Raw genomic sequence first — 57,671 nt, 5'->3', positions numbered from 1 at the left:
TAACCCGTCCGCTTCATAGGCGGTTAAAAGTGCACGAACAATAGAGGATTTTCCTGTACCACGTGAGCCCGTGAGCAAAACATCATTGGCAGGGAGACCATTTAAAAACTGTAAGGTATTTTGAATGACTTTTTCTTTTTGACGTTCAATGCCTTTTAAATCGTCTAAATAGATTTTTTTCGCTTGTTGAATAGGCTTGAGCTGGTGGTTTTGCCATTTGTAGGCTGCCGTAGAAAAGTCAGGGGCTTGTTTAAGTTCTGGTAAGCTTTGTTGTAGTTGCAAAAGAACTGTAGAGAGGGAAGCGAGGATATTGTCAGGTAAATCAAGAGTTGCCATGAATATTCAACTAGTTAATAAGTGATGAATAGAAGTCGGTATAGTTTAACAATGTATAGGAATTCGACAATAAATGCCAAACAAAGCAAAGCTTTGACCATTGAAATCATGTGAAAAGTTTGTAACAGTGAGCTATAGGTCAACCTATAGTTAGAATAATTCAAGTAATGAGGGTGCGATATGCTGTTTAAAGACTTTACCAGTGAGATTAATCCGCATCAGGCATACCGTATTAAGAAGTTAAAACGTCAGCTAGAAACAGCTGAAAGCTATGAAGCATGGAAAAGTATAGCGCTCAAAATAGATGAAGAATCGGGCGCCCAAGAATGGAAGTTAGACAATTGCTCACCGTACTTTGATGCAGAAATTATTACACATCGTTTGGCGATGTTAAGACGTTATCGTCAGCAAAAACGTACGCAAGATTTGATGTATATTTTGCGTGAAGGCTTAAGTTATGACATAGCCAATATTGCGCATCCTTTATTATTTACTGTGGCTTATGTTGGCACCAAAAAAATTATTGAAGACTATATTGAAGAAGTGAGCCAAGGTTTAGCGTTTATTGCCTCTGAGTCTTGTAGTTGTTTAAGCAATGCGGAAAAATTAGCTTTCTTTAAGCATTGCCAAGTTGCTTATGGTCAACCTGCCATGATGTTTTCAGGTGGGGCAACATTAGGTTTATTTCACACAGGCGTATGTAAGGCACTCATGGCGCAAGATTTGATGCCAAAAGTGTTGTCTGGTTCGAGTGCTGGCGCAATTATGACGGCCATGTTGGGTGTGTCAAAACCAGCTGAATTTACTGAAATTCTGAAAGGGCAAAATTTTTATAGCGAAGCTTTTCACTTTCGCAAAATTTCAGACTTGCTGAAGGGCAATGGAGGCTTGGCTGATGTGAAATATCTCAAGAATTTCTTAATTGAAAACTTGGGAAATTTAACCTTTGCTGAAGCCAAAGAACGTTCAGGCTTAGACATTAATATTGCTGTGGCGCCCTATGATGCTTCGCAAGATGCACGGATTATGAATGCCTATACCTCACCTGATCTTTTGGTGTGGAGTGCAGTGTTGGCTTCTTGTGCTGTGCCTGTGCTGTTTCCACCTGTACGTTTAACCAGTAAGCGTTACGATGGTGAATATACGCCGTATATGGCCTCTACACGGTGGGTGGATGGCAGTGTGCGCAGTGATTTTCCACAAGAGAAAATGGCGCGCCTATATAATATTAACTACAGTATTGCCAGTCAGGTTAATCCACATATTGTGCCGTTTATGCAGGATGATATTGCACGCTTTCGTAAAGATATTATTAGCTGGCCAGAACGGATTGTACGCCGTCAAGGGAAGGTGATTGCAAAAGGGGTAATGGACTTTGCCCGTGAACGTGTAGATAAAGTACCGCCTGTACGACGTTTGCTTGATCATGGTTATGGGGTAGTCGATCAGCGCTATTATGGCGATGTTAATATTGTGGGGAAATACAGCTTGCGTCACTATAGCTACATGCTACAAAACCCACGTCCATATTTATTTAAAACCTTACAACAAGAAGGTGAACGGGCGACATGGCCTAAAATTTCCTTAATTGAAACACATGCAAGGGTAGGTAAAACCATTCAGCATTGCTTGGAGCTTTTAAATTATCAACATGCCGTCACAGATGCGACCAAATCTACAGATCTTGAAAAGATTCAATAGCCTTGCGCTGGAGCAATATCATTTTGAATCTAAAGCGAAGCCACGTAGCCAGTCTTATGGACGGCATGTGTATCGCTTAAATACACAAGATATTGCTCATGATGATGTCTTTTGGTTAAAGGCACAGCAAAAAACAGGAGCTACATTTGCCTTTCAAGGCTTTGAACAAGAATTAAACTGTTATCGCTCTTTGCAAGAACAGCAAGCTGATTTTATTTTGCCTGTACAGATTTTATCGAATATTACCATTCCGAAGACAGATTTATATTTTGATACTGCACTGATTTTGCCAGAAGCCAGTGCATTTTTTGAGGTAGAGCCTCATTTATTGCATCCAGAGCAAGTGAAACATCATTTGTGGCAGGCTATTAGTGTAATGGAACAGTTGAATCAATGTGGTTGGATTCATGGTGATTTAAAATCTACGCATTTTATGCAGTATCAACAGCGTGTGTGTTTAATTGATCTTGAGCAGGCACAGCCTTTACAGCAACAAAGCCATACACTCAATGCCACGCCACGCTATATGGCACCCGAATTATTTCATGCAGAAGCGAAAAGTATTCAAACTGATCTATATGCATTGGGCATTATTTTTTATGAATGGCTAACAGGCCAACGGTTAGTGGCAACAGACTATGAAGATTGGGCTTATTTGCACTGCCAACGATTAAAAATTGATTTACCTGTGAATTTTTTAAGATATTTACCACTGCTTGAAGCTATGTTGGCGAAGCATAAGTCGCAAAGAATGCATGATTTTTCACAATTAAAAAGGTGCTTAATGACTGAGATTGCATAATAAAAACACATCTTACTATTTTTTGTTTTTTATTTAAGCAAATGAGCGAGTTTTTTATAAAAAGCGCTTGTCATGCACAGATGATCGCTATAGTATACAAACCCATTGGGGACGTGGCGAAATTGGTAGACGCACTGGATTTAGGTTCCAGCGCCGCAAGGTGTGAGAGTTCGAGTCTCTCCGTCCCCACCACTTAATTGATTAATGATAGATTAGTCATTAGGTTACAGAGGATTGGTGTAATGGTAGCATGACGGTCTCCAAAACCGTTCGTCAAGGTTCGAATCCTTGATCCTCTGCCAAGTTTCAAAAAAGTCTAACTGCGAGTTAGCACCCTTGATGGGGACGTGGCGAAATTGGTAGACGCACTGGATTTAGGTTCCAGCGCCGCAAGGTGTGAGAGTTCGAGTCTCTCCGTCCCCACCATCAAATTTAAGAGCAAGGCATAGACCTTGCTTTTTTATTGCCTGAAATTTGGGGTTTGAGATAAAAGATTTTCGGTTGGGTAGGGTAGAAAAAATAAAATGAGTTAATTGCTGTTTTTATGACAAAAAAGCGATTGATTGATTAGAAAATGGCTTGTCATCAACGGTCTATCTCTATAATATACCCAGCCATTGGGGACGTGGCGAAATTGGTAGACGCACTGGATTTAGGTTCCAGCGCCGCAAGGTGTGAGAGTTCGAGTCTCTCCGTCCCCACCACTTAATTGATTAATGATAGATTAGTCATTAGGTTACAGAGGATTGGTGTAATGGTAGCATGACGGTCTCCAAAACCGTTCGTCAAGGTTCGAATCCTTGATCCTCTGCCAAGTTTTAAAAAAGTCTAACTGCGAGTTAGCACCCTTGATGGGGACGTGGCGAAATTGGTAGACGCACTGGATTTAGGTTCCAGCGCCGCAAGGTGTGAGAGTTCGAGTCTCTCCGTCCCCACCATCAAATTTAAGAGCAAGGCATAGACCTTGCTTTTTTATTGCCTGAAATTTGGGGTTTGAGATAAAAGATTTTCGGTTGGGTAGGGTAGAAAAAATAAAATGAGTTAATTGCTGTTTTTATGACAAAAAAGCGATTGATTGATTAGAAAATGGCTTGTCATCAACGGTCTATCTCTATAATATACCCAGTCATTGGGGACGTGGCGAAATTGGTAGACGCACTGGATTTAGGTTCCAGCGCCGCAAGGTGTGAGAGTTCGAGTCTCTCCGTCCCCACCAAGATACAAAAGGCAAGATGAGATAATCATCTTGCCTTTTTTAATGCCGATTTTTTGTAGTTGTGCATTTTAAAAGCTGACATCTATGTGTGGCTTATAAAAGAATTTTGTATAACAGCCATGACGTTAAACGACACTATATTTAAAAGCGTTTGCGGACTTAACAAACTTCGGCAATAGAAAAATATCTATGATTAGCCAAATAGCAACGAATACGATTGCAGGTGAAAAGGCTAAACATGAATAAGAAAGAATAATAAATAGAATACCGCTTATATTTTTTAAGTAAAAAACAGCTTTTAACTACATTTATATCCGTTGATTATTTTATTTAAATCGTTTAATTGAGAATTATTATCAATATTTCGTTTTTTAACGAATTAAAGTTTACAACCTAGGTATGAGTCTAAGCTTTTTAATTTCGCATAACAGCTATTATGTTTAATAAAGAAGTAAAATAGGTATAACTTCTACTATGTCATGATCATTTTATTAATAATAGAAATTGAGTAGCATGAAAAATTTATATGAATTAAAGAATAAAATTCAAGAAAAGACATTAAATTTGGTTACGCAGAGAAATGGATCTTCCGTGTATCAAGGGCAATTTTTTCAAGAAAAAGTTTTTATCAAAATAGCAAAAAACCGAGAGGCCAACGATCGTTACTGTGAAATTTTAGAAGCTCTCAAAAATTTCGCATTAACGCCAAAGGTATTAAATAAATTTGAATGGGATGGTTCTTCTGTCCTTGTCATGAGTGCTATAGAGGGAACTCAATTCGATCAAATATTTAAGAATTGTACGCGGGACCAGAAAATATATTTTTTTAAAGCCGCGGGCAGATCTTTAGGGGAACTTCATCGGGAAATTCCAGAGACTTTCTTATTTAATATGAGATTCTGGCAAGATAGAGATGGCTTATCAACACAGCGGATATTATGGAGTCAACAGTTAGAATTAATGATCTCTAAATGGATGTCACGCGTGAATCCATTATCATTAGATTATCATGAGTTTAGCTATCAATTAAATGAGTTACTCAAATACAGTAAAGCCTTATCCGAACCTTCACAGCTTACTTTATTACACTGTGACTATATTGGCCGAAATATCCTAGTAGACAGTAAAAATCAGATCTCGGGTGTTATAGACTTTGATGCTGCTCGTATTGGGGATGCTGTCTATGATTTAGCGAAGATTGTATGGGTAGAAATAGATTTCTCTGATCTTGAATTACGGAATGCTTTTTTAGATGGCTGGGGATGTACGTATAAGCAGAGAGTGCCTAAAGTGAATTTTCTATTCTATGTGGGCATACAATGCCTTGCGGCGATTGCTTGGACAGATAGAAATCCGTCCTCTGATGGGACTAATACTATTTTTCGCGCTTCCGCAATTCGGACGCTGAGCGTTGTGTTAAAGGAGCTAGCAGCACTTTGACTGAATTTACACGGTCATTTCGTATAATCGCCATTACTTTAAATGGGAATAAAATTTAATTTAAGAACTGTATATAATTTATGAATTAATATTTATAAAGAATTTAATTTAATACGCGTTAGAAAATCTTCAAGATTATTAATAATAAATGAAAATTTAGAAGTTTTACTTTTTCAATTTTTTCATGAAAATGATGCTTTAGCTGGGCAGAAATACTGGGCTACTGTTGGTGGGGGAGTTGAAAATTGAGAAACTTTTGAGCAAGCTGCTTGTAGAGAATTATATGAAGAAACAGGTATAGTTCGAGATGATGTAGGAATATGTGTTGATACACGAAATTTTGAAATGCTATTACCTAGTTCTGAAATAGTAATTTCTAATGAAAGATTTTTTGTGATTTTCGTTAAAGATGATGAGATTAAGACTAATAACTGGAGTGATCACGAAAAAAAAGTTATTAGTAAAAGTAATTGGTGGAAATTAGAAGACTTAAGAGAAACCAGTGAAACTGTTTTTCCAAATGATATTCCAAATATTCTTTTTAGAAGTTTTCCACAAATATTCAAAAATTAAGATTTTCTAAAATTAACATAATACACGTTATACGCAATTCTTGAATTTTATTAATAGGTATCAGTATCTTAGTTAAATTTGTTTCTGTAAACAGCTTACGGGAAAGGATTTTTTATGATGATTCATGGATGGCACCTGTTTTTTGATCTACGTTCCATAGTTTTATTTCAGCCTAAGGCAGAAAAATGTCTAAGTATTTATTTTTAAGCTTAGGTTTAGATTTAAGCTTGTTTGATTTAGCATCTAATGAAAAGGGTAGCATATACCATGTACGCCTGCTAAATAGAAAAAAGCTTGGAATAATCCAAGCTTAATAAAGAATAAAAAAAATTGGGCTGATCAAACTTTCCTTATTTGATTGAGCTGTTGATGCAACTTAAAAATGGTTGAGCGAGCTTTAAGTGCGATTTAGGCCTTAAGATGATCCTCAAATTCTTCACCTAATTGCATTGCTAAAGCATTTCCTGCAAGTTCATAAGTCACTAAACCATATTCTTTTTTGAAACTGAAAGTAAAACCACGACCATCGGCCAAGTTACGTACGTTGTAGCCGAGTTTTTCTAACCATAGACGGAAGGCGATTAGATTTTTTGCTTTAACCACTTTTTTCACAAGCGAACTCCATATTCATCTTAAAAATATTAATAGGGACATCCAAATCATTTTTAAAGGTCTGTTGACTTAGTTTTATATAAAATATTTTATTTTGAATATTTTTTCATCGAATAATGTGTTTTTGGCATTAGAGGAATTAAACAAATCCTTCATATTTTTAGATATTTTAATCATGTAACTAAATATATTAAGTTTAACTAAAAAGTTTAAGTGCGCAGAATTTCTATGGTCTAGTGTGCTGTCTTGGGTCTGCAAACATAAATGTAATTATGAATCCTTTGTAGCGTAGAAGAGTCTAACTTAGCAGGATAAATGCGCCTTACTAATTGCTTGGAACGGATATGTCAATTTAGGTGGAACCAAGTAGGCCAGTATAGTTGTATAGGCAATGATACTTTATTCAGCATTGAGCCATACAAAACTGTATGGATTGAGTGGGAAGCCATTATACTTCACTACTATTTAGATCCATGTGTATATGAGAGCAGAAATGAGTACAGCCACAATTGAAAGTCAGGTAAAAGCACAGATTGAAGCGATGCAACAGCAAGGCCTTCAAGCTGTAGCGGTTATGTTAGGACATGAAGATTGGCTGGTATTTTCAACTGAATCAACTGTTGCTTATACGCCATTTGGCAGTGCACGTCGTTACCAGCCTGCATTAAGCGGTTTATTGTTAGTACGTGTAGATGAAATGCATGCCATGCGCGTAGTGACACAAGCAGACTTAGACTTGTACACACAAAACAATCAGATTTTATAAGTACTTACCAAGCACAGCGTGCTCTGAATTTTTTTCAAATTACGCTGTGTCGATGGGCTTGACCCAACTGAAGTAAAGTTAAAGCTGGTGAAGATGATTGCTCACAATCATTATTTAAAAGTTATCTTTTAATTCCCTTAAACGCTGAAATTCTTCAATACTCTCTGCTCTTAAAAATGGATTAGTTTCTAACTCTATGTCAATACGGCTAGGCAGTGTGCATTCACCAAGCATCCGTTTGCGTTGTACATCTTCGGCACGCTGTTGAATGGCTATATTGTTTGGCTCGACATGCAAAGCAAATTGCGCATTTGAAAGGGTATATTCATGTGTGCAATAGACTTCTGTTCGGGGTGGTAGGGCGGCCAAACGTGATAATGAGTGAAACATTTGCTGATGCGTGCCTTCAAATACGCGACCACACCCCATGGCAAATAAAGTGTCACCACAAAATACCGCATCAAGTGCATCGATAAAATAGACAATATGACCTAAGGTATGCCCTGGAACAGCAATAATTTCAATCTTCAAATCATGAAATTCAATAACTTGTTCATGCATGAGCGCATTAGAAATAAATGAAATTTTGGACAATTCTTCGCGTGGGCCAAATACTGGAATCGAACGCGTTGCAACCAGTTCAGGCACACCGCCAATATGGTCTTTATGCCAATGCGTTAACCAAATTTGTGCCAACTTAAGTTGGTGTAATTGACAGTATTCTTCAACCAAATGAGCTTCTGTTGGGTCTATAGCCACAACTTCTGCACTGTCTTGATGCTCAAGCAACCATATATAGTTTTGTAATTGATTTTTAACGTCGATACAGTGAATTTTATAAGTCATTTATCGGGTCGAAGAATAAAAGAGATGCTTTAACATAGCATGTTTTTAGCAACGACTTGTGTGCGGATTTGCGCTAAAAATACATAATTTTTTTTGCAATACACATTGAATGTAGAGGCGATAGTTCTAAAATAGCGAGTCATTTATAACCAGTAAAATTACATGAGTATTTCCTACCGTGAAGACATTGACGGACTACGCGCATTAGCCGTGAGTTTAGTGATTTTTAATCATATTGGTCTGTCTTTATTTTCGGGGGGATATATTGGGGTTGATGTCTTTTTTGTGATTTCTGGGTATTTAATTACGGCTATTTTGCTCAAAGATAGTCTACAGCATCAGTTTAGTATCAGCAGTTTTTATAAAAAACGTATTATACGGTTAGCACCTGCGTTGCTCAGTATGTTGCTGGTAGTGACGTTGATCAGTTGTATGCTGATGTTACCGCATGAACTGGAAAAATATTTTAAAAGTCTGAATTACGCCATTTTCTTTATGGCCAATGTGTTTATGCGTGAAGAAGTGGGGGATTATTTTAGTCAGAACACCGATCAAATTCCGCTTTTACACTTATGGTCCTTAGGCGTAGAAGAGCAGTTTTATATTTTTTGGCCTTTGTGTTTATTGTTTTTACTCAAACATGTTCCTATAAAATGGATGTCAGTGCTTGTCCTGAGTCTGATTGTATTACTGATTATAAATGCTGAAATGGCAATGCAACAGAATATCGCCAAAGCCTATTTTGCGATGCCAGTTCGAGCGTTTGAGCTGTTGGTTGGCGCATTGGTTTGTTTTTCACCCAAACATGTATTGCAAGACAAATGGGCAAGCTATTTAGTTTGGTTAGGTTTGATCACCATTTTAGTGTCGGCAGTTTGCATGGGGCATAGCACCCATTTTCCTGGTTTAATGGCCCTTATTCCATGCATGGCAACAGCACTGATTGTTTATGCAGGCGGACAGACAGCGCATGCAAATCCTTTGCTAGTACATAAATGGAGTACATGGATCGGCAAAATTTCTTATCCGATGTATTTATGGCATTGGCCACTCATCGTATTTTTAAATATTTATTTATTAAGTTTAAATGTACTCAATCAAGTGCTGATTGTATTGAGTACCGTGCTGTTGGCCTATGCGAGCTATCGTTGGATTGAGCTGCCTTGTCGTCGTTTTAGTCGGACATCAAGTACAAAAGTTATCCTGATTGGCTTTTTAATTCCAGCGCTAACCATTACCGCAAGTGCTCATTTAGTTGAGATAGAAAATGGCTTTCCAAACCGATTTGAAGCCAGTGTTCAACAACATTCGGATGGCTTGATTAGCTATGCGCATGAGATCCGTGGTATCTGCCACAATGGCCTAGCACCAAACCAATTAGCGCCTACACAAAAGTGTATATTGGGTGTAGATAAGCCACAGATTGATTTTATGTTGATTGGTGACTCACATGCCAATCATTTTACAGGCATGTTAGATGTATGGGCTAAAGATGCGGGCTTACGAGGTTATGATGCAACACAGGACACCACAATCTTTTTGCCTCACGTGGATTTATATATTCCAACTAAAGCTGGATTCACTCTAGACACGAAATTTAGAGCACGTAATGATGCACTCATTGATTATTTGCAGACACATCACTTTAATCAAATTGTTTTAGCCGGCTATTTTGAAAATTACTTACGTACCTATCGACTGAATAATTTGCCACAAGCCAGCTCAGCGCAACTGATGTTTAATAGTTTGAATGAAGCTATGCCTATTTTATTCAAATCGGCCAATGAGGTGATGATTATTTTGGATACACCGACGCTTACAGGGCGAATGCATGCAAATTGCCCTGTGCGTGCAGAAGCTTTGGGTCGTCATGTAAGCTGTGATTTTGCTTTGCAACAGGATCCTGCAATGCAGCAATTTGCTCAGATATTGCAACAGTTACAACAGCGCTACCCACAGCTCAAAGTGATTGATCCAAAAGTGGCACTATGTAAAAGCGGTCATTGTTCGGCTTCGATTCAGGGCGTTGCGTTATACCGTGATCAAGACAACAACCATTTAAACTACCGTGGCTCAGAAGCATTGGGTCGGGCGTATTTACAACAACACCCGAATCCTTTGGGGCGCTAAATTTTAAACTTAAAAGATTATGGTTGAGCTTTCGCGTTGATTCCAACGTGAAAGCATTGCATATGAACAAATCACTAGCATAGATATGCGCTGTATTTGTAGAAGTGTTGCGAAACTATGTTATTCAACTGACACGGCTTGACCAATGGTGTAAAAATGACCGCCAGCGACATGATGTAAGCTTTTCCAATCATCTGAAGCTTGATCAAATAACCAATGGCCATCCCTAAAAATGCGTTCATCTGCATAGGCATGAATCACTTCACCTATAAACAAATCATGTTGTTGCTGATGGTGCGGTTCATGGATGAGTTTGCATAATAACCATGCCGAGCAACCGTCAACAGCGGGCAGGGTTGAATGTGGAAAATGAAATAAATTGACGCCACATTGGCGTAGTTTTTCAGGCGCATCGTGTTGGCTCATCATACCCAGCGCATAAACCATTTTAAGCTGTTTTAAATTGGGAACTTGCAACACAAAGTGGCCAGAATTTTCAATGATGCTTCGGGTCATGGTGCTTTTATCGAGCACTACACTAACTTTGGCAGGCTTAAACTCGACTGGACAGGCCGCTGTCATGACTCCTGTATGCGTTTGATCTTGCGCAGAAACCAAAACTGTTGGGCCGTGATTGAGTAAGCGATAGGCCTTTTCTAAAGGGACAGGGAGTAAATGTGGGTGTAAATTAAGCTCATTCATAATTTATAGAAATAGATGACGAAAATTTAGCGGGTTGTTACATAACATATAGCATATTAGGCAATATGAATGCATAAAAGCTCATAAAATACAGACAGTTTATTTGGAATTTAAACCATGAAAATGTATCAAGTGGACGCGTTTACAGATGCGTTATTTAAAGGAAATCCAGCTGCGGTATTGGTATTGGATGAATGGCTCGGCGATGAGCTTATGCAAAATATTGCATTGGAAAATAACTTATCTGAAACGGCATTTGTTAAGTCGATAGATGCAGAAAACTTTGAAATTCGGTGGTTTACACCCACAACAGAAGTTGATTTTTGTGGCCATGCAACTTTAGCCAGTAGTTTTGTCTTGTTTAAAGACTATACATCAGCCAAAAAGATTTATTTTCACGTTAAAAATTTGGGTATTTTTATTGTGGAACAAGAAGCAGATGGCAAAATTAAAATGAATTTTCCACAGCGCAAAGCCAGTCTGGTGACTGAATACCCAGATGAATTACGCCAAGCGCTCACTAAGCCTTTTAAAAATGTGTATTTAAATGCCCAAGCTTATATTGTGGAGTATGAAAGTGTACAAGATGTGCTCGATGAACAGCCCAACTTAGAATTGCTTAAAACCTTAGGGAAGATACGCACGGCGATTACGGCATCTGAATTACAATCGCCAACTGATGTTGCGATTACCTCATTGGGTGAACAATATGACTGCGTATCACGTTATTTTGCTCCAGCCAATGGCATTAATGAAGACCCTGTGACGGGTTCAATTCATACTGCAATTGCGCCTCTGTGGGCAGAGAAACTGTTGAAAAATTCGTTACTTGCATATCAAGCTTCTGCACGTGGTGGGGCATTATATTGCACCTTGTTGGACAATGATCGGATTGAAATTGCGGGTTATGCAAAGTTATATATGCAAGCTGAGATTAATGTAGATCAAGTTTAATTGTTATATACATTTTAGTGTGGGTCTTTTAAGTGCTGTATTTATTTCTGAATGGTTGATATGTGTCCAAACTAATGATGCTACTGCATACAAACAGGAAGATAAGTGCTTAAAAGACAAAATAATTTAATAAATAACATAAAATTCACTATAAAATGAGAATCATTCTCTTATAATTGCAACATAGAATAATTGAATGTTACATGAAGGTTTATAAATAAATATGCGTTTAAAACAACTCACGCTGTCGCTTTTTTTGTTGGCTTCAACTAGCGCAGTGCTCGCACAACCTGTTTTAATCAAAACAGACAATAACATTCAAGAATATACATTAGACAACGGTTTTCGAATTATTCTTGCCCCGAATGATAAAGAAAATAAAGTATTTATGAATACCATTTACCGTACGGGCTCATTGAATGATCCGCAAGGTAAAGGTGGTTTGGCGCATCTATTAGAACATTTGGCATTTAAGGGTACGCAAAATATTAAAGGTGAAGAGTTTCATCGCCGTTTAGATCAGTACACTCTAGGTACCAATGCCAGTACAGATTACTATTCAACAAAATATACCAATATAATTCGTCCTGAGCAGAGCGTACTCAATGAAGTTATTCATTTAGAAGCTGAGCGCATGGATAAGCTGGTCTTACAAGAAAAATATGTCCCTTCAGAAATTGCCATTGTGAAGCGTGAACGTGAAATTCGTCTAGATCAGCCTTTTTCTGTGCTGATGGATCAAATTTTTAAATCAGCTTATGGCAATCAATATTTAGGACGCTTGCCGATTGGTGATTTAAACGAACTGCAATCGATCAAGATGCAAGAGTTAAATTCATTTTATCGTACTTGGTATGCGCCTAATAACGCGGTGATGGTGCTGTCTGGTAAATTTGATGCACAAGCAGTATTGAAGCAAATTGATGCACAATTTAGCCCAATTGCATCTCGAGCTGTACCTGCACAACCTAAAGTGCCAACCATTCGTGGTAAAGATATTAAACAACGTGAATTTAGCGTACAAAAGGGTAGTGATTTAGCCAAATTCAATATTTATTTGAATGGCGCGGATGATGCGATTACAACAGCTTTATCTGTATCTCCTGTGCTTTATTCATTACAACCTAGTGGCCATTTGTATAAAGATGTTGTAGAAACTGGAATTGCGAACGCCGTACAGTCAAGTACATGGTTAGACCGAGATTTTAACTTGGTGTTCATGGGTGCAGTGTATGCGCCAAACCAAAATGCACAACAGGTTCAAACCACTTTAAATAAAGGGGTTGAACAGACTCAAGCATTTAATGATGCTGAGCTAAATCGGGTAAAAGCGATGACGCGTAATCAGGCCGATTCCATTAAAAATAATGCATCGGCAATAGGTACACGTATTAGTGATTATTATGTGGCTTATGATGGTAATTGGGCTAAATATTTTAAAGATTTAGACGATTTGCAAAAAATGACCGTCGACGAAGTCAATCGTACCTATAAGGCATTTTTAGTGCCTGAAAATCGTATTGTAGGTAATATTTTACCAACGCCTGAAGATCAGAAAAAAGCACAAACACAAAAAGTGGCAGAGCATGCTCAAACCTTAGATGCAACTATAGCTAAGGAAGAGCCTTTAAAAGATGTTGCTTCCTATCAGGCTGAGGTAAAACAATATGTTGAACAATCGAAAGGTTATTTGACTTCGAAAGAACAACAAATCCAACGTGGCAAACTCAAAAATGGCATTCAATACGCACTGTTCCCAACACAGACACGTGATGATAAGACCTATGCCACGATTGCCTTGGACTTTGGTACAGCGCAATCTCTGATGAATAAAGGTGAGGTATTAGACCTGACTGCATACTTGCTATTTAGAGCATCGGCTGAGCAAAGCCTGCAAGACATCACGGATAAAATTATTGAAAGTGGTGGTGGTGCTTCAGTGAGTGCAAGTTCGAATGGACTAAGCTTGCAACTTTCGGCCAAAAAAGAAAAATTTGACGAATTTTTTAAATACTTTATGGCGGTGGTGAAAGCGCCAACATTTGAACAAAGCCAGTTTGATTTAATTAAATCACAAAGTATTTCAAGTTTAGATCGTCCATATACAGAGCCGGATACTGTGGTAGGTATGACCTTGTCACGAATGTTAGAAAAGTATCAACCGGGTGATTTACGCTATCACTTTGAACCTGATTTGGTTAAAAAGCAGTATGAGTCAGCCACTCGCGAGCAGGTAATGCAACTGTATCAACAGTTCTTTAAAACACAGCGCGTTAATATTGCAGTCACTGGTGATTTTGATGCTAAAAATATGCAAAAATTGCTGAAAAAAGAATTCTCGCAATGGTCAACCAAAGAACCTTTTGAGCGTTTGGAGTCGGACTATACTGCATTAAATGCAACAAAAGTTCATGTGCTTTCGGAGCAACGTGAATTTGGTAGTTATCAGGCAGTATTGACTTTTCCAGTAGGTTCATATCATGTAGATATGCCAGCATTACAAGTCTTCCGTCATATTTTAGGCGATTCGCAGTTGTCGTCTCGTTTAGCGCAAGAGCTACGTGAAAAGAATGCATTGGTATATGGCTTTAACAGCTCTTTAAACTTCAGTAGTTGGAAAGACTCAGGTGCTTTGGGCATTGGGGCAAACTATACTGCGGGCAAGTCGGCACAAGTGTCTCAAGCAGTACATAAAGTATTGAATGAAATGCTGTCAAAAGGTGTGACCGAACAAGAAGTTGAAGCGGCCAAAGCCAGTATGCTGAAAAAGCGTGTCACTGCTTTAGAAGATGAGCGCCGTATTCATTCAATGCTTATTCCACAGATGGAACATGGTCGTACTTTGGCTGAACGTGAAGAGCGTGATCAGGCGATTGCAAAATTAACCAAAGCAGATATTGATGCAGTGATTCAAAAATATATTCATTTAGATGGCTTGGTCGAGGTAATGGCAGACCAATATGGTAAAACCATTAATCAACCACCTTCAGCGTTGAAGAAAGATTAATTTTCTAAAAAGTAACAATAAAAAAGCGCCTCAGGGCACTTTTTTATTGTTACTGCTAATGTGCTTTATGTGTGATTGGGAGTCTGAATGACTACAGCACAAACTAAACTTCAATTATGGTTTTACAGGCGATAGAACTGTTTGGCATTATCACGAAATATGAGGCTTAAAGCCTCTGGATGTGATACGGCTATAGCATCGCTAAAAGCATCAATAATATTGACCAAACTGGTACTGACGCTATCCATTGGGAAGTTTGAGGCAAACATGATCCGATAAGGGCCAAAGCATTGTAAAACATGACTAATTAAAGGATAAGCCAAATCAAATACTTCAGTTTTGCTGGCCAGCCGTTTTTCTTTATGAAATTGATGACCCAAAATTGGCATAAATAGCCCAGACATTTTGGTGTAAACATTGGGCAAACTTGCTAATTCAGCCATGTCTTCTTGCCAATGGAACAGAATATTTTCACGCGCTGTTTTGGTTAATCCCGTATGTGAACCCACAGAGCCAAAAAGGCCTGCTGGTGTACCAAAGTGATCGAGTACAATAGATGTTTCTGGAAAGCTTTTGGCCAATTGGACAATGTCAGGTAGTTGGCTGGAATATGCCCATGCATCAAAGCTTAAATTCATTGAAGCTAAGGCTTCAAAACCCTTCATAAATTTTGTATTGGTATATAAATGCGGATCATCTGTCCATGCATGAATTTTAGGGTCTTCATGGTAGGCCGCCATTTTACGAATACCACGAAATAGCGGTGATGCTGCTTGGTGTAGTTTTAAAATTTTTTTAAAGTTAGCATCATGTGGATCTGCAGTACCTACAATGCCAGCCAAGGTCAAATGCTGGGCTTGAAAATCCAATGCTGAAACAAATTCCGTTTCAGCCACCACCGCTTTGCCTTTTTGATGATGCCAATTGGCTTCAACATGCACAACTTTATCTACATCATAGTGGCCAAGATCAGCTTTATAGTTTTTGGGTAAATAAGGTGCTGTCACGTGTTGAGTTAGGCCAACAGTTTCAATCAGGTCATCGGGTTGTACAAGACGGATCATTTTGTCGAGTAAATAGGGATGCTTACCCAAAAGCTTAACAGCCATTTTGGCTGCATGGGGCGTGTGATACGGGTCCCATTGATGAATGTGGGCATCAATTATTGAAAAACCGAGCTGATGCATGACTGTCCTTTGTTTGCAGCAATCTATTTTTAATATAAAAGGTCTGGGCCGATAAAACAGCAAAACATCATAAAAAAGTGACAAATGGGTGTTTTTACAGCTTTGAGGCGGTGACAAAAACAATAAAGCTCCCAAGGGGGAGCTTTATTCGATCACTTAGTGATTATGATCGTGGTTATGCTTATTGGCATGGAATTCTTCGTTATGGCGGAAGCGTAGGTAGTTTTCAAACTGGTCGCAATATTCGTCGTAGTTGTCTTCAAGCATCATTTGGAATTGCTGTAATACATAAGACATCACTTGCTCTTTGGCATCACGCATTTCATTGCCATCTTTGAAGTTGTTGGCAGCCACCCACGTATTAAAACGCGCTGTACCAAACAGCATAGCAGCACTAATTTGGCCACGTTTTTCAGCAGGTTTTTCTTCACTGCCTTTTTCTACACGGCTAAATTCATTTGCGAGTTTAATAAATTCATCTGCACGTTCAAAGAATGCCGCATTTAACGCTTCTTCTTCGGTTACATCGGTTGCATCAATCTTTTGAACCATGAATTTTTCCTGACATCTAAAATCTTAAAGCTTAATTATAGGCAAAGCCTTGCAGAAACTAAACCTTTGACTTAATCTAAAAATAGCCTAAGCAATAAAATGGATGCTTTATGCAAGATGCCATAGCGGTACAAAGTCTAAAAAGTGATATTGCCTTATTACGTCAAAACATTTGGCCACCTGCAAATTTAGCCAATGTAGAAGGCTTGCCAATTTATTATGGAACTCAGGCAGAGGTGGATGAATACTATCAACAATGGACAGGTCTCATTGAAAGAGCACAAGACCTGTTTCAACCTTTTATGGAGGATGAGTTGATTGATGCCATTCATTTACCCAGTCATTTAAATCTACCGCTGTTTTATTTTCATGTAGATCGTATACGAATTAATAAAACCAGAGCCAAAGAATCTAAAAGCTTTCGTGGTATTGCGAGTTTGATTGAAAAATGTGGCCAATATGAGGCAGAGCAGGTCTTGGCTATGCGTCGTTGGTTAGACAGTGATGATACGGCAGTACTGGTTGCGCATCGCGAATTTATTGATTTAAGAACGTATGTTTTTCAGCATGGGCAAAGTGATTACACACGAACACGTTTCTATGTGAATGGTATTGTGTTGAGTGTAGAGCCTGATTTTAAGTTGGTGGATGCACGCGATAAACCCCGTAAGCAGCGTAGTGATAGTTATGCAGATGCATTGGCAGATAACAACACATGGAAGGTATTTGGGAAAAATCGTTAAGCAGATCAATGCAGTTTCAATACGCCGTATCTAGCGGACTACATGACAATCCATTTAGTGCATAAAAAAGCAGACATCAGTCTGCTTTTTATTAAAGGGCAAAGTTATTTTGCTCAATTATTTAATCAATTTACGACTTACTAAAAATTGTTCAGTCGCTTCCAGTAGGCGCTGTGCGTACACTTCTTGTTTCGCCGTTAACCAGCCGAGTACAAACCAATCACTGGCTTCTAGCTCAGTTTGTTGAATGTATTGAGCAGATGTAGATAAAACCTGATATTCATGGGCTGCTAATTGTGCATCATTCAGTGCTTTACCATACTTCTGTAGATTTTTTACATCGTAAATAGAGGTTAAAATTGGGAAGCTAAATTTGAGCTCTTGAATATGTCGAGCCAGCACATCTAAGCTTTCAAAATCAGTGATGTCGGCAAGGTTTAAACTGTCTTGTAGTAACTTGTATTGCTGTTGCAATGTGTTGTGTGCAAACCATTTTAAGTCATGGCTTTGTACATGCTGGGTTTCATTGAGGCTGAACATCATCAGTTCTAAATAATGATGCACATTGAGGGTCGATTTAACCAAATTTCCGAGTTTTTCTTTGGCATATAATATGTCTTTGGCCAAATTCTCTGCAGTCGTTGGATTTTGTAAAAAAGCACCCAGCGTATCGCGCATGTGTTCGAAGTGTTGTAATTGGTCAAACTGTTGCTTAAAAGCCTCTAATTGATAGCCCCATTTGTCAGAAACATCTGGGTTCCAATCTTTAAATAAGCTAATGGTTAATTGTAAATGTTTGAGGGCAGTGCGAGCTTCTTGCATGTGCTCAGGGGTGGCAACAGATGCAGAAATGGCCGCAATATTCGGCAGTAAATGTTGCATTTGCTGTGCAACTAAAGTCTTTAAATTTTGGCTTGCAGGTTCTTTTTTACTTAGTACAAAGTCTTTGGCAACGACCGCAGGGCTAACCACTTGCGAGGCAACCAATAAATTTCCAATTTCAGCTTTACTGCGAACATCTAGCCAAAGTTGATATTTTTTAACCCATTCAAAGCAAAATGCCAGTAAAGACTGAATTGAACCCTGTTTTAACTCAAACTCGACTTCATGCACAATTTCTTCTGCATGTTGAGTACGAATACAGCCCACATCTAGACTAACTTCAATTTCAGCATCTTCGTATTGAATCACACGGCATGTACGCAGAATATCAGTTTCAAACTGTAGTTGTAGTTGATCAACTTGATCGCCTAGCGCATTTTTTAGTACCTGTAAGGCATCGGTATGTTGCTGATAAACAGACAAGTCAAGCTCAGGTGCATTTTCGTGTATACCTAAATCAAGATTATGTTCAAAGCGCTCAATATGGGTTTTGCCAGCTGCTTTAAGCGTTTGTATCCAACGATCTCCTTCTAAGCGTTGGCGAATCGCTGCGTGTTGTTGTGCCATTAATTTATCGGCAGTATCAAAATATTTGGCTTTAAGTTGAATCTGTTCTGATTTTTTTGGGTCGATTGCTTTAAGTAATGCTGTGCGTCGTGCTTCTGGAATCTGAAATTTTAATTCAACTTCAACCATGATTATGTCCTAAATAAAAACAACCGATTTGGAAAGGGCTGTTTACAATGTCAGATTGCCTAAAAAAGCACCTGAAATTGAATGTGTTTTCAATTTTTCAGGCTCGATTGTAACTAAAAATCAGTGCAAAGTAAGACTTGATCTTTTTGTTTGATCACGAAATCACTTCGTATTTGTTTTGAATTTGTATGGACAAAACTTCATGTCCTGTATCAAAACTAAAGGCAATATTTCAGAGTGAAAGCCGAGCATGAAATGGCTTTTCATTGATTGAAATTTAAGCTAAGGTGGAAGAAAACAATCAGGACGTTGCAATGAATGCGCAGGTACAACCCAAGTTTGAGCAAGAGCCCGAATTTCAATTACCCATTCGAAAATATTCAGATTTTTATCGTTTTTATTTGACTGAGCATCGTAATATTACCAGTCGTCGTTTACATGCCACTGGCAGTACAATAGGACTGTATTTTTTCTCCAAAGCGATTCTTAAAAGACGTCCAAAGTATGTACTTTATGGGCTGGTTTCTGGTTATGCATGTGCATGGGTAGGGCATTTTGTATTTGAGCGCAACAAGCCTGCCAGTTTCAAGCAACCTATGTACAGCTTTATTTCGGATTGGCGCATGCTAAGCGATATTATTCGAGGTAATTTAAGCTTGATCGATCGTCGCCATGACCGTATTGAAAGCTAAAATGACACAAGTGAAGAAAGTTATTTGAGCTTGTGTTGTCAAATTTGGTGAGGAATAAATATAAATTAGATAAAAAGCTCTAATAAAAGGTAACAATACCCAAATGCGTTATACACATAATGCATTTTTACTGTTATTCTTCTACTAATTGCCAGTCATTAAATCTATGACAAGTTTTCCAAGCCTAGAGTGACCTTCTCTAGGCTTTTTTTATGCACAAAAATATTTTAACAAAAGATAAAATATAACCGAATTGATTAACTAGATTTGGACTATAAAACTGCAGTATGAGATGAAAATAGGTTGGATCTATAAGTGTTTCAACGCTCCCCAAAACGTTTTTTGGTGAAACACTTATAGATCCAATTTGCGCTGTATGTTTCTCTTTTAAAGTGTACTGATTTTTTTATATTATTGCTGTTGTTGTGTAAGCTATTAAAGCGTGAATATTGGCATGGCGCTATCCCTATAATTGGGTATTTTTTGTACCTAAAAGCACTTGTTTGTAAAAAACAGATCTTTTTTTTAATTTCTCAGTCAATCTTGCTGTGCACAAGCAAATATCTATGCGCTTAGAGCCGTAGTTCAGCCTATAATACTGCTAAGTTTTGATAAGTGATTGTATTATGCGCGGTTTATATTTAATTACCAATGATGACCCGATTGAGCTACTTTTAGCTAAGCTTGAAGGCGCAATGGCAACGTATGAAGTGGCTGTTTTGCAATATCGCCGTAAGCATGTTGCAAAAGAGAATCAGGACTATGAAATTGGTTATATGAAGCATTTATGCGAACAGTATAAAGTGCCTTTTGTCATTAATGATGACTTAGACGCAGCTGTACAGTACGGTGTAGGTGTGCATTTGGGACAAGATGATGGTTCTATTCAAGAAGCAGTAGAACGTTTGCCTAAAGGTGTGTTGATTGGACGCAGTTGCAATAACTCTTTAGAACTGGCTGAACAAGCGATTGCGGATGGCGCAAACTATGTTGCTTTTGGCGCTATTTTTGCGACTGAAACCAAGCCTGAAGCAGGTAACATTGGTTTAGAAACTTTAAAACAAGCCAAAGCTAAATTGAACGTGCCAATTTGCGCAATTGGCGGTTTAACTGTAGAGAATTCCGCTGAAGTCATTGAAGCGGGTGCAGATCTTTGTGCTGTGATCAGTGATGTGTTAGGCCGTTCAATGTCGGTGGTTGGACAGCGTGTATATGACTGGTCTGAACTTTTTGCTGAAAAAGCTTAAGTATTGAATCGCATTTTAAATTTTTTGAGTTGAGTATTTTCATGACTTTATCTGCTAAGCAAGAACAATTATTTAAACAAGCCAGCAAGCATATTCCTGGTGGCGTAAATTCTCCTGTACGTGCATTCAATGGTGTAGGCGGTACACCGGTATTTATCGAAAAAGCGCAAGGCGCATATTTGTATGACGTCGACGGTAAGCGCTATGTAGACTATGTCGGCTCTTGGGGGCCAATGATTTTAGGTCATGCACAGCCAGACATTATTAAAGCAGTGCAAGAAGCTGCAGTTGATGGTTTGAGTTTTGGTGCGCCAACAGTTCATGAAACCACTTTGGCTGATATTATTTGCGAAATTATGCCGTCTATTGAGCTGGTTCGTATGACCAACTCGGGGACTGAAGCAACCATGACAGCCATCCGTCTAGCTCGTGGCTATACTGGCCGTGACAAGATTGTAAAATTTGAAGGCTGTTACCATGGCCATTCAGATTCGCTTTTAGTGAAAGCGGGTTCTGGCCTACTGACTAAAGGTGAGGGCGAGGCGACTTCTGCTGGTGTACCTGCTGATTTTGCCAAACACACTTTAACACTGCCGTACAACGATATTGCTATGCTGAAAGAATGCTTTGCAAAATTCGGTTCAGAAATTGCAGGTGTGATTGTTGAGCCAGTTGCAGGCAACATGAACTTGGTGAAACCTATTGACGGTTTCTTACAAGCGATCCGTGATGTATGTGACGAGCACGGTTCTGTGTTTATCATTGATGAAGTGATGACAGGTTTCCGTGTCGGTCTTGGCGGTGCGCAAGCGCATTATGGCGTAACGCCTGACTTAACCACTTTAGGCAAGATTATTGGCGCTGGCCTGCCAGTTGGTGCATTTGGCGGTAAACGTGAAGTGATGGAATGCATCGCGCCACTAGGCAAGGTGTATCAAGCAGGCACATTATCAGGCAATCCACTTGCAATGCGTGCAGGTATTGAGATGTTTAAGCATCTTCGTGCAGAAGGTTTCTATGAAACATTAACTGAAAAATTGGCAGGTTTGCTTGCAGGTCTACAGGCAGCTGCCGATGAAGCAGGCATTCCGTTCTTTACGCAGCAAGTGGGTGGCATGTTTGGTATTTACTTTACAGATCAAACTGAAATCACTGGTTTTGATTCAATTTTGAAATGTGATGTAGATGCTTTCCGTACATTCTTCCACGGCATGTTACAGCGCGGTGTAAACTTAGCGCCTTCAGCTTTTGAAGCAGGCTTCTTCTCAAGCGCGCATAGTGATGAAGATATTGCATTTACCATTGAAATGGCAAAAGAAGTTTTTGCTGAAATGAAGTAATTTTCATTTAAATAGGTAAATTCTGCTTTAGAATAAAGCCCGCAGCCTGCTGTGGGCTTTTTTGTTGTTATAAGTTCAGCCTTTTAAGAAAAGGATTTTAAATGAAAACCAAGCACTATTTAACTTTGGCGGATGCAGAATTTTTACTAAATACAGCGCATGCTTATGCTGCCGAACAAGGTTTCAATGTCAGTATTGCGGTAACGGATGAAACCGGCAATTTGCTCGCGATGAAACGTATGGATGGTGCATCGCCCATGACAGCAAATTTATGTTTAGAAAAAGCAAAATGTTCTGCGATTAGTCGACGTCCTTCAAAGTTATTTGAAGACATTATTAAGGGTGGTCAAATGGGTTTTCTGACCATGGATACCTTTTCTGGCATGTTGGAAGGTGGTGAACCGATTTTGTATGAAGGGCAGTTGGTGGGTGCAATGGGCGTGTCTGGCCTGAAGTCTTTTCAGGATGCAGAAATTGTACAGCAGGCGATTGAGAAGTTTTTCGCTCAGGTCGGCTTTGTTGCACAAAGATGTAAAAATTAAGATTACCCATATCTACTCAAATTTAAGGCATAACTTGGGTATGTGGTTGACCTAACTCGGTAAATTTATTTAACACTGCTACACGTGCATGGATCTCATTGGTTTGGCTATTAAAGTTCCTTGCACTGAGTTTATCGCCTAATAATTTGATGCAGTGCATCTTGGTTTCCACCAAACTTCGGCGATGATAGCCTGACCATTTTTTCCATAGTATTCTGCCAAACCGTTTAACAGTACGAAGTAATTCATTTCGTTCTAGCGAGCTGACCTTTGTATCTTTCCAAGGTTTCGCATTTTTTCTTGGAGGAATCACCGCATGCGCTTGCCGATCTGCAATGACCTGACGACATTGTTTGGTGTCATAAGCGCCATCCGTATAAACAGAGTCAATCTGCTCATCTAAGGAAATTTGATCGAGTAAATCACCAAGTACCTGTGAATCACTTACATTGTTAGTTGTAAGCTGAACTGCACGTATTTGGAGAGTTTTAGCATCTATACCAATATGTAATTTACGCCATTGACGACGATATTCAGGCTGATGTTTCTTCCTTTTCCATTCACCTTCACCTAAAAACTTTAGACCGGTAGAGTCTACCAGCAAGTTAAGCCCACCACTGCTTTTTTGATAACTAATCGCAATATCAATATGTTTTTGTCTTCTGCAAAGCGTACTGTAATCTGGTGCTGTCCAATTTAATCCACAGAGTTTAATCAGACTTTGAACAAAACCTGTGACCATACGTAAAGAAAGGCGAAATAAAGATTTAATCATTAGACAGCATTGGATGGCGGTGTTGGAATAAGTTTGATTTCGTCCATGCTTGCCTTTTGGCTGCGCATACCATTGAGTCTTAGTGTCAAACCAAATTGAAATATTTCCTCGATTTATTAATGCTCGATTATAAGAAGACCAATTGGTGGTACGATAAATTTTAGGTGCAGGCTTGTTCATTTGGAAATTATATTGTGGAATAAGCCCTTAACGATAGGTTTGTGCAACAAAGCCATCCGCAACTGATTTTTGCTGGCGAAATAACGCCTATGCTGAAACAGATTTTACCGCATCTATATAGCGTAACAGAGCAAATCTGTGTAGTGGATGATGCGCTGATGCTCAATAGTCAAGAACAGCATATTCAATGGGTAGATTCTATGTCAGAGCAAGGTATTCACCACATGAATAGCTACAGCTTAATGCGACTTTGGAATTTATCTGCACCAGCAGAATGGGTTTTATCGGCAAAAGGCATATTACTGGCAATTGCAGAACAGCTGGATATGGATGCGTTGGAGATAGATCCATTAACCGATTTACGTAGCTATGGCCTAGACTCTGTTGCGATGGTTAGCCTAGTGGGCTTATGGCGTGCTAATGGTGCAAATATTAGCTATGAAAGTTTTTGGCAGCATGCAACTGTGGTTGAATTACTCAAAATTTTGCAAGCTAAAATTTAATTTTTGATGAATTGAAATTTATTTTTTATAAAATCGGAAAAATCATCGGGAAATAAGACTTTTCGCATTGTATTTCTTGGCTAAGCTTTTTATTATTGCGCCCTTGTTTTCACGATTGGCCTGGATTGAACATTGAATAATTTTCTAACAGAACATTTAATTCATCGTGATGAAGATTTTATGGTGATTCATAAGCCAGCAGGCTTGCTCACCGTACCAGGAAAAACCGCAGATCTACAGGACTGCTTAATCAATCGCTTAGTTCAAGCAGAACCCAAAACATTACTGATTCATCGCTTAGACCGCGATACCTCAGGTATTTTGGTTTTTGCGCTCTCTAAGTTGGGTCAAAACCGCATCTCCCGTCAGTTTCAAGAACGTCAAACCTCCAAAACCTATCAAGCGATTGTGGCAGGCCATTTGCATGGTGAAGGTACTGTCGATGTCCCTGTGATTTATGATCCAGAACATCCACCTTTACATATTGCTGCGCCAGAACACAATAAGCCAGCTTTAACGTATTGGAAGGTTGCTGAACAGTTTGAAATTAACGGCTCTCCTGTGACGCGGGTAATTTTGACGCCAATTACAGGGCGTTCGCATCAATTACGTGTACACATGCAGTATTTGGGTCATCCAATTATTGGGGATACCTTATATGCAAGCCCAGAACAACAGGCGCTGTCATCACGTTTATGTCTGCATGCGGCGCAATTAAGCTTTAAGCATCCTAAAACTGAACAAGACGTAGAATTTATTTGTCCTATGCCGTTTTAAGGTTTAAACAACTTCGGTTATTAGGCTCACATTTTGGTGAGCTTTATGTCAAAATATATTGCTAAAAGGTGCTATTTTTTGCTCAAATATCAAACAGTGTTTGAGTTTTAAAATATATAGCCTCAATTCAAGATAAAGGTGGAAAAATTGCAGCAGTTTGCTATTGGTCAGCGTTGGTTGTCGGACACAGAAACAGAACTTGGTTTAGGAGTTCTCATTGATGTAGATGAGCGATCTATCAGCATTTTATTCCCCAAAAGCGACGAGACTCGCGTCTATGCACGCCACAATGCGCCTTTATCTCGTATTGTTTTTAACTCAGGCGATGAATTACAAGATCAAGAAGGCTCGACTTGGACCGTTGAATCTGTAGAAGACCGTCATGGGGTGCTCCGTTATAACGTAATTCGCCAGCTTCAGGATGGTACAGAAGAACGTAAAGCACTGAATGAAACGCGTATTGGTGCGAATATTCAGCTGTCTAAACCGCTTGATCGTTTATTGGCCAGCCAAGTCGATTATAAAGAATGGTATGACTTACGTATTGAAGCATTGCTTATGCAAGCCAATATGAAAGCGAGTCCATTACGTGGTTTGGTGGGTTCACGTGTCGGTTTAATTCCGCATCAGCTGTACATTGCGCATGAAGTGGGTAAGCGTTTTGCACCGCGTGTACTTTTGGCAGATGAAGTCGGTTTAGGTAAAACCATTGAAGCCGGTTTAATCATTCACCAGCAGCTGAAAACGGGCCGTTCTGAACGTATTTTGGTGTTGGTGCCAGATTCACTACAGTACCAGTGGATGATTGAAATGCGTCGCCGTTTTAATCTCGAGTTCTCATTGTTTGATTTGACTCGCACGGCATCTATTAAAGAACACGATCCAGACTTAAATCCATTCTTAACAGAACAACGCATTATTGCTTCTGTTGACTTGATGATTGACCACGATGACCTACGTGAACAAGCACTTGAAGCAGGTTTTGATTTGTTGGTGGTCGATGAAGCACATCATTTGATGTGGAATGAAGAAGATGGCGGTAACGACCGTTACGACTTAATTGAAGAATTGGCACAGCAGACGGCGGGTGTATTGCTATTAACAGCAACACCAGAGCAATTAGGTGTAGAAAGCCATTTTGCACGTCTGCGTTTGCTTGATCCATCACGTTTTAATTCGCTTGATCGTTTCTTAGATGAAGAAGAGCAATATCAACAAACTGCAAAAATTGCAGAAGTGTTGATGTCAGATTTTCCATTAGAAGCGGTACATTTAGACGCGGTTGAAGTTTTACTTGGCCAACGTATTGATGATACGCCAGAGCAACGTTTCCGTGCAATTCACGAAATTTTAGATCGCCACGGTACAGGTCGTATTTTATTCCGTAATACACGTGAAGCGATTCAAGGTTTCCCAGGCCGTGATTGTCAGCCAGCGCCATTAACAGCACCAGAAAACTGGTCTAAAGATGGTAAATTGCGTGAGCAAATGTGGCCTGAAGAAGCACAGCTTGATGGTGCTTGGATGGAACATGACCCACGTGTGATGTGGTTAATGGAAAAACTGCGCACAGATTTAAAACACAATAAAGTGTTATTAATCGCACGTAGTGGTCCAGTGGTTGAAGCGCTAGAGAATGTACTTCGTCTACACGCGGGTGTACGTACAGCCATGTTCCATGAAGGCATGAGCTTGCTTGAGCGTGACCAAGCGGCGGCTTACTTTGCAGAAGAGTCATACGGTGCACAAATTTTACTGTGTTCAGAAATTGGTTCAGAAGGTCGTAACTTCCAGTTTGCCTCTGATTTAGTGTTATTCGATTTACCAGCTAACCCAGACGTATTAGAACAGCGTATCGGTCGTTTAGATCGTATCGGTCAAGAAAACCGTATTCAGATTCATGTGCCATACTTGATTGGCACAGCGCAAGAACGTATGTTCCGTTGGTATAACGAAGGCTTGAATATTTTCAGCAATATCTCGCCAACCGCACAAACTTTACAAGAAAACTTTATTGTGCAACTTAAAGATTGCCTATTGGCAGATTTAGGTCAGCAATTTGAAGATTTACTTGAAGAAGTATCTGTACAGCGTGAAGCATTAGAAGCAGAGCTTCAGGCAGGTCGTGACCGTTTGCTAGAGTACAACTCTTGCCGTCCGATTGTGGCACAAGAAATTGTGACTGCGCTTGAAGACTATGATGACAACACTACTTTGCCAATGTTTATGAAGCGTTTTATGGCGTCTACAAACATCGATTTTGATGAGCAAAGCAATGGCACAGTCATTATTAAGCCGACTGATCAAATGCAAGTTCAAGGTCTGACTTTAGATGAAGAAGGCATGACTGCAACGTTCTATCGTGATCAAGCACAATTGCGTGAAGATGCACAGTATTTAACCCTAGAGCATCCATTTACTGAAAGCGTAATGGAGATGATTAATACTCAAGGCTTTGGTAGCACCAATGTCGCGGTATTAAAGTCAGCTGCTTTACCGCAAGGTTCAGTATTGATTGAAGTTTGGTTTAAGGTTGATGTGATTGCACCTAAAGCATTGAATTTACCATCAAGCTTGCCACAACAGCTAGTGCGTGTATTGCTGAGTGAAAAAGGTCAAGACCTATCGCAGAAAATTGCGCCTGAAATCTTGAAGCCATATTTACATCATTTGGATGGCAACAGCTGTCGCCAAGTTGTTAAAGCACGTCGCGATGTGATTGAAGCGCGTTATAACCAAGCTTTGGATATTGCCAAAGCAGCATTACCAAACTTCAAGCAACAAGCCAAAGAAGTGTATGGTAATAAATGGCAGTATGAAATTGATCGTTTGACTTACTTAAAGCAATTTAACCCAAGCATCCGTGAAGATGAAATTGCACGTTTGCAAAAATTGCAGAAAGAAGGTTTAACGTTATTAGATGGTTTATCTGTAACGCCAGAAGCGATTCAAGTGATGGTCGTGGTTAAACCATAAGAAGCAATAATGCAAAAAAATTAAAAGCACCTTCGGGTGCTTTTTTTTAATCAATAAAGTCTTTAGGATCAATAGGAGAGAGCATGTAGGTATTTTTAAGAAACTGAACTGCTTGCTCAAAGTCCTCAACCGGAGGAATAATGGTAAAGCGCTGATTTAACGACTCATAATGTGGATGCTCAGGATCTAATTGAATGATCACGCCATACTGTGAGTTAAGCTGCTCTATATTCACGTGCTTAAAAGTTGGATGTTGCAGTGCAATAGCGCCACAATGAATGCTGAGGGGGGCTAATAAACGAAGAACATGATCGGCTTCTATACCATGAGCAACAAGGACTTCAGGTTGTCGCTCAACACAATCATTGAATAAGGTTTTGTGTAGATCTGTGTCTGACAAACTTAGGTCTAAGTGAATTTGGTGATCTTTTTGTTCAGTGTTGAAATCATCTAAAAAGCGCATGGCTAAACCCTAAAATTGTAAAATATTAAGAGAAATGAAGCATAACCTAGTCACTACGCGTGTTACATATTGCTGTATTAAACGCCCCTTAAATGAGTTAAGAGGCGGGTGTTTAGGTGTTATGCAATAAAACTTTCAAAATGTTGCCAGAGTTTTTCAGCTACTTTTTGTGCCTTATTTGAATCAGGTTTTAATCCCATTTGTTCATTTTCTATCAGTATAAGGTAATCTTTTAAGGCATCTACAGATGCATGTTCATCATCTAAAATATCAAGAAGTCCATCGATATAGCTGTCATATTCATCTTGTAATTCAGGTGAATCTCCAACACCAATAGGGTTCCAATCGTAATTGAGAGTTTGGCGAATATTGAGAATAAATTGCTCTGCTGGATCTGGTTGTGTCATGGTTTATTCCCTTGCGGTGTTATGTTTTTATTTATCACTGTATTATAAAGTGTGTTCACAATTTAGCGACTATTTAGCGTCGTATATTGACGCTTGAATCACATCATAAAGAATTTATGCTGCAATCATTGAATTGTCAAAATAGATATCTTCTACCGTAAGATACTGACTAAAAGCCTGTGCAACTCGAATGACATATTCGGGTGCTAAAGCATTGGATTTTCCTGTAAGTTGATGGAATTCATATTTAAAATATTCCTTGTTATAACGTAAACCTAAAGTGCCTCTGAAATCATGCCAGCGCACTCGAAAGCAATAATATTTTTCATCATGTATGGCTTGTACAAAGCTGAGTATGCAATGCTCCATTTCAGCAGCTTCAGCCATTAATTCTTTGCTATTACAAATTAACTCAAAGGTACATTCATGCAGTACAAATGTGCTGGCTTTAAAGTCAAAAGGGGTATTGGATACGTGTATGTGTTGGCTTTTTTTGTGCCAAATTGCACTATGACGAATCAAGCTTTGTGCAGTTGTTGCAGGGTGAATCAAAGCAATATTTGGCAATTGTGTATATTCCGTTCCCTGAATCTGCTTGCCATAAATAAAATCATTCAGGGATAAATCAACTTCATGAAAAAAGAGATGGCTATTGTTTAGAATGTATAAGTTCAAAGCCAGTGCATGACTATATTGTGCGATATATTGCTCGTACAGCGGTTCATCACTATTGAGTAATATTACGCTCAGATTCAACAGTTGCTCTGGAGTATCTAAGTGTGGAATCAAGTTAAAAATAATCTGCGAGGCATACGCTTTTTTTGTGTGTGTAGAAAAGACCAGTTTTAAGATGGCTATAAATTGTTCAGAAGGTTGGGCAAATAGCTGCTTAATTTGACCTTTATGGCGAAATAAAGGGGCATTTAAATAACAGAGCTGAATTAAATGTGTATAACTAAAATAACTTGGGTCATCGACATGGTTAAAGTCTTGCCGTAAAAGAAACCAATAGAGTCGGTTCGGATTCTCTTGTTCCCAGCGTTTTAAGTGATCTAAATGAGGGCTGAGCTTATGATTAAAATGACCATAGGCCTGCAAATTAAAATGGCTCTCAACGTGTTGAAACCATGTAGCAGTGGTTGGATCTAAGAGTTTATCTAGGATCATCACTTTTAATTGTGCCGCCAGCGTCTGTAGTTGCTGTTTACAACTCTCAATCTGTGTTTGTTCAATTGCAACTACTGGCTGTTTTGGGGATGGGCTTATGGCGGTGGCATCAAAAAAATATGAATACACTTGACGGTAGAGCGCAAACAGTTTCTTTTGTGGCTGATCTTTATATTGTGCTTGGCAATAGTGTGCGATCAGTGCAAATAAGTCATGAATGTTCTGTTGCATAATATGTCTAGCTGAGAGTAGACGATTTAAAAAATATTCAATTTCAGTAAGCGGGTTGGTTGCGGATATTGATTGATAAAAAGCGCAAATTTGCCAAGAGTGCTGTTCATTGCATTGCGGTTGCAAGGCAAAAATAGGACCGAAATGTAGGCTAGCTATTGTTTCGTTATGATGAATTTGAATGTCGTTTAAAGTGTTTTGAAATAATTGAAAAAACTCTTGTATTTCTTGTGTGTTACATTCATTCATCAGTCAATACTCATATTTTGAGATACTGCATTTAATGTAATCGATTTGAGGCTATAAGGTAAACTTATCTCTGTGCAAGACATGAAATTTTGCAGATGTACCCAGTTTTTGGACAATATTCATGTCGAAAGGAAGCAGTGGCGATTTTTATAATCTTGCGCTAAAATTAGCCTACCGAAAATAACATGAAAAATAATAACAATGTCTAAAGCACTCATTACTCTTGGCGCCAAAACTTCACATGGTGGTGTAGTCACTGAAGTTGAAAGCTCTTTTACCATCAATGGCATTGCTGTACATCTTGCAGGGATGAAGCATTTTTGTCCGAAATGTAAATCTGTAGTGGCAGCGACCGCAGCAGATCAATCTACCACAGTGAAAGGTCGAGCAGTTGTTGTTGCAGGAGATAAAACCACATGTGGAGCAAGCTTTTTACCACAACAAGCGATGGTGGTATCCGCTAAATAAAAAGCTCAAAATACATTACAGCTCATCTTTCTTAGATATTGGTCATGATTGGTTTTTAGTTTGAAAATATTCATTGTGAAGATATATTTGAGTTAATACGACAAGTTTATCTAAGTAAGATACCACAGCATTTTTATACTAAGATTGAATGAATACAAGCATGCGTTTATTAGTTCAAATAGAGTGGATTGATCGCTCTTTTTGACTTTTAAATTCAGGCTTGGGAATTTTTAATCTATATAGAACATCTTTGAAATTTTATTGATATTTTAAGTGTCAATTAATGACCATTTTTTTGATTTTTAGAAAGAACGTTATAGATGGTAATTTTGTATAGTAGCTAAATGTTTTATTTCATCTGCTGTGATCAAATTAATTATAATGAAGTTGTTTATTTTAATTTGTGATGATTTTTTGGTTTATGGTTAATTTCTTGTATTATTTATCATTTTATGAATCTTAATTTTTTATTAATATAAATATAATACCAATTTTTAAGTATTGTGCTCTTTTAGGCTAAGTCATATTTTTAAACATGAGATTATTTAAGAGAGTTTCATGTTATGAAAAATATCAACAGTATTTCAATTCTATTGGGTTGTACCTTATTTTCATTATCTGCACACATCTATGCAAAGCCAGATTGGTCAACAAAAAAATGTAAAAATGATGATCGCGCTTGTTATAGTCTTCCTGAAGTATTAAAAGCGCCTGAAAATATTGATCAGGGGCGCGTTGCATTTTCATTTAGTGATTCTGGTTGTTTAGCGTCATCGCCATTTTATCAAAATAAAACGGATCAATATATTCAAAAAAATTCGGGTATTAGTGGTACAACAAATTTTTTTAAAGGCTATAAGGATGTATGTCAATTTAATAATCAATTAGATTATTCATATATTCTTTATAATGAAGTGCAATCTACGAATAATCCCAAATATAAAGCACGTGTATTTGGTTTATATACTGTACATGATGTGGGTGCATTTGGTCATATTCATGATTGGGAACATGCTGTATTATGGATGGAAAATGATAAGCCTATTTATTTAAGTATTAGCCGTCATGATGAGACGCGCTATAAAAAGATTGAGAAAGCACCACACTTAAAAGATCAATCCAATGTTTTTGCTGTGAAATATATCTCTAATCTTGGTACACATAGTATGGGCTTTGCTGGTGCAGATAAAAATCATGTGGTGAATAATGCCCATCCAACACCTAATAATGAATGGTTTGGTCTCAAAGCTTCTCAACTGGTCGATATTCGAGAGTTAAATAAAAAATATACGCCAAGTGCTCAAAATTTAGATCCAAAGTATTCAAGTTTTGATGATTTTTTTGCACATCAAAAATTTGAAACAGCTGTACCTCGTGTCAATGATTTACAGTGGATTCAGTGTGCGCGACCTAAAGCTATTGTGAATAGTGGCGTAGATTTTATTGGAAGTTCTAAAAAATGTAGCATAAAAAATATAGAAGAATAATTTTAAATTGAGATTTTATAATCAATTTATCATCAAGTATAACTGGCTTAAATCATGCCAGTTATACGGGGTCTTGCTTCATCTTATTCAGTTTAAATGTATCTTATTATTAAAAAACATGAATTTTATCACAATATACAGCTGATATGATGAGTGATTTGTAGAATATATTGTTTAAAAATAACTATTTATAGGGATGGTGTTTGATCTAAAAATAATAAAAAATTAAAAAAAATGATTGAATGTTAACAATGATTGATTTGAATTTTAGCTTATTAAAACCGTTGCTGGTTTTAGAGGATGACCCAGTCCATCAATTGAGAGTTTCTAAAATATTAAAAACTTTTGGTTATAGAGATGATGATGTTTTTTATGCTCAGACCATTGATTTTGCAAAACAAATTTGTCGTGCAAATGCGATAAAATTTATGTTGGTAGATTTAAAACTGCCCGATGGCAATGGCATAGATTTTATAAAAAGTATACGAGGGAAAATAGCCAGTAGTGTTCCAATTATGGTGCTCTCTTCATGGAATACGTTTGAGGTGATTTATAAAGCTTTACGCGTAGGAGCCTCAGGCTATGTATTAAAAGAAAAAGATGACTTTGAACTCATGTTTTCTATAAGAACCATGCTCAAAGGTGGCGCAATTATTGATCCTGTGATTGCAAAGAAAATTTTAAACCATTTAACTCAAAGTTTAGTGCCTGAATTAGAACACGATGAGCACAATGATATAAATTTATCAGCAAGAGAAAAAGAAATACTAGACTGTGTTGCTACAGGACTAAGCAATCGTGAAATTGGCGTGGAACTAAATATTTCAAAATATACGGTGGATGTACATGTGAGAAATATTTATCAAAAATTAGCGGTAAATTCTCGAACAAAAGCAATTCATGCAGCCAAACAGATTGGGTTAATCCATTAGGCTACATGATCGATCTTTTAACGTATTTTTGCCTCATCTAATTGACGAGCACCTTCTAAGATCATTCGAATCATAATCATTGTTTGCTCGGCCACTTCAGTTCGTTCATTTGTAGGCATATCAATAACTTTAGCCCCCATATTAAACACCAGCTGTGTAATGGCTTTGGCTGCAATATCTGGGTGGGACAGCTTGCTGTTATTTAGTTTTTCCAACACGATTAAATCTTCTCTCAACTCTTGTTGAAAAAAGTTCAATTGACGTTCAACTGCTTTTTTATATGAAAATGAACCTGTATAACCTTCACGCAGGAGCAAACTTAAATTGCCTGTGTCTGCATCAAGCTGCTGTATAAACACTTCAACAGAACTGCGAATAATACTGTTTTGCTTAGAGGCTTTTAGGCGTGCTTCATGCAAAATTTGACGAAGTACCACACCCGCGCGATCAATCAATTCAATTGCCAGTTCATCAATATCTTTAAAATGACGATAAAAACTATTTGGGGCAATACCTGCCTCACGTGCGACTTCACGCAAACTTAAAGAGGCGATACTTTTCTGAGGCCCAATTAAATTAAGTGCCGCTTGAAAGAGTTCGTCTTTTGTAATGGTCGCTTTGCGTCCTACATTGCGAACGGTATGGGTAATTTCAGGTTGCGTTTGTTCTTGGAGCATAGTGTCTATATTCGTATTCAAGGCAGACAGATGCCATGTCTTTCAAAGGATAAGAAACCTTAACATAGATTGACTTGAGCTTAATAGTATTTTGGATGTGAATAATTTATGCGCAAATATATATACAGATATATATACATGTGTATAATAATTACAAAATCCATGAGATGTAGATGACTATGCATGTTCTTGCTAAAGCAAAATCTCCTTTAAGCTTCATTACAGACAGTGTGTTAGATCTAAATGCCATTAATTTTTGGCTTCAAAAAGTGAACCCACTTTGGTCGAGCAACAAAGCTTTAGGTAAAGTTGTGCAGAAGGATACTGCCGCTGAAGGAATGGTTAGTCTAACTATTCAGGTGAATCGTCATTTTAAGTTTGGGCAGGCTGGACAGCATCATCCAGTTTTTGCTGTGGTTGATGGTATTCGCTATGAACGTACATATAGTTTAACCAAGCTCGATGCGCAACATGTATTGCTCACGGTAAAAACCCTACAAGGTGGTAAAGTCAGCACATGGTTGGCTGAGCGCGCTCAGACTGGTGACTTGGTTGAGTTTGGAGCACCTTTTGGTGACATGGTTATTCATGCGATGAACCAACCTTTAGTATTACTGGCAGCAGGAAGTGGTATAACACCTATGCTGAGTCTGCTTAAAGATATGGCCAAGCAGAATCAACTGAAAGATCAGCCAGTTCACTTAATGTATTGGGTGAAAAAACAAAGTGATGCTGCTTTTGTTGAACGCTTTGAAAAGTTAGCGTCTAAGCATCCGGCCTTTAGTTATCAAATTTTTTATACCCAAGAAGATGTTGCTGATTCGCGTTTAAATGCAAGCCATGTAGAGCAATTGACTGATGTAGAAAAGAGCACCGTATATGCTTGTGGACCATCAGGTTTTGTCTCTATCGCAGAACAGCTTTTTACACATGCGCAGTCCTTCAAAAGTGAAGCATTTAGCATGAGCTTAATGGCGAATGATGATATTGGCTTTGTGAATGTAACACTCACACAATCAAATAAAGTGCTGAGCATTCCAAAAGGCCAATCTATTTTAGTGGCTTTAGAGCAACAAAACATCAAACCAAAACATGGTTGCCGTATGGGTATTTGTAATAAATGTGCCTGTAACAAAGCCGAAGGTTCAACCAAAAATATGGTGAATGGTGCGCAAAACACTGAACCTGGCAACTTGCTCAAAATTTGTGTGAACTCAGCTCAGTCTGATCTTGTCATTGATTTATAAGGTAGGACCATTGCGATGAATATGCCTGTAAAATTTGAATATTTTAAAAACCCAAAAAATAGCGAATTGACGCAAAGTCAGTTAGATGAACTTGCACGTGAGCTTGATGCGATTAAGCAAGAAGTATTGGATGATCTTGGCGAAAAAGATGCCCAATATATACGCCGAGTGTATGCAACAATCCGCTACGCATCATTTGCGGGCCGTGCGTTATTGTTTGCGGGATGGTTTCCGCCAGCATGGGTACTTGGTACAGGTTTATTGGGTTTTGCCAAAATCATGGAAAACATGGAATTGGGCCACAATGTCATGCATGGTCAATATGACTGGATGAACGATCCGAAGTTTAATGGCCAAACTTATGAATGGGACATCGTAGGTACAGCAGATAACTGGCGTCAAACACATAACTTTAAACATCATACCTATACCAATATTAAGGGTATGGATGATGACATTGGTTATGGCCTAGTTCGTTTGTTCCCAGAGCAACGTTGGAAGCCTGGTTATCTATTGCAACCGATTTATAGCATTCCATTTTGCTTGTTATTCCAATGGGGCGTAGCCATTCAAAACCTTGAATTGGGCAAATACTTCAAGGGGCGTAAGAGCAAAGAACAGACCCAAGAAGAATGGAAGCCAATGCAAGCCAAAATTGGCAAGCAATTGTTTAAAGATTACGTGTTTTTCCCATTGATTGCAGGCCCTGCAGCTTTACCTGTATTTACAGGTAACTTGGTGGCCAATGGTATTCGTAATATTTGGACCTTTAGTATTATTTTCTGTGGTCACTTTACCAAAGATGTTGAAGTTTTCCCGAAAAAAGTACTGGAAAATGAAAGCCGTGGCCATTGGTACATGCGTCAAATTCGTGGTTCTTCAAACCTGACAGGTTCAGAAGCATTTCACATTTTGACAGGGCACCTCAGCCATCAAATTGAGCATCATTTGTACCCAGATGTACCTGCGCGTCGTTACCGTAAAATGGCACCTAAAGTACAGGCTGTATGTGAAAAATATGGTTTGAACTATAACAATGCAAGCTTAGTAAAACAGTATGGAAGCGTGCTCAAACGTATTGTGAAATATGCGTTCCCATTTAAAAAGTAATTGCTTGATGAGTGATAAAAAAACCTGCTGATGCAGGTTTTTTTATGGTCGGATTTTGTGCTGAGTAGAAACTATTTTATTCAGGTAAGAGAGTTAAGCAGATCGTGCCAGATTTAATTCAGGCAAGCTTTGTGCTTGACCAACCATAAATGGAAAGTCTGCAAGGCTGAGCATTGCAAGGTCTTCATCGCTATTGCCGTAAGCATAGATGCTGTCATAGTCATGCAGGTTGTATTTTTCTAAAATGCGGATTTTTTTCTGTTCATTGCTACAATCTTGAGTTTGGTATCGCCCAGTCATCTTCTGATTGTGGATTTCAACTTCGCTACAAATCAGCTCAATGCCCAGTAATTCACAAATTGGCTTTAAGTAAATGTCGATAGATGCTGAAACCAAAACCACCTGATGACCCAATTGCTGATGACATTTTAATTGATGTAGAAGAGCAGGATCTAAATGTTGAATCAATTCTTTTGCATAGTCATTGGCCAGCTGGTAGAGCGACTCTGCATGGGTATTACGAAACATGGCATGATAGAGCTTTGGACGCATGGCATGTGCAGGGTAAATATTAAGATAGTAGCCCTGAATCCAAGGCAGTATTTTTAAACCTTGCCGTACAATATGCCGCTTCGATAGCGTATAGAAAATAAACCCTGTAAAACTGTCTTTGTTACACAGGGTTCCATCAAAATCAAAAAGGGCTAAATTTTTAAATGTTTTATTCGGCTCATACATGTTTGATAGCGTCCGTTTACGCGAGAAGCGAACCAGTTAGTATTGTAGTCTCTGCTTAATTTTGGACCAGAAATAACAACTTCAGGCATTATGGCATAAAACGGTTCTTTGCCAGTTTTTTCTTGATAAAGTTTTGTCACTGCACGGTAAGTGGCTGTTTTTTCAAAATCAATATCTTTTTCCTTTTTCAAATCAGCACGAATTTGATTTGGCGTTAAGATCACATCATTTGTAGAAAAAGCTTTTAATAATTCACGTTCAGATGAACTTTTGGTTGCCAAAGGTGATCCATCTTTAGTGTAGAGGAGTAAATCACCATCTAATGCTAAATCTGAGCCACTCACTTTATTTAACATACTTTGGAAAGCGGCATTACGGCTAGAGTATCGGCCCGAGTTGTAATCTGCGAAGCGATAGATGGGTTTGTCATAATCTGCTTCGTACATCATGAGACGGTGAATACCGTAGTACAAACCGCCGTATTGTGAATACATGTCGGTACGTAAGTCAGCCATATTACCACTTTGACGTTTATTGTCTTTGGCATAAGTCACCAACACCTGCATTGAACCTAATGTGGTGATGGGATTCATTTTTTCACTGATGTCTTGCCCTAAAAGTTTTGCTGTACCAGTGAGGGCACTCACGTGATAGTGTTTTGCCATATAAGCGAATATTTCACGATATAGCTCATCTAATTGGCGCTCAGTACGAACACGGCTCATTTGACTTAAATAATTATCTTCAGGGCTAGGCTGGGTTTTGAGTACTTCTTGGAAATAGCCCGCGATCGTGCCACCAATTTTATCGCCTAACTTGTCTTTAAATTTTTCATCTAAACGGTCTTGTACTTCTTTCACCGCTTTTTGACCAAGCCCAGGGACTTCCGGGTCAGCATGAAAATTCGATTCTTGGTCTACCACAGCTACAATGGTGCAAACATTCTCTTTGGTTTGTGGAATGCCCAATTGCTCTGTAATGTCGTAGATGTCTTTTGCCCATGATGTACGTTCTTGCACACGACCTGGAATGGCTTTACGAATTTGTTCGGCATTAAGCGTTGGTTCTTTGTCGTTTGACCACCAAGAGCCATTGCCACATGCGGTCAAGCCAATTGAAAGTGCTAAAACAGAAAGCGTTTTAACACCATAGGTTGGAGCAAAAGATTTTTTCATATTGAAGAAAACACATTCCGAAAAGGGAGGTCTATCTGACGTTAGCAGTATACTATGTCGGCATAAAAAAACATGACAATTATCTTCGCGTCATATCTTTAAACGTCACATATATAACGCTATAAGTGCTCAACTGAAGCGCTTAAACGGCATACCTAAAGTAGTAAAAACGACACAAATTAAATGAGCCTTAAACTTAAAGCTAAGTGAGTGCAGAATAGATATTTTTCAATGAGCTACGCTTAAAAAATATCATAATGCATTTATATTGCCTAGCCCTCCAAAATCAGTGGGGTATAAAAATAATTTTGCCATCTACTACGGGCTAGTCAGACATTTATAGATTGTCGTCAATATTGAGTAAATAAGGGCTTAAACGATTGTGCTTAAATGTGTGGCATAACTTGTGAACAGGAGCTGTATTTACGCAGAAGAAAATAATTAAAAACCTTTATTTTTTAAGTTTCTTTTCAGCTTGTCTTGTTAAAAAGTAAGCATGGGAATTCAGTACACCCGTGCTTAGGTAGAGCAACTACAATAATGGATGATTGGAAGGTGTGCTGCAATTCTCGCAATCATATTTGAGCCATAATCCATGAAAATTCGTTTTCTTAAAACGCTAATCGCTGTCTCTCTTGTGGCAAGCTTGGCAAATCAAGCCACAATGGCTGCAACACCAAATCATAGTGCGACAACAAAAACACTTACTGTTATTGGTTATCACGAAATCACCAACAACAAAAATGCATTAATTCCAGAATATGCAGTTAGCACAGCACAGTTCCAACAACATATTGAGTGGTTGGAAAAACAAGGCTTTCACTTTATTACCGTTGATCAGTTGATCAGTGCCAACAAAGGCAAATCAACTTTGCCAGCTAAGCCTGTATTATTGACTGTCGATGATGGCTATGAATCTTTCTATCAAAATGCTTATCCTGTAATTAAAGCCCATAAAATTCCAGTGGTTTTAGCTGTGGTTGGTTCTTGGTTGGAGCCAAAAGCGGGCGCTCAAGTCGATTTTTCAGATGAAAAAATTCCACGCAGTGATATGTTGTCGTGGGATCAGCTTAAAGAAATGCAAAATAGCGGTTTGGTTGAAATTGCCAGTCACAGTTATAACCTGCATCGCGGGATTTTAGGCAATCCACAAGGCAACTCAGAACCTGCTGCAGTAACACGTTTATATGATCCTAAAACATCAAGTTATGAAGCTGATGCACAATATACGCAGCGTATTACCCAAGATTTAAAACACAATAATCAGCTTTTGGTTGCACATGGACTCAAGTCACCGCGTGTGATGGTATGGCCTTATGGCCGCTACAACATGGAGACGGTCAGTATTGCAAAACAATTGGGAATGCCCGTTGCGATTAGTTTAGATGATGGTGCGGATTCTGCGAAAACGTCTTTAGGGCAACTCAATCGTATTTTGGTCGAAGGTAATATGTCGACGACTGAATTGGCACAAGAGATTGAAAACCGTCAGAAGAACTTAGGCGATAACAACCGTCCACAAAAAATTATGCATATTGATTTGGATTATATTTATGATCCAGATCCCGCACAGCAAGAGCGTAATTTAGGGAATTTGCTTGATCGAATTTCGGCGATGAAAGTCAATACCGTCTATTTACAAGCCTTCTCTGACCCAGATGCCAATGGCTCTGCAGATATGGTGTATTTCCCAAATCATTATTTACCAATGCGTGCTGATTTATTTAACCGTGTTGCGTGGCAAATTCAAACGCGTACCAATGTCAGCCGTATCTATGCGTGGATGCCACTGCTTGCATGGGATTTACCAAAAAAGAATCCTGTTTCTGAGGATTTGGTGGAAACACAGCAAAGCAAAGAGGGTGAGCATTTAAATATGGGCTATCACCGTTTGAGCCCATTTTCAGCCGATGCCCGTGCAACCATTGCAGGCATCTATACCGACCTTGCAAAATCAGCGTCATTTAATGGGGTGTTATTCCATGATGATACCACTTTGTCGGATTATGAAGATGCTAGCCCAGATGCCATGAAAGCCTATGCGTCTATTGGTTTGCCACAAGATTTAAATGCAATTCGTAATAATGATGCGCAGCTCCAAAAATGGACAGCATTTAAAACCGAATATATTGATAACTTTGCGATGCAATTGGCTTCAGAAGTTCGTCAGTATCAACCGTTTTTATTAACTGCACGGAATTTATATGCACAAGTGGCATTAAAACCTTATGCAGAAAATTGGTACTCACAATCACTTGAACAATCGCTAAATCGTTATGACTTTACCGCGATTATGGCCATGCCTTATATGGAGCAAGCACCGAACAGTGCCAAGTTCTATCAAGACATTGTCAAACGCGTCAAACAATTCCCAAATGGAATAAAGAAAACCGTATTTGAACTACAAGCTGTGGATTGGCGTACCAATCAAAAAGTACCGTCAGACGAAATGGCTTCAACCATCCAGTCTTTATATGAGCAAGGTGTGATGCACGTGGCTTATTATCCTGATGACCCAATTAAAGATCATCCCGATGTACATGTAATGCGTAAAGCCTTTGATTTGAAATCAAGCAAACTTATTCCTTAGGGGAATTGAATTATGTCAACGCTTCAGCAATTTTGGCATTCAGCATTGCACTTTGTATTTTACTATCCATTGTTTATGTCGTACTTATGGATGGTCGGTGCACTGATTTTTTATTGGAAAGAACGCAAAGATCCGCCATTTTCAGAGCCACCCGCTTTAGCGGAATATCCTAAAGTGGCAGTACTGGTACCATGCTTTAACGAAGGCGATAATGCAGATGAAACCATTAGCCATGCTTTAGGTCTGCAATATCCAAACTTTGAAGTGATCGCCATTAATGATGGTAGTAAAGACAATACAGCTGAAGTGTTGGATCGCCTTGCTGGAAAATATGAAAAGTTACGTGTAGTACATTTAGCCCAAAACCAAGGCAAGGCTATGGCACTGCAAGCAGGCAGTTTGCTGACCGATGCTGAATACCTGATTGGGATTGATGGCGATGCGCTCTTAGACCCGCATGCAGCAACATGGATGGTTCGCCACTTTTTAGAAAATGATGGTGTTGCTGCGGTTACGGGTAATCCACGTATTCGTACCCGTTCAACTTTAATTGGTCGTATTCAAGTCGGTGAGTTTTCTTCGATTGTCGGTATGATTAAACGCGCACAACGTAGCTTTGGTCGCTTATTTACGGTCTCTGGGGTGATTACAGGTTTTCGTAAAAGTGCGGTGCATTCAGTTGGTTATTGGTCACCAGACATGTTAACTGAAGACATTGATATTACTTGGAAGCTACAACGTGAAGGCTGGGACATTCGCTTTGAGCCAAATGCTTTGGTTTGGATCTTAATGCCAGAAACATTTAGCGGCTTATGGAAGCAACGTCTACGTTGGGCAATGGGTGGGGCACAAGTCTTACTTAAAAATATCGATGTGTTGTTTAAACCCAAACTAAACTTTTTATGGCCATTAATGATGGAGCTGATTTTGACTCTAGTTTGGTCATATATGATGCTCATTATGGCGGTTATTTGGGTGCTACATTTTGTGATTCCTATGGGTGGAATTGGTGATTTAGTCAGTTCGCCATTCTTACCTTACGGTACGGGCATGTTATTAGGTGCGACCTGCTTATTGCAATTTGCCCTAAGTAAATGGATGGACAGTCGTTATGAGCCATCATTGGGTAAAAACTATTTCTGGATGATTTGGTATCCATTCGTATTTTGGTTGATTACCATCACGGCCAGTATTGTTGCCTTCCCTAAAGTATTACGACGCGGCACGGGCCAGCGTGCACGTTGGGTGAGTCCTGACCGTGGTATTCGTATAAAATCAGAAAGCTGAGTAAATATAAGATGAAAAATAATAGCTTAATTATCGATTTACGCCGCCAGTTGCCATGGCATAAACGATACGCATCCAATACATCTACAGCCGTGATGTGGGGTATTTGGTTGTTGTTATGGCGCCCAGCCTTGCTGGTGATGGGATTCCTAAGCTTGCAAAAACACCATGTACTTGAGCATTTGTTTGGCTCTTTTGGTACGGGTTTAGAACATGGATTTACAGCATTGGTGGCATGTGCCATTTCACTGTTGCTATGGTCGAATTATGTTCCTGCAAAAACAGTGAAAAAGCAAACGCCAAAAACATTAACAGACTATGTGCACCATTTTGATTTGCCAGTACAGGAAATTGAAAATAGCCGTCAGCAAAAAATTAGCACGGTCTATCACGACGAACATGGCAAAATTATTCATATTGAATAAAGCGCCGTATACGATTGAATCTGAAAACACTCAAGTTCACTTGGGTGTTTTTTTTTCATAAGTACTTAGCCCTTTAAAGCTTTACTAGAGGCTGAGCAAAGTACACTTAGGTGGGATTTAAGCATATTGGCGAAGCTAGAGATTTTTGCGAGAAAGATTTAGACTATACCTCTCCCATAGAAAATCGCTTTTGAGCGTCAGCATCTCGCATTTGTCAGGCAGAAGATGCAGAGTTTTGTATGTCTCATCTTAGTATCTGCAATAGATTCAATAAATATTGCCGTGATGGATAACTTATTCATCCTATAGTTAGGATTTGTGGTAGCAAAATATTTTCTAGGTTTAACCTGTACGAAGTGGAAAAAATTAATGGCGCAGCATGCAGTAATTCAAGAGTTATTTGATAAGCCCATCAGCAAAAAATTGTGGGTTGCCCCGATGGCAGGGGTTACTGATCGGCCATTTCGTACGTTATGTAAATACTTTGGTGCAGGGCATGCGGTCAGTGAAATGATGACGGCAGACAAAACCTTGCGCATGAGTAAAAGGAGTTTATATCGCGCTAATTTTGATGGTGAAATTGCGCCTATTTCAGCGCAAATTGCGGGTTCAGATCCACAAGAGCTTGCAGAAGCTGCACGCTTTCAAGTGGCGAATGGTGCGCAAATTGTCGACATCAATATGGGTTGTCCAGCCAAAAAAGTCTGTAATAAATTAGCAGGCTCAGCATTGCTGAAAGATGAAGACCTTGTTGCACGTATCTTAGATAGTGTTGTGGCGGCAGTCGATGTTCCAGTGACTCTTAAAACCCGTTTAGGTTTTTTAAATGGGCATGAAAATATTTTACGTGTGGCGAAACGTGCTGAAGAAGCGGGGATTGCCGCTTTGGCTCTACATGGTCGTACCCGTGAAGATATGTACTTAAACACTGCTCGTTATGCTCTCATTAAAGAAGTTAAAGCTTTACTGAGTATTCCAGTGATTGCCAATGGCGACATCGATACACCAGAAAAAGCCAAATATGTATTGGATTATACAGGTGCGGATGCGGTGATGATTGGCCGTGCAGCACAAGGTCGCCCTTGGATCTTTAGGGAAATTGCACACTATTTGGAAACTGGTGAACACTTGGCCGCGCCTAATATTGAAGAAGTTAAAAAAGTGCTGTTAGGGCATTTGGCAGAACTCTATGAATTTTATGGTGAATACTCAGGCTGCCGTATTTCACGTAAACATATTGCTTGGTATACCAAGGGTTTACGCTCAAGTAATGAATTCCGTCAAAACATGTATAAAGAAGATTCAACTGCTGCACAATTTAAAGTGGTGGAAGCGTATTTTGATCATTTACTTGATCATGGCGACATTATGAGTGATGTGCAGGTTGAACAAGTAAACTTGCTAGAAACCTAAATCTGTATAGTATTAACGTGCGTAACGTGACACATACGTTTTGCTCATTTAAGAAAAAACCAGCCATAGTGGCTGGTTTTTTATCTTTTGGTTGCTGTAGTGCTTAAGAGACGTGTGCTTCAGAAGCAGGCGTTACATCAGCTTTAGTATCCGCTTGTGCTGGGGTAACTTGAGTTGATTTTTCTGATTTAAAGTGATGGGTTGTGTCTACGGACACCCCTATGAGCACTAAAATAAGGAGAACAGCTGCCATATATATCCTAATTGTTATCCTGTTGTTGTTTATTTATATGATTTACATATAGCAACATAATATTACTTTTGGATAACAAAGAGGAGTGGCTTATTCAAAAAAACGAGCATTTAGTCTGCGTTAAAATTCATTTCTAAAACCAATTGATTTATTAAGTCTGGTGCTTCTAGGGCACGAATTTTCGCAACTTGGCTTCCCGCCCAAAATGCTCCAAAACCATGATCACCATGTTGTGACGCAAGTTGATGGAGCTGTTTCGCTAAATCATAAGCATAAGGGTAGTCGGCAACTATTGGGCGCTCAGGCGTATCAATTTGACTATGCCAATGATTAATTAATCCACGTGCAGGTCGACCCGATATGCTTGTTGTTATTTGCGTAATAGGCTGATCAAATAATGCTTTACGATAGGCTTCATTGGCATTCGAGCTTTTGCATTGTACAAATGCGGTCCCGAGTTGCACGGCATCTGCACCTAATTTCAGCATATATTTAGCATCTTGGCCTGTCATAATGCCACCTGTTGCAACAATTGGAAGATTGCAGTGTTTTTTCAGTAATTGTACTAAGTCACTGGTTTGAATGCTACTGTCAAAACTTGGGTTGAATATGCCACGATGCCCACCCGCTTCAATACCCTGAGCAATAATGATATCAATGCCTGCCGCTTCAATTGCGCGTGCTTCAATTAAGTTGGTTGCAGTTACCATCGTGATAATGCCTGCTTCTTTTAAGGCTTGAATCTGATGGGGATACGGAATGCCAAAGTGAAAACTGACGGCTTTGGGACGTGTTTCGAGTACAAGCTGTAAAAAATCATCGTGATCTAAAAAACTGGGATAAATACAATCGAGCTGTGTGGGTGCGACTGCGCCGTATTGTTCGAATTGTGGGCGTATATAGTCAATCCACGCTTGGGAGCGTTGCAGATTAAATGCTTGCGATTGATGGCAAAAGAAATTGACCTGAAAAGAATGATCAGTTAAGGCTTGAGTCGCTAAGATTTGTTGCTTGGCTACATCAACACTGCTTGCCCCTAGACCAAGTGCACCTAAGCCCCCTTGATTAGATACCTCAGCAACCAAAGTGGGTGTGGAAACACCTGCCATTGGAGATAAAAAAATGGGGTGTTTAATGGCTAAATTTTCTAATACATTCATTTAAGTTTTCTCCTCATTATATTTTTACTTTGCCGAAGGCCTAGGTTTTATGCAAATCATATTCGGCATTTTGTTTATAAATAGCAGTAGATAAAAAGAAAAAATGTGCAGAGGATTTTAAACGACATGCTGTGACGTGTAGGCATCTCAATCATACTTTTCCTAATGATGGGCAGCTTATAATTTAGTTGTACTTGATAATTTACGCTGAATTTCTCCTATGTCTGAACGTATTCGTGAAAAATTGCAAATATTGGCAGATGCGGCTAAATATGATGTGTCGTGTTCATCCAGTGGAAGCAAACGCCAAAATAAAGACCGCGGTCTTGGTAATACAGGTAATGGTATTTGCCATAGTTATACCGAAGATGGTCGCTGTGTGTCATTACTCAAAATCTTATTTACCAATGTGTGTATTTTTGACTGTGCCTACTGTGTGTCGCGTCGTTCCAATGATGTGCAACGGGCAGCCTTTACCGTGCAAGAAGTTGTGGATTTAACCATCAACTTTTATCGTCGTAATTATATTGAAGGGCTATTTTTAAGTTCGGGTATTTTTAAGTCAGCCGACCATACTATGGAGCGTATGCTACAAGTGGTCAAGAAATTGCGCTTAGAAGAAAACTTCAACGGCTATATTCATCTGAAAACGATTCCGGGTGCGTCTAAAGAAATTATTACAGAGGCTGGTTTATATGTGGACCGCATGAGTATTAATTTGGAAATGCCGACCGAAGCAGGCTTACAGCAATTTGCACCCGAAAAAAGCCATGCAGAAGTACAAAAAGATTTAGGAATTGTGCGTGACCGTTTAATCGAACTGAAAGATGAACGGAAAATTATTCGGACTGTGCCACAGTTTGTTCCTGCAGGTCAGACCACGCAAATGGTGGTAGGTGCTGCGCAAGAAACGGATCAAGATATTATTATGATGGCGGATCGGCACTATAAAGAATTTAAGCTAAAACGCGTGTATTTTTCGGGCTATATTCCAATTAATGAACAAGAAAAGGCGCTACCAATGGTAGGTTCTGCACCGCCATTGCTCCGTGAAAACCGCTTGTATCAAAGTGATTGGCTCATGCGATTTTACGGCTTTGATGCATCTGAAATAGTAGATGATGCTCATCCAAATTTGGATTTAGATGTAGATCCGAAATTGAGCTGGGCGCTTCGTCATCCAGAGCAATTTCCTATTGATATTAACCGTGCGGATTACCGCATGATAATGCGTGTACCGGGAATTGGCGTACGTTCAGCTAAAAAAATAGTACAGGCAAGACGCTTTGGGCAAATTCATATTGACCAGTTAAAGCGTATGGGTGTGTCTTACAATCGTGCGCAACATTTTATCCGCTGTGTAGATACGCCAAAGTTTCAACGTGACCAAACACCCAGCCAAATTCGCAATCAGATTTTGCAGATGGGCAATTCTAAATATACGCAGCAATTGTCACCTCAGCTTGGTTTTGGGTTCTAAACATGGCGGTCTATCAATTTGATGGAACGATGACTGGGCTATTGAGCTGCGTATTTCGCGCGTTTGAGTTTAAGGAATTTAGTGTACAACTGACCGCTGGACAGCTGCCTCAGTCAGGCTTATTTGATGAGTTTGTTGAGGTTCCATCCAATGAGGAACATGGGCAACGGGTCTGGCAGGGTTTAAAACAAAAGCTTTCAGCACAAGCACTGCGGAATTTTTATTACAGCTTTCTCTCAGAGCAAGATGAAGCATTTCAGCATTGTTTTAATTTTGCAGTTTATGTCTTTCAGTCACAGCGTCTAGTAGATCAGGATTATGGCCATGCCGATGTGTTGGGTATTTCACAATGGGCCAAGCAAGTTGGTCGTGAAAAGCATCGCATGGAGGCATTTGTACGCTTTAAAAAATGCCAAGATGGCTTGTATTTGAGTCTGATTTCGCCAGATTTTAATGTTTTACCTTTAATTGAACGACATTTTTGCCGTCGTTACCAAGATCAGCAATGGCTCATTTATGATGAAAAGCGTAAGTACGGCATTTATTATGATTTAAAAGATGTGCATCAGATACAGATGAATGCGTATGAGGTAGACACAAATCTACAGCTGGGACATAGTCAGGCTTTTAGTGTGCAACTCGACGATGATGAGCTGTTATACGACCAGCTCTGGAAAGATTATTTTAGAAGTGTAAATATTGAAGCGCGTAAAAATATGCGACTGCATGTGCAGTATGTACCAAAACGCTATTGGCGATACATGAATGAGAAATCGCTTTAATTCGGATTTTATGCATAATATGGGCTGTTTTAAAGTTTTAGACCAAAGAGTGCATTTATGAAGTTTGTCCTTGCTTTGAGCATTATGTCCAGCTTAATGCTCAGTGCTTGCACTGCCGATCAAAAGCCATCTGTAGAAGTCAAAGCCACTGATTATGCTGTGACTGATGTGGCAAGTTTGCAACAAAAGATTGATGCCTTAAATACTCAATTGGCATCTGATTATCAGCAATTGAAGCAACAGCAAAATATCGCATTTTCAGATCAATCACCTTTAGATGTCACGAATTTGAGTACCTTGCATTTGCATGCGGTGAGTGCAACCTCGCTTAAACCTGTGAAAGAAGAATACTGTCAGCTCATGAATGCTTATTTTAATGAGCTTTATCGCGTTGGGCATTTTAATTTACAGTGGTTAGATCAAATACAATTAAAGCATCAATCTCAGACAGCATTAGCACCACACTTTGCCAATGCAGATGCTTTTTATGCATTTGCTTTAACTGACTACAGTAGCTATAAGCAAGCACAGCAAATTATGGGCTTTGGTTGCAATTTAAGAGCTGCTTTAAGTCCAAACGCATAATGATAAAGCGCAATAAAAAAAAGACCATATTGATGGTCTTTTTTTCATGAAGCGTATTAACAGCCTGTGAGTTTTTCAGGTTGCGGACGTTCACCAGGGAAAAAGATTGGACGTAGTTTTACACCAATACCATTACCAATAAAAGCAAAGATCAGCCATAACCAACCATGTAAACTGCCCGATGCAATACCACTGAAGTACGCACCAATGTTACAGCCGTATGCTAAGCGTGCACCATAGCCCAACATTAAACCACCAATTACTGCAGCAGCAAGTGAGCGCTTTGGAATATTAAAGTTAGGAGCGAATTTACCCGCAAGGCTAGCTGCCAATAATGCACCAATCATAATGCCAAAGTTCATCATAGAGGTAATATCAAACCACAATGATTCGGCTAAGGCTTTTGCATTGGCAGGTTGTTGCCAGTAGTTCCATGACGCAACATCAATGCCCATAACACTTGCAGATTTGGCAGCCCACACTGCAAGTGCAGAGGTCACACCCCAAGGACGACCTGCAAGCGCCAAGGTTGCAAAGTTGAGGAGGGTTAAAATAATACCGCCCCAAATTAATGGCCATGGGCCACGAATAAAACGCTTCCAGCCATGGTTTTGGCTTACAGGTTCAAGCTCTAAACTACCGTGACGTTTCTTTTCAAAATACACTGTTGCAACAGCAATGAGTGCAAATAATACAAAGTTGATGAAGAGAGCAGGGGCAACACCTAAGCTGGTCACAATAGAAATTGGAGCTAAATGCGGCAGGTTAAACCACCAATCAATATGCGAGGTTGCAATCAGTGAGCCTGTGCAGAAGAAGATCAGCGTCACAATCATGCGCATACTGCCTGAGCCGACAGTATAAAGCGTACCTGATGCACAGCCACCACCCAATTGCATGCCAATACCAAAGATAAAAGCACCAATCATGACAGACATAGAAACAGGGTTTACATTACCTTTGACTGGCGTGCCAAATAACTCACCCGCACCTAAAGCAGGGAAAAAGAGCAACACGGCTAAAGACAACATGATCATTTGTGCACGTAAACCACGGCCACGACGTTCTTTAATAAATACACGCCAGCTCGAAGTAAAGCCAAATGAAGCATGGTAAAGCGTCATACCAAGCGCGCCACCAATAAGGAAAAGGAGGGCTTGTTTAACGCCAACCACTTGATAGGCACCGATCGTACCTAAAATTAAAAGAATAAAAGACACCCAAACCGATACATTTGATCGATTTGCAGGTGCAGCAATAACAGACATAGGAGATTAAATTAAAAATAAAAAATCAGGGCTATTGTATAAAAGTTAACAGCCCTCAAGGGACAATATATATAAATATACTATGTGTATATTTGAATTATTATATTAGTAAAAATTATATGTAAGAAATGCTATAGCGGTGTGACATTAAAGAGAGAACCAATCCAGCTGGAGAAAAGCATGGCAATAATGCCCCAAATACATACGCGCATACTGCCTTTAAGTAGCGATGTACCCGCAGCATAGCTTGAAAGTGCACCCAGTAAAGCCAATGAAACTACACCTACAACCATGACTGTTTGAGCGACATATTGCTCCGAGCTTAGCAAAATAGACAACATGGGAAATAAAGCCCCAATTGAAAATGCCAAAGCTGATGAGCCTGCAGCCAATAAAGGTTTAGCTGCCGTATTATCGTTAATACCAATTTCGTCACGCGCATGCGCTTCTAAAGCATTCTGAGCAGTAAGTTGCACGGCAACATCATGCGCCAGCTCTGGTGTTAAGCCACGAGCAATATAAATGTGAGTAAGTTCTTTGAGCTCTAGCTCTGGATTACGTTGTAATTCACGATGCTCCATAGCAAGGTCAGCTTTTTCAATGTCTTCTTGAGATTTCACTGAAATATATTCGCCTGCAGCCATAGAGGTCGCACCCGAAATTAGACCCGCAATACAGGTAATGAGCAAAGTTTGTGTGGAAGCGCCACTGGCTGCCATGCCCATAATTAAGCTTGTCACAGAAATAATGCCGTCATTTGCGCCCAATACAGACGCACGTAACCAGCCTGTACGTTGCATATAATGTTGTTCTATATGATGAGACGAAGGCATAACACATGCTCCCTTAAGTTAAATATTGTTCTGTTAAGGAGTATAGCCTGTGTGAGTAGATCGACAAAGTAAAATGGTCAATAGCAACAGGCCTTTGATTCCTTAGGGATAATGATGCTGTAAGAGCCGTGTAGTGATATTTTTGAAGACAAAACAAAGCCCTCATGTAGAGGGCTTTGTTGGATGCAATAAAATTATTGCTGTGCTTTTTCTTTAACGTCTGCAGCACCTTGTTCAACGGCACCAGCTGTTGCAGCAGTCGCATCTTTCGCTGCTTCTTTTGCATCATGTGCAGCGGCTTCAGCGTGATTTGCGGCATTGTTTGCGGCATCAGCTGTCGCAGTCGCTGCATTGTCTACAGCAGTTGCAGTCGCAGTTGCTGCTTCTGATGTTGCATTGGCGATATCATGGCCAGCTTGGTCAGCGGCGTTTTCAAGGTGTTCACCCGTTGTAGCACCAGTTTCAGGAGCTTTGTCTTTGTTACAGCCAACAAGTGCAACAGTGGCAGCTAAACCTAGAGCAACTAATAATTTATTCATTGTACAGTTTCCTTTTTTTGTTATACCCGTAGCATGGGCTGAACATATATTAGCTGAAAGGCTGTTTATAAATCGATCAAAAATTGTTGATTAAGTGTAATTTTTACCAATATGCCTTTTAATATTTGAAATATTATTGATGGCTCAAATAATTTTCTTAACTTGGCATCAGCTCTTCAATTGAAGGTGCTAGAAGGTAGATAAATTCAGCGTCTTCATGGCGCCATAAGTAAATTTCTTCTCCCAATTGTGAATCTTCATTAGCTCGCATTAACAAGTAATCACCATCGCCATTATGCGCAATTGCAACACTGTTTTCTGGGAAGTCTTCAATTTCTAGAGTGGATGTATGCTCTGCGACAAGATGTTCCATAGTACGCTTAATTCGTTTTACATCACTGGTGTCGTGAAAGGGAAAAAGCCACCATGCTTCAATATGGTCACCATCTTCATATTCGTCTTCATCAGATAAGCTGATCGCGAATTCGCCACCATTTTCAATTTGCATTTTTGCTTTATATTTTTCAGGAAATTTAAATCCTAATTGTTCCTCGGCAGTGTTTATAAATTTGTATTCTACTGGAAATGGCATGAAATTATTATTTATATATTTTAGATACTTATTAATAATATTTGCGTAAATTTAAGTCAATAGTTGAGAGGGTTAAATTGACATATTAAAAATTGAACAATAAAAAAGCCTGCATGGCGCAGGCTTTTTTAACGAGAAATTTACAATTAAAGACCAGCAGCTGCTTTAAGCGCTTCAGCTTTATCTGTTTTTTCCCAAGTAAATGCTGTATCAGAACCTTCACGACCAAAGTGGCCATAAGATGCAGTTTGTTGATACATTGGTTGAATCAAGTTCAACATGCGAGTAATACCGTATGGACGCAAGTCGAAGTGTTCACGTACCAATGCAATAATCAAATCTTCAGATACTTTTGCAGTGTTGAATGTGTTGATAGAAATAGAAGTTGGCTCAGCAACACCAATTGCATAAGACACTTGGATTTCACATTTGTCTGCAAGACCAGCAGCCACAATGTTTTTAGCAACATAACGACCAGCGTATGCAGCAGAGCGGTCAACTTTAGATGGATCTTTACCAGAGAAAGCACCACCACCGTGACGAGCCATACCGCCGTAAGTATCTACAATAATTTTACGGCCAGTTAAACCACAGTCACCTACAGGGCCGCCAATCACGAACATGCCTGTTGGGTTGATGTGGAATTTAGTACCCGCATGGAACATGTCCGCTGGGATTACTTTTTTCACAATTTCTTCAATTACAGCTTCTTTTAGCTGTGCTTGAGTAATTGAAGGGTCATGCTGAGTAGAAAGCACAACAGCATCTAAGCGTACAGGCTTGCCATTTTCATAGGCAAAAGTTACTTGGCTTTTCGCATCTGGGCGTAACCAAGAAAGTGTACCTTGCTTACGTAACTCTGCTTGTTTTTCCATTAAGCGATGCGCGTATGAAATTGGCGCAGGCATTAATACATCTGTTTCACGGCTAGCATAGCCAAACATTAAACCTTGGTCACCAGCACCTTGATCTTCAGGTTTTTGGCGGTCTACACCTTGTGCAATTTCAGGTGATTGTTTACCAATCATATTGATGACAGCACAAGTTGAGCCATCGAAGCCAAGATCTGAATGATGGTAGCCGATACCATTTACAGTGTTGCGGACAATCGCTTCAAAGTCGACGTTTGCAGTCGTTGTGATTTCACCAGCAAGTACGACCGCACCAGTTTTTACAAGCGTTTCACAAGCGACCCGCGCATAAGGGTCTTCTTTTAAGATCGCATCCAAAATAGCATCACTGATTTGGTCAGCCATTTTATCTGGATGGCCTTCGCTTACAGATTCCGAGGTAAATACAGCGTACTCGCGCATAAGTCCTATCACAGTTAATTTAAAAGACGCAATATGTTACATCGACTTCAGTCTTAGGACTAGCGCATGTCGACCAAAATGAATGAATTTATTTCAATTTATTGGTGTTTTATTTGATATGGTCATTAAAAAAAGTGATAACGCTATCTTTATTAGATGTAAGTAGCTGAAATTTTATACGTTCATTCATGTAAAGTGCTGACTATAATTCAAGGTTTTTTTTGGCCTTTAAGACTTTCATAGGCTGATTTGTTGCTGTGCTAATGTGTTTAAGTTGTTTGAAAACAAGAGGATGTAATCATATTTTGTAATTGGATGAGTGTAATGTTGTTAAGTTTTTCTATGAAAATTCATTTTTGAATTATAAACATGAATAAAATTCATCTTTTGATTAAGATATTGTATTTTAAGTATTTGTTTTGATTTTTTTGTGGCGTTTACCAGAGTGCAACTGAAGATTCATGTCATCTTAAATATATTTTTGCAGTTTTAGATGCAAAACATATATCGCAAGATTATAAAAATATAGAAAATTTTAAGGCGGTATGTGCTGGATAATTGTGCAAAAAATGATTTCATTACGAATTAATAGCGAAAACTCGGGCTTGAGGCTTTACCCCTTAGCTATTTTTTAAGACAATATACACAGTTTTGAATTTCTATTCACTTTTCTAGTTTCTTTTAGATTTATTTGGACGCTGACCTATGACGACCCCACTTAATGAACGTCGAGTTGCAAACGCAATTCGTGTATTGGCAATGGATGCTGTGCAAAAAGCGAATTCAGGCCATCCAGGCGCGCCAATGGGGATGGCAGATATTGCTGACGTTGTATGGCGTGAGTTTTTAAATCACAATCCTAGCAACCCACAATGGGCTAACCGTGACCGTTTTGTATTGTCTAATGGCCATGGTTCTATGCTTCAGTATGCTTTATTGCATTTGACTGGCTATGATCTTTCAATTGATGACTTAAAAGCATTCCGTCAATTGCACTCTAAAACTCCGGGTCACCCAGAGCTTGGTTATGCACCTGGTATTGAAACAACGACTGGTCCACTTGGCCAAGGTATTGCCAATGCTGTAGGTTTTGCTTTAGCTGAAAAAACTTTAGCTGCGCAATTTAACAAAGATGACATCGCTGTTGTAGATCACTTCACTTACTGTTTCTTGGGTGATGGTTGCTTAATGGAAGGTGTTTCTCACGAAGCATGTTCATTGGCTGGTACTTTAGGTCTAGGTAAACTTGTTGCTTACTATGATGACAACGGCATCTCAATTGATGGCGAAGTAGAAGGCTGGTTCTCTGACGATACAGAGCAACGCTTCTTGGCTTACGGCTGGCAAGTGCTTAAAGTTGATGGTCATGATGCAGATGCGCTTCGTGCAGCAACTTTGGAAGCGAAAGCTGAAACTAAAAAACCAACCATCATTATTTGTAAAACAGTGATTGGTTTAGGTTCTCCAAACAAACAAGGTAAAGAAGATTGCCACGGTGCGCCGCTTGGTAATGACGAAATCGCGTTAACACGTGAAGCTTTAGGTTGGACAGAAGGTCCATTTGAAATTCCTGCTGACGTATATGCAGCTTGGGATGCTAAAGCAAAAGGTTCTGCTTCTGAGTCTGCTTGGAATGAAACATTTGTTGCTTATGCTGCGAAATACCCAACAGAAGCTGCAGAACTTAAACGCCGTCTATCTGGTGATCTTCCTGCTGACTTTGCAGCACAAGCGGATGCTTACATTGCAGAAGTGAATGCTAAAGCAGAAACGATTGCTACACGTAAAGCAAGCCAAAATGCGATCCAAGCATTTGCACCATTACTTCCTGAAATTTTAGGTGGTTCTGCAGATTTAGCAGGCTCTAACCTTACACTTTGGAAAGGCGCTCAAGGCGTTCAAGACAATCCAGCAGGTAACTACGTACACTACGGCGTACGTGAATTTGGTATGACTGCGATTGCTAACGGTGTTGCGCTTCATGGTGGCTTCGTTCCTTACGTAGCTACATTCTTAATGTTTATGGAATATGCGCGTAATGCAGTACGTATGTCTGCATTAATGAAGCAACGTGTGATCCATGTATACACACATGACTCAATTGGTCTTGGTGAAGATGGTCCTACACATCAACCTGTAGAGCAAATTGCATCTTTACGTGGTACGCCTAACCTCAACACATGGCGCCCATGTGACACTGTAGAAGCTTCTATTTCTTGGAAATCTGCATTGTTACGTAGTGAAGGCCCAACAGCGTTAATTTTCTCTCGTCAAAATTTACCATTCCAAACACGTACAGCGGATCAAATTGCTGACGTGGCTAAAGGTGGTTATATCCTTGCGAAGGAAAAAGGCGAACTTAAAGCAATTATTATTGCAACTGGTTCAGAAGTATCATTGGCAATGGAAGCATACGCACAGCTCGAAGGTGTACGTGTAGTATCTATGCCATGTGCTGAAGAGTTTGTGAAGCAAGATGTAGCTTACCGTGAAGCAGTTCTTCCAGCAACGATTCGTGCTCGTGTTGCTGTAGAAGCAGCACATGTTGACTACTGGTGGAAATTTGTTGGTCTAGATGGTCGCGTAATTGGTATGACAACTTACGGTGAATCTGCACCTGCAAAAGACTTGTACAAACACTTCGGTATCACTACTGATGCTGTTGTTGCGGCAGTTAAAGAAATCACTGCTTAATACCTGTTATTAAACAGTCTTTAAAAGACGCTCTCAATTGAGAGCGTCTTTTATTTTTGAACTTTACAGCAGGGCTGATTACATTGCTGTCAAAAGTTTACCCATACATAGGCAAAACGAAGAAGTGAGATAGAGATGAGTTTATATGAGCAAATCAGTGATGAGATCACTTTAATGGATGCAGGTGAGCAGAAATGGATTGGTCAAGACCTTCCATTAGAAGCCATGGTTGCAGTTGAGCTGTTGTTACAGGATATGGCTGAAGAAAAAATTATTAAGGTACGTCGTAAAAATCATGAAAAAACCACAGGTTTAAAACAGATTGATCGCATCTTGATTGAAAAGCTTTAAGTTTTGAATGCGGTGCTAAAAAAGCTTTGTTCTTTTAAGGAGAATAAAGCTTTTTTTATGTGCATATTTTGTTTATAAAAAACATAGAGCATTCAAAAGAGTAGATCGTGAGTACATTCAATATTCAGGCATTATCGTCGGCGGGCATTCAATATTCAGATTGGTTGCAACTTTGGCAAGGCTATCAACAATTTTATCAAGTACAGTTGACTGAGGAGCTCAGCCTAAATACTTGGCAGAAGTTAACTGATCCGAAGCAAGAACACATCTATGGCTTTGTGGCTTATTTAGACCATGAAGCAGTGGGCTTGGTGCATGTGATTGAACATGACAGCTGTTGGACCATACAACCCTATGCGTATTTACAAGATCTATTTGTGTTGAATGAGCAACGCGGTCAGGGAATTGCTAAAGCTTTGATTGAGCAGGTACATGCTTATACAAAGCAAAGACAATGTGATCGTGTGTATTGGTTAACCCATCAAGACAATGACGTTGCACAAAAGCTTTATGATCAGATTGCACGCAAAACAGGGTTTATTCAATATCGATTAAATTGAGTGGCCAGCTAAAAATGATTTTTAGTCTGACCATTTATCTACAGGGTGAATATCTTTAAATCGCACCAAACATTCATTTAATGTGGCTTAGATGTCGATGTGGATTTTATTCGCTTTTAGATTTTTCTGAAACTTTAAAGTTTTTTGCAGGATCGGCATCTTGTTGGATGGTCCATTCACCAGCAACACGGAAGGAAGATGCAGAAGAATAAGTGTCTTCCATGAATTGGAAATAAGTAATCAGGCCATCTTTGACAATTGCTTTAATTGAAAATGGTGAGGTGAAGGTGCGTTTTGCATATACGGATGTGCAGGTAAACTGCCCAAATACTGCTACTGTTTCACCTTCAGCGAGCATGTCGGTAATTTGAAAATCATCAATTTGCCAATAAGTCCCTACATTTGCAAAAGTATAAATATAAACATCACGGCCTTGGTAAGAGCCAGCCCAAGGTTCAATTTGTTTTAGTTCAGGGTTACTAAAATTTAAAGAAACATAATCGGCATCTTCAGCGACCAGCTGTGCTGTTGCATCGGCTACCAGTTCTTTTGATGTGTTAAGTAAAAAGGCTAAAACGACATCTTTGGGTTGTTTTGTGCTTAAGGCTTTTTTAATTGCTTGTAAATTTTCTGACATAGGAAATCAACTTTATTTATTCAGGTAGTGAAATTATTTTAGTCATTATAGATAAGCAAAAAAGGGGCGATTGCAAGCAACAGTATCCTAAAATTAGGAAAATAAATGCTAAATATTTATTAATTATAAAGATTGTTGCATTTTTTTTTAATTTGAAGTGTTTGAAAATGGTAAATCTGTGTTTTAGTTCAATGTGGCTATAGTCAAACAATAGCGCCAGCGGAATGCTGAAAATAGTCAATTTTTACAAATGTATCGTTCTAAACATGCAACAAAACGTTTTATCTTTAACAGTGTATTTTTAGCAGAACTGTATAAACTGATTTGTATTCTTAAGTGAGATAAAAACATGAACATCAAAGCATTAACAGTAGGTTTAGC

The 57,671-nt window shown here is 39.1% G+C and carries 53 protein-coding genes, 7 tRNA genes and 2 pseudogenes (2 of these 62 cut by a window edge); 40 read left to right on the top strand and 22 right to left on the bottom strand.

All coding sequences use genetic code 11. The annotated features are described in order from the left end of the window. Positions 1-336, bottom strand: the 5' portion of a protein-coding gene (locus tag C9E88_RS10425; protein ID WP_106986027.1) for an ATP-binding protein. 537 nt of this gene lie to the left of the window's left edge; only the first 336 of its 873 coding nucleotides appear in the window; it begins with the start codon at positions 334-336; its stop codon lies off the left edge, out of view. Between the two features lie 180 nt (positions 337-516). On the opposite strand from C9E88_RS10425, the gene C9E88_RS10420 reads away from it, so the two are divergent. From C9E88_RS10420 to C9E88_RS17915, 12 genes and pseudogenes are all read left to right on the top strand, one after another. Continuing rightward, positions 517-2,037, top strand: coding sequence for a DUF3336 domain-containing protein (locus C9E88_RS10420; RefSeq protein WP_106986026.1), 1,521 nt, complete (start codon positions 517-519; stop codon positions 2,035-2,037). After that, positions 2,000-2,839: a protein kinase domain-containing protein gene (locus tag C9E88_RS10415; RefSeq protein WP_162368833.1), complete on the top strand. Its 840-nt coding sequence runs from the start codon at positions 2,000-2,002 to the stop codon at positions 2,837-2,839. The genes C9E88_RS10420 and C9E88_RS10415 overlap by 38 nt, the downstream gene beginning before the upstream one ends. A gap of 107 nt (positions 2,840-2,946) precedes the next feature. Continuing rightward, positions 2,947-3,031, top strand: a tRNA-Leu gene (locus tag C9E88_RS10410). A gap of 36 nt (positions 3,032-3,067) precedes the next feature. Then, positions 3,068-3,141 (top strand) — tRNA-Trp (locus C9E88_RS10405). Between the two features lie 39 nt (positions 3,142-3,180). Then, positions 3,181-3,265 (top strand) — tRNA-Leu (locus C9E88_RS10400). Positions 3,266-3,458: 193 nt separating this feature from the next. Beyond that, a tRNA-Leu gene (locus C9E88_RS10395) sits at positions 3,459-3,543 on the top strand. A gap of 36 nt (positions 3,544-3,579) precedes the next feature. Continuing rightward, positions 3,580-3,653: transfer RNA gene (locus tag C9E88_RS10390), tRNA-Trp, on the top strand. Between the two features lie 39 nt (positions 3,654-3,692). Beyond that, positions 3,693-3,777 (top strand) — tRNA-Leu (locus C9E88_RS10385). 193 nt (positions 3,778-3,970) lie between these two features. Then, positions 3,971-4,055, top strand: a tRNA-Leu gene (locus C9E88_RS10380). Positions 4,056-4,568: 513 nt separating this feature from the next. Next, a complete protein-coding gene (locus C9E88_RS10375) occupies positions 4,569-5,495 on the top strand; it encodes a phosphotransferase family protein (RefSeq protein ID WP_106986634.1) in 927 nt (308 codons plus the stop codon). Between the two features lie 111 nt (positions 5,496-5,606). Further along, positions 5,607-6,068: pseudogene (locus tag C9E88_RS10370) on the top strand (NUDIX hydrolase). A gap of 185 nt (positions 6,069-6,253) precedes the next feature. Further along, a complete protein-coding gene (locus C9E88_RS17915) occupies positions 6,254-6,382 on the top strand; it encodes a hypothetical protein (RefSeq protein WP_264766844.1) in 129 nt (42 codons plus the stop codon). 94 nt (positions 6,383-6,476) lie between these two features. On the opposite strand, the gene C9E88_RS10365 is transcribed toward C9E88_RS17915, so the two are convergent. Continuing rightward, entirely contained in the window at positions 6,477-6,680 is a 204-nt protein-coding gene (locus tag C9E88_RS10365) for a hypothetical protein (protein ID WP_106986633.1), read from the bottom strand. A 493-nt stretch (positions 6,681-7,173) separates the two neighbouring features. Between C9E88_RS10365 and C9E88_RS10360 the strand changes: the two genes are divergently transcribed. Continuing rightward, entirely contained in the window at positions 7,174-7,446 is a 273-nt protein-coding gene (locus C9E88_RS10360; protein ID WP_106986632.1) for a hypothetical protein, read from the top strand. Between the two features lie 114 nt (positions 7,447-7,560). On the opposite strand, the gene gloB is transcribed toward C9E88_RS10360, so the two are convergent. Continuing rightward, entirely contained in the window at positions 7,561-8,292 is a 732-nt protein-coding gene (gloB, locus tag C9E88_RS10355) for a hydroxyacylglutathione hydrolase (protein ID WP_106986631.1), read from the bottom strand. A gap of 162 nt (positions 8,293-8,454) precedes the next feature. Between gloB and C9E88_RS10350 the strand changes: the two genes are divergently transcribed. Next, the gene (locus tag C9E88_RS10350) at positions 8,455-10,422 is read left to right on the top strand and encodes an acyltransferase family protein (protein WP_106986630.1); all 1,968 of its coding nucleotides are present in this window, start codon (positions 8,455-8,457) and stop codon (positions 10,420-10,422) included. A 120-nt stretch (positions 10,423-10,542) separates the two neighbouring features. Here the strand turns inward: C9E88_RS10350 and C9E88_RS10345 are convergent, their stop codons facing one another. After that, entirely contained in the window at positions 10,543-11,124 is a 582-nt protein-coding gene (locus C9E88_RS10345; protein WP_106986629.1) for a flavin reductase family protein, read from the bottom strand. 117 nt (positions 11,125-11,241) lie between these two features. On the opposite strand from C9E88_RS10345, the gene C9E88_RS10340 reads away from it, so the two are divergent. Both C9E88_RS10340 and C9E88_RS10335 read left to right on the top strand, forming a co-directional pair. Beyond that, positions 11,242-12,078: a PhzF family phenazine biosynthesis protein gene (locus C9E88_RS10340; RefSeq protein ID WP_106986628.1), complete on the top strand. Its 837-nt coding sequence runs from the start codon at positions 11,242-11,244 to the stop codon at positions 12,076-12,078. A 223-nt stretch (positions 12,079-12,301) separates the two neighbouring features. Continuing rightward, complete coding sequence (locus C9E88_RS10335) at positions 12,302-15,085, top strand: M16 family metallopeptidase (protein ID WP_106986627.1); 2,784 nt, start codon at positions 12,302-12,304, stop codon at positions 15,083-15,085. Positions 15,086-15,207: 122 nt separating this feature from the next. Here the strand turns inward: C9E88_RS10335 and C9E88_RS10330 are convergent, their stop codons facing one another. Next, the gene (locus C9E88_RS10330; protein ID WP_106986626.1) at positions 15,208-16,272 is read right to left on the bottom strand and encodes an amidohydrolase family protein; all 1,065 of its coding nucleotides are present in this window, start codon (positions 16,270-16,272) and stop codon (positions 15,208-15,210) included. A 156-nt stretch (positions 16,273-16,428) separates the two neighbouring features. Further along, positions 16,429-16,824, bottom strand: coding sequence for a DUF3144 domain-containing protein (locus C9E88_RS10325; RefSeq protein WP_106986625.1), 396 nt, complete (start codon positions 16,822-16,824; stop codon positions 16,429-16,431). A 110-nt stretch (positions 16,825-16,934) separates the two neighbouring features. Between C9E88_RS10325 and C9E88_RS10320 the strand changes: the two genes are divergently transcribed. Next, positions 16,935-17,567 carry a hypothetical protein gene (locus C9E88_RS10320; RefSeq protein WP_106986624.1) on the top strand — a complete coding sequence of 211 codons (633 nt, stop codon included), beginning with the start codon at positions 16,935-16,937 and terminating at the stop codon, positions 17,565-17,567. Between the two features lie 117 nt (positions 17,568-17,684). Here C9E88_RS10320 and C9E88_RS10315 read toward each other — a convergent pair whose 3' ends face one another. After that, positions 17,685-19,145: a CYTH domain-containing protein gene (locus tag C9E88_RS10315; protein ID WP_106986623.1), complete on the bottom strand. Its 1,461-nt coding sequence runs from the start codon at positions 19,143-19,145 to the stop codon at positions 17,685-17,687. A 314-nt stretch (positions 19,146-19,459) separates the two neighbouring features. Here C9E88_RS10315 and C9E88_RS10310 point away from each other — a divergent pair, with 314 nt between their 5' ends. From C9E88_RS10310 to C9E88_RS10295, 4 genes are all read left to right on the top strand, one after another. After that, entirely contained in the window at positions 19,460-19,837 is a 378-nt protein-coding gene (locus C9E88_RS10310; RefSeq protein WP_106986622.1) for an Mpo1-like protein, read from the top strand. Positions 19,838-20,463: 626 nt separating this feature from the next. After that, complete coding sequence (gene thiE / locus C9E88_RS10305; RefSeq protein WP_106986621.1) at positions 20,464-21,084, top strand: thiamine phosphate synthase; 621 nt, start codon at positions 20,464-20,466, stop codon at positions 21,082-21,084. 41 nt (positions 21,085-21,125) lie between these two features. After that, entirely contained in the window at positions 21,126-22,424 is a 1,299-nt protein-coding gene (hemL, locus tag C9E88_RS10300; protein ID WP_106986620.1) for a glutamate-1-semialdehyde 2,1-aminomutase, read from the top strand. Positions 22,425-22,525: 101 nt separating this feature from the next. Beyond that, a complete protein-coding gene (locus C9E88_RS10295) occupies positions 22,526-22,966 on the top strand; it encodes a GlcG/HbpS family heme-binding protein (protein WP_106986619.1) in 441 nt (146 codons plus the stop codon). Between the two features lie 22 nt (positions 22,967-22,988). On the opposite strand, the gene C9E88_RS10290 is transcribed toward C9E88_RS10295, so the two are convergent. Beyond that, on the bottom strand, positions 22,989-23,921 hold the full coding sequence (locus tag C9E88_RS10290) for an IS5 family transposase (protein ID WP_137287923.1): 933 nt from the start codon (positions 23,919-23,921) through the stop codon (positions 22,989-22,991). A gap of 50 nt (positions 23,922-23,971) precedes the next feature. Here C9E88_RS10290 and C9E88_RS10285 point away from each other — a divergent pair. The 3 genes and pseudogenes from C9E88_RS10285 to rapA form a co-directional block, all read left to right on the top strand. After that, positions 23,972-24,424: pseudogene (locus C9E88_RS10285) on the top strand (phosphopantetheine-binding protein); the annotation flags it as partial. Between the two features lie 132 nt (positions 24,425-24,556). Further along, positions 24,557-25,201 (top strand): RluA family pseudouridine synthase, encoded by a 645-nt coding sequence (locus C9E88_RS10280; protein WP_106985409.1) that lies wholly within the window; start codon positions 24,557-24,559, stop codon positions 25,199-25,201. Positions 25,202-25,339: 138 nt separating this feature from the next. After that, the gene (gene rapA, locus C9E88_RS10275; protein WP_106985410.1) at positions 25,340-28,177 is read left to right on the top strand and encodes an RNA polymerase-associated protein RapA; all 2,838 of its coding nucleotides are present in this window, start codon (positions 25,340-25,342) and stop codon (positions 28,175-28,177) included. A 46-nt stretch (positions 28,178-28,223) separates the two neighbouring features. Here the strand turns inward: rapA and C9E88_RS10270 are convergent, their stop codons facing one another. From C9E88_RS10270 to C9E88_RS10260, 3 genes are all read right to left on the bottom strand, one after another. Beyond that, positions 28,224-28,640, bottom strand: coding sequence for a hypothetical protein (locus C9E88_RS10270; RefSeq protein WP_106985411.1), 417 nt, complete (start codon positions 28,638-28,640; stop codon positions 28,224-28,226). 119 nt (positions 28,641-28,759) lie between these two features. After that, positions 28,760-29,047 (bottom strand): beta/alpha barrel domain-containing protein, encoded by a 288-nt coding sequence (locus C9E88_RS10265; RefSeq protein ID WP_106985412.1) that lies wholly within the window; start codon positions 29,045-29,047, stop codon positions 28,760-28,762. 114 nt (positions 29,048-29,161) lie between these two features. Then, complete coding sequence (locus tag C9E88_RS10260) at positions 29,162-30,694, bottom strand: hypothetical protein (protein ID WP_106985413.1); 1,533 nt, start codon at positions 30,692-30,694, stop codon at positions 29,162-29,164. 201 nt (positions 30,695-30,895) lie between these two features. Between C9E88_RS10260 and C9E88_RS10255 the strand changes: the two genes are divergently transcribed. The 3 genes from C9E88_RS10255 (at position 30,896) to C9E88_RS10245 (ending at position 33,581) form a co-directional block, all read left to right on the top strand. Next, the gene (locus C9E88_RS10255; protein WP_106985414.1) at positions 30,896-31,162 is read left to right on the top strand and encodes a PAAR domain-containing protein; all 267 of its coding nucleotides are present in this window, start codon (positions 30,896-30,898) and stop codon (positions 31,160-31,162) included. Between the two features lie 563 nt (positions 31,163-31,725). Continuing rightward, the gene (locus C9E88_RS10250) at positions 31,726-32,649 is read left to right on the top strand and encodes an NPP1 family protein (RefSeq protein ID WP_106985415.1); all 924 of its coding nucleotides are present in this window, start codon (positions 31,726-31,728) and stop codon (positions 32,647-32,649) included. Between the two features lie 251 nt (positions 32,650-32,900). Next, the gene (locus C9E88_RS10245; protein ID WP_106985416.1) at positions 32,901-33,581 is read left to right on the top strand and encodes a LuxR C-terminal-related transcriptional regulator; all 681 of its coding nucleotides are present in this window, start codon (positions 32,901-32,903) and stop codon (positions 33,579-33,581) included. Between the two features lie 17 nt (positions 33,582-33,598). Here C9E88_RS10245 and fabR read toward each other — a convergent pair whose 3' ends face one another. Beyond that, the gene (gene fabR, locus C9E88_RS10240; protein WP_106985417.1) at positions 33,599-34,258 is read right to left on the bottom strand and encodes an HTH-type transcriptional repressor FabR; all 660 of its coding nucleotides are present in this window, start codon (positions 34,256-34,258) and stop codon (positions 33,599-33,601) included. Positions 34,259-34,437: 179 nt separating this feature from the next. Here fabR and C9E88_RS10235 point away from each other — a divergent pair, with 179 nt between their 5' ends. Together C9E88_RS10235 and C9E88_RS10230 are read left to right on the top strand one after the other, a co-directional pair. Beyond that, positions 34,438-35,505, top strand: a complete 1,068-nt coding sequence (locus C9E88_RS10235; RefSeq protein ID WP_106985418.1) for a ferredoxin reductase — start codon at positions 34,438-34,440, stop codon at positions 35,503-35,505. A 15-nt stretch (positions 35,506-35,520) separates the two neighbouring features. Beyond that, a complete protein-coding gene (locus C9E88_RS10230; RefSeq protein WP_106985419.1) occupies positions 35,521-36,615 on the top strand; it encodes a fatty acid desaturase family protein in 1,095 nt (364 codons plus the stop codon). 93 nt (positions 36,616-36,708) lie between these two features. Here C9E88_RS10230 and C9E88_RS10225 read toward each other — a convergent pair whose 3' ends face one another. Together C9E88_RS10225 and C9E88_RS10220 are read right to left on the bottom strand one after the other, a co-directional pair. After that, the gene (locus C9E88_RS10225) at positions 36,709-37,353 is read right to left on the bottom strand and encodes an HAD-IB family hydrolase (protein WP_106985420.1); all 645 of its coding nucleotides are present in this window, start codon (positions 37,351-37,353) and stop codon (positions 36,709-36,711) included. Next, positions 37,320-38,528 (bottom strand): DUF1615 family protein, encoded by a 1,209-nt coding sequence (locus tag C9E88_RS10220; RefSeq protein ID WP_106985421.1) that lies wholly within the window; start codon positions 38,526-38,528, stop codon positions 37,320-37,322. The genes C9E88_RS10225 and C9E88_RS10220 overlap by 34 nt, the downstream gene beginning before the upstream one ends. A 595-nt stretch (positions 38,529-39,123) precedes the next feature. Here C9E88_RS10220 and pgaB point away from each other — a divergent pair. From pgaB to dusB, 4 genes are all read left to right on the top strand, one after another. Further along, positions 39,124-41,118 carry a poly-beta-1,6-N-acetyl-D-glucosamine N-deacetylase PgaB gene (gene pgaB, locus C9E88_RS10215; RefSeq protein WP_106985422.1) on the top strand — a complete coding sequence of 665 codons (1,995 nt, stop codon included), beginning with the start codon at positions 39,124-39,126 and terminating at the stop codon, positions 41,116-41,118. Positions 41,119-41,130: 12 nt separating this feature from the next. Continuing rightward, positions 41,131-42,405, top strand: a complete 1,275-nt coding sequence (gene pgaC, locus C9E88_RS10210) for a poly-beta-1,6-N-acetyl-D-glucosamine synthase (RefSeq protein ID WP_106985423.1) — start codon at positions 41,131-41,133, stop codon at positions 42,403-42,405. 11 nt (positions 42,406-42,416) lie between these two features. Beyond that, positions 42,417-42,830: a poly-beta-1,6-N-acetyl-D-glucosamine biosynthesis protein PgaD gene (gene pgaD, locus C9E88_RS10205; RefSeq protein ID WP_106985424.1), complete on the top strand. Its 414-nt coding sequence runs from the start codon at positions 42,417-42,419 to the stop codon at positions 42,828-42,830. A gap of 369 nt (positions 42,831-43,199) precedes the next feature. Continuing rightward, the gene (dusB, locus tag C9E88_RS10200) at positions 43,200-44,243 is read left to right on the top strand and encodes a tRNA dihydrouridine synthase DusB (RefSeq protein WP_106985425.1); all 1,044 of its coding nucleotides are present in this window, start codon (positions 43,200-43,202) and stop codon (positions 44,241-44,243) included. 103 nt (positions 44,244-44,346) lie between these two features. Here dusB and C9E88_RS10195 read toward each other — a convergent pair whose 3' ends face one another. Next, on the bottom strand, positions 44,347-44,496 hold the full coding sequence (locus tag C9E88_RS10195; RefSeq protein ID WP_155687860.1) for a hypothetical protein: 150 nt from the start codon (positions 44,494-44,496) through the stop codon (positions 44,347-44,349). Positions 44,497-44,606: 110 nt separating this feature from the next. Beyond that, positions 44,607-45,656 carry an NAD(P)H-dependent flavin oxidoreductase gene (locus C9E88_RS10190; protein WP_106985426.1) on the bottom strand — a complete coding sequence of 350 codons (1,050 nt, stop codon included), beginning with the start codon at positions 45,654-45,656 and terminating at the stop codon, positions 44,607-44,609. A 220-nt stretch (positions 45,657-45,876) separates the two neighbouring features. Between C9E88_RS10190 and C9E88_RS10185 the strand changes: the two genes are divergently transcribed. The 3 genes from C9E88_RS10185 to C9E88_RS10175 are packed head-to-tail and all read left to right on the top strand — an operon-like array spanning position 45,877 to position 48,503. Next, a complete protein-coding gene (locus C9E88_RS10185) occupies positions 45,877-47,136 on the top strand; it encodes a putative DNA modification/repair radical SAM protein (RefSeq protein WP_106985427.1) in 1,260 nt (419 codons plus the stop codon). Positions 47,137-47,138: 2 nt separating this feature from the next. Further along, positions 47,139-47,918, top strand: a complete 780-nt coding sequence (locus tag C9E88_RS10180; RefSeq protein ID WP_106985428.1) for a TIGR03915 family putative DNA repair protein — start codon at positions 47,139-47,141, stop codon at positions 47,916-47,918. Positions 47,919-47,975: 57 nt separating this feature from the next. Continuing rightward, positions 47,976-48,503 carry a hypothetical protein gene (locus C9E88_RS10175; RefSeq protein WP_106985429.1) on the top strand — a complete coding sequence of 176 codons (528 nt, stop codon included), beginning with the start codon at positions 47,976-47,978 and terminating at the stop codon, positions 48,501-48,503. A 56-nt stretch (positions 48,504-48,559) separates the two neighbouring features. On the opposite strand, the gene C9E88_RS10170 is transcribed toward C9E88_RS10175, so the two are convergent. The 5 genes from C9E88_RS10170 to metK all read right to left on the bottom strand — a co-directional run bounded on the left by C9E88_RS10170 (position 48,560) and on the right by metK (position 53,048). Beyond that, positions 48,560-49,771, bottom strand: coding sequence for a YeeE/YedE family protein (locus C9E88_RS10170; RefSeq protein ID WP_106985430.1), 1,212 nt, complete (start codon positions 49,769-49,771; stop codon positions 48,560-48,562). Positions 49,772-49,902: 131 nt separating this feature from the next. After that, complete coding sequence (locus C9E88_RS10165) at positions 49,903-50,604, bottom strand: VIT1/CCC1 transporter family protein (RefSeq protein WP_106985431.1); 702 nt, start codon at positions 50,602-50,604, stop codon at positions 49,903-49,905. A gap of 194 nt (positions 50,605-50,798) precedes the next feature. Beyond that, entirely contained in the window at positions 50,799-51,143 is a 345-nt protein-coding gene (locus C9E88_RS10160; RefSeq protein ID WP_106985432.1) for a hypothetical protein, read from the bottom strand. Between the two features lie 157 nt (positions 51,144-51,300). After that, a complete protein-coding gene (locus C9E88_RS10155; protein WP_106985433.1) occupies positions 51,301-51,735 on the bottom strand; it encodes an SMI1/KNR4 family protein in 435 nt (144 codons plus the stop codon). 146 nt (positions 51,736-51,881) lie between these two features. Beyond that, a complete protein-coding gene (gene metK / locus C9E88_RS10150) occupies positions 51,882-53,048 on the bottom strand; it encodes a methionine adenosyltransferase (protein ID WP_106985434.1) in 1,167 nt (388 codons plus the stop codon). A 705-nt stretch (positions 53,049-53,753) separates the two neighbouring features. Between metK and tkt the strand changes: the two genes are divergently transcribed. The 3 genes from tkt to C9E88_RS10135 all read left to right on the top strand — a co-directional run bounded on the left by tkt (position 53,754) and on the right by C9E88_RS10135 (position 56,653). Continuing rightward, on the top strand, positions 53,754-55,742 hold the full coding sequence (tkt, locus tag C9E88_RS10145) for a transketolase (protein ID WP_106985435.1): 1,989 nt from the start codon (positions 53,754-53,756) through the stop codon (positions 55,740-55,742). Positions 55,743-55,877: 135 nt separating this feature from the next. Beyond that, positions 55,878-56,093, top strand: coding sequence for a hypothetical protein (locus C9E88_RS10140; RefSeq protein WP_106985436.1), 216 nt, complete (start codon positions 55,878-55,880; stop codon positions 56,091-56,093). A 107-nt stretch (positions 56,094-56,200) separates the two neighbouring features. Next, positions 56,201-56,653, top strand: coding sequence for a GNAT family N-acetyltransferase (locus C9E88_RS10135; protein ID WP_171356318.1), 453 nt, complete (start codon positions 56,201-56,203; stop codon positions 56,651-56,653). A gap of 106 nt (positions 56,654-56,759) precedes the next feature. Here the strand turns inward: C9E88_RS10135 and C9E88_RS17835 are convergent, their stop codons facing one another. Then, positions 56,760-57,290 carry a nuclear transport factor 2 family protein gene (locus C9E88_RS17835; RefSeq protein ID WP_171406261.1) on the bottom strand — a complete coding sequence of 177 codons (531 nt, stop codon included), beginning with the start codon at positions 57,288-57,290 and terminating at the stop codon, positions 56,760-56,762. A gap of 349 nt (positions 57,291-57,639) precedes the next feature. Here C9E88_RS17835 and C9E88_RS10125 point away from each other — a divergent pair, with 349 nt between their 5' ends. After that, positions 57,640-57,671 carry the 5' portion of a YceI family protein gene (locus C9E88_RS10125; RefSeq protein WP_106985437.1) on the top strand. The gene runs 553 nt beyond the window's last position, so 32 of the gene's 585 nt are visible here — the first part of the coding sequence; its start codon is at positions 57,640-57,642; the stop codon falls past the right edge of the window.

Source organism: Acinetobacter cumulans, assembly GCF_003024525.3.
Classification (GTDB): domain Bacteria; phylum Pseudomonadota; class Gammaproteobacteria; order Pseudomonadales; family Moraxellaceae; genus Acinetobacter; species Acinetobacter cumulans.
Note: the sequence above shows the minus strand (reverse complement) of the source record. Positions and strands in the feature narration are given on the sequence as shown.

What these genes read in the sequence shown, in the direction of transcription:
- thiE (WP_106986621.1), top strand. Translation starts at nt 20,464, where the DNA reads ATGCGCGGTTTATATTTAATTACCAATGATGACCCGATTGAGCTACTT.
- C9E88_RS10315 (WP_106986623.1), bottom strand. Translation starts at nt 19,145, where the DNA reads ATGGTTGAAGTTGAATTAAAATTTCAGATTCCAGAAGCACGACGCACA.
- C9E88_RS10260 (WP_106985413.1), bottom strand. Translation starts at nt 30,694, where the DNA reads ATGAATGAATGTAACACACAAGAAATACAAGAGTTTTTTCAATTATTT.
- tkt (WP_106985435.1), top strand. Translation starts at nt 53,754, where the DNA reads ATGACGACCCCACTTAATGAACGTCGAGTTGCAAACGCAATTCGTGTA.
- gloB (WP_106986631.1), bottom strand. Translation starts at nt 8,292, where the DNA reads ATGACTTATAAAATTCACTGTATCGACGTTAAAAATCAATTACAAAAC.
- C9E88_RS10290 (WP_137287923.1), bottom strand. Translation starts at nt 23,921, where the DNA reads ATGAACAAGCCTGCACCTAAAATTTATCGTACCACCAATTGGTCTTCT.
- fabR (WP_106985417.1), bottom strand. Translation starts at nt 34,258, where the DNA reads ATGCTCCAAGAACAAACGCAACCTGAAATTACCCATACCGTTCGCAAT.
- C9E88_RS10255 (WP_106985414.1), top strand. Translation starts at nt 30,896, where the DNA reads ATGTCTAAAGCACTCATTACTCTTGGCGCCAAAACTTCACATGGTGGT.
- C9E88_RS10295 (WP_106986619.1), top strand. Translation starts at nt 22,526, where the DNA reads ATGAAAACCAAGCACTATTTAACTTTGGCGGATGCAGAATTTTTACTA.
- C9E88_RS17915 (WP_264766844.1), top strand. Translation starts at nt 6,254, where the DNA reads ATGTCTAAGTATTTATTTTTAAGCTTAGGTTTAGATTTAAGCTTGTTT.
- C9E88_RS10420 (WP_106986026.1), top strand. Translation starts at nt 517, where the DNA reads ATGCTGTTTAAAGACTTTACCAGTGAGATTAATCCGCATCAGGCATAC.
- C9E88_RS10375 (WP_106986634.1), top strand. Translation starts at nt 4,569, where the DNA reads ATGAAAAATTTATATGAATTAAAGAATAAAATTCAAGAAAAGACATTA.
- C9E88_RS10175 (WP_106985429.1), top strand. Translation starts at nt 47,976, where the DNA reads ATGAAGTTTGTCCTTGCTTTGAGCATTATGTCCAGCTTAATGCTCAGT.
- C9E88_RS10225 (WP_106985420.1), bottom strand. Translation starts at nt 37,353, where the DNA reads ATGTATGAGCCGAATAAAACATTTAAAAATTTAGCCCTTTTTGATTTT.
- C9E88_RS10245 (WP_106985416.1), top strand. Translation starts at nt 32,901, where the DNA reads ATGATTGATTTGAATTTTAGCTTATTAAAACCGTTGCTGGTTTTAGAG.
- C9E88_RS10265 (WP_106985412.1), bottom strand. Translation starts at nt 29,047, where the DNA reads ATGACACAACCAGATCCAGCAGAGCAATTTATTCTCAATATTCGCCAA.
- C9E88_RS10230 (WP_106985419.1), top strand. Translation starts at nt 35,521, where the DNA reads ATGAATATGCCTGTAAAATTTGAATATTTTAAAAACCCAAAAAATAGC.
- C9E88_RS10170 (WP_106985430.1), bottom strand. Translation starts at nt 49,771, where the DNA reads ATGTCTGTTATTGCTGCACCTGCAAATCGATCAAATGTATCGGTTTGG.
- C9E88_RS10310 (WP_106986622.1), top strand. Translation starts at nt 19,460, where the DNA reads ATGAATGCGCAGGTACAACCCAAGTTTGAGCAAGAGCCCGAATTTCAA.
- C9E88_RS10155 (WP_106985433.1), bottom strand. Translation starts at nt 51,735, where the DNA reads ATGCCATTTCCAGTAGAATACAAATTTATAAACACTGCCGAGGAACAA.
- C9E88_RS10165 (WP_106985431.1), bottom strand. Translation starts at nt 50,604, where the DNA reads ATGCCTTCGTCTCATCATATAGAACAACATTATATGCAACGTACAGGC.
- dusB (WP_106985425.1), top strand. Translation starts at nt 43,200, where the DNA reads ATGGCGCAGCATGCAGTAATTCAAGAGTTATTTGATAAGCCCATCAGC.
- C9E88_RS10415 (WP_162368833.1), top strand. Translation starts at nt 2,000, where the DNA reads ATGCGACCAAATCTACAGATCTTGAAAAGATTCAATAGCCTTGCGCTG.
- metK (WP_106985434.1), bottom strand. Translation starts at nt 53,048, where the DNA reads ATGCGCGAGTACGCTGTATTTACCTCGGAATCTGTAAGCGAAGGCCAT.
- C9E88_RS10330 (WP_106986626.1), bottom strand. Translation starts at nt 16,272, where the DNA reads ATGCATCAGCTCGGTTTTTCAATAATTGATGCCCACATTCATCAATGG.
- pgaC (WP_106985423.1), top strand. Translation starts at nt 41,131, where the DNA reads ATGTCAACGCTTCAGCAATTTTGGCATTCAGCATTGCACTTTGTATTT.
- C9E88_RS10220 (WP_106985421.1), bottom strand. Translation starts at nt 38,528, where the DNA reads ATGAAAAAATCTTTTGCTCCAACCTATGGTGTTAAAACGCTTTCTGTT.
- C9E88_RS10180 (WP_106985428.1), top strand. Translation starts at nt 47,139, where the DNA reads ATGGCGGTCTATCAATTTGATGGAACGATGACTGGGCTATTGAGCTGC.
- C9E88_RS10360 (WP_106986632.1), top strand. Translation starts at nt 7,174, where the DNA reads ATGAGTACAGCCACAATTGAAAGTCAGGTAAAAGCACAGATTGAAGCG.
- C9E88_RS10185 (WP_106985427.1), top strand. Translation starts at nt 45,877, where the DNA reads ATGTCTGAACGTATTCGTGAAAAATTGCAAATATTGGCAGATGCGGCT.
- C9E88_RS10345 (WP_106986629.1), bottom strand. Translation starts at nt 11,124, where the DNA reads ATGAATGAGCTTAATTTACACCCACATTTACTCCCTGTCCCTTTAGAA.
- C9E88_RS10270 (WP_106985411.1), bottom strand. Translation starts at nt 28,640, where the DNA reads ATGCGCTTTTTAGATGATTTCAACACTGAACAAAAAGATCACCAAATT.
- C9E88_RS17835 (WP_171406261.1), bottom strand. Translation starts at nt 57,290, where the DNA reads ATGTCAGAAAATTTACAAGCAATTAAAAAAGCCTTAAGCACAAAACAA.
- pgaD (WP_106985424.1), top strand. Translation starts at nt 42,417, where the DNA reads ATGAAAAATAATAGCTTAATTATCGATTTACGCCGCCAGTTGCCATGG.
- C9E88_RS10335 (WP_106986627.1), top strand. Translation starts at nt 12,302, where the DNA reads ATGCGTTTAAAACAACTCACGCTGTCGCTTTTTTTGTTGGCTTCAACT.
- C9E88_RS10195 (WP_155687860.1), bottom strand. Translation starts at nt 44,496, where the DNA reads ATGGCAGCTGTTCTCCTTATTTTAGTGCTCATAGGGGTGTCCGTAGAC.
- C9E88_RS10250 (WP_106985415.1), top strand. Translation starts at nt 31,726, where the DNA reads ATGAAAAATATCAACAGTATTTCAATTCTATTGGGTTGTACCTTATTT.
- C9E88_RS10320 (WP_106986624.1), top strand. Translation starts at nt 16,935, where the DNA reads ATGCAAGATGCCATAGCGGTACAAAGTCTAAAAAGTGATATTGCCTTA.
- C9E88_RS10235 (WP_106985418.1), top strand. Translation starts at nt 34,438, where the DNA reads ATGCATGTTCTTGCTAAAGCAAAATCTCCTTTAAGCTTCATTACAGAC.
- C9E88_RS10160 (WP_106985432.1), bottom strand. Translation starts at nt 51,143, where the DNA reads ATGAATAAATTATTAGTTGCTCTAGGTTTAGCTGCCACTGTTGCACTT.
- hemL (WP_106986620.1), top strand. Translation starts at nt 21,126, where the DNA reads ATGACTTTATCTGCTAAGCAAGAACAATTATTTAAACAAGCCAGCAAG.
- C9E88_RS10190 (WP_106985426.1), bottom strand. Translation starts at nt 45,656, where the DNA reads ATGAATGTATTAGAAAATTTAGCCATTAAACACCCCATTTTTTTATCT.
- pgaB (WP_106985422.1), top strand. Translation starts at nt 39,124, where the DNA reads ATGAAAATTCGTTTTCTTAAAACGCTAATCGCTGTCTCTCTTGTGGCA.
- C9E88_RS10140 (WP_106985436.1), top strand. Translation starts at nt 55,878, where the DNA reads ATGAGTTTATATGAGCAAATCAGTGATGAGATCACTTTAATGGATGCA.
- C9E88_RS10325 (WP_106986625.1), bottom strand. Translation starts at nt 16,824, where the DNA reads ATGGTTCAAAAGATTGATGCAACCGATGTAACCGAAGAAGAAGCGTTA.
- C9E88_RS10340 (WP_106986628.1), top strand. Translation starts at nt 11,242, where the DNA reads ATGAAAATGTATCAAGTGGACGCGTTTACAGATGCGTTATTTAAAGGA.
- C9E88_RS10350 (WP_106986630.1), top strand. Translation starts at nt 8,455, where the DNA reads ATGAGTATTTCCTACCGTGAAGACATTGACGGACTACGCGCATTAGCC.